The organism is Microtetraspora sp. NBRC 13810, assembly GCF_030268685.1.
Classification (GTDB): domain Bacteria; phylum Actinomycetota; class Actinomycetes; order Streptosporangiales; family Streptosporangiaceae; genus BSRQ01.
Genome location: NZ_BSRQ01000003.1, coordinates 1 through 57,445 on the forward strand (window position 1 = coordinate 1; position 57,445 = coordinate 57,445).

Consider the following 57,445-nt stretch of genomic DNA (forward strand, 5'->3'; position numbering starts at 1 on the left):
AGAAAATCCCGGCCGATACAATCAGTATCAACCAAAGGAATCCGTCACAGACAACATGACGGGGTTAATTCATCATGCACTGGCTTTTAGCACACTGTTGAGTTCTCAAGAAACGGACGCGAACACCTTCCGGTCGATCGAGATGATCGGCCTTCAGAGGCGCAGACTTCCGCTTTGGAAACTGTATCACACTCGCTCAAGCCCGGTCAATCCGCCTCAGTTTGAGGTGAACCATCCGAACACGGTCAAGTGATCGAAGTTTCCGATCTACCCCTTGCGGGGCAACCCTCTCAACTTACCGTGACATCTCGGCGTTGTCCAATCAACCGATTTTCCGGCTGGGCGGACAGGCCGCGACGACACAGATCTCTCATGGAGAGACCTGCGGCTCGCTCAGAGGGTTTCGCCTCGGGGCTCGTCCGCCTGATCGGCGTCCGGCTCGCTCCCGGGCGAGAACAAACTCTAGGTCGCTCCCGGACCCCCGTCAAATCAGGGGTTTCCGGCATTTCCGCAGGTGAGAAGACCGCCCGATGGGCGGGCACGCTCTCCGCTACCGGAATGTTACAGAACCAGCGCGCTCGGCCGCGCGAGAACTCGCCATGTCGGAGTCATCTCGGGGCCATATCGGGGCCACACCAGCGCAAGGAGCCACGACGGAAGCCGCCCGGACCGCGCCCCGGCGCGACCCGGTGACCCCGGCGGCCACACGGCTTCGGTGGCCGCCAGGGGTCGGTCAGGAGGCGACTTCGACGCCGCCGATGGAGCGCTTGCCGTGGCGCAGGACGAGGAACCGCCCCCGCAGCAGGTCGTCGGGGCCCGGCACGTAAGCCTCGTCGACGATCTTGACGTTGTTGAGGTAGGCCCCGCCCTCCTTGACCGCCCGGCGGGCGGCCGACTTGGACTGGGCCAGGCCGCTGTCGGCCATCAGGTCCACGAAGGAGGCGCCCAGCGCGGGGACGGTGGTGTGCGCCACCTCCGACAACGCCGACTCGAGGGTGCGCTCGTCCAGCTCCTCCAGCGAACCCTGGCCGAACAGCGCCCTGGACGCCGCGAGGGCCCGGGCGACCTCGTCCGCGCCGTGCACCAGGGTGGTCAGGTCCTCGGCCAGCGCCCGCTGGGCCTCCCGGGCGGCGGGGCGTTCGGCGACGGACTTCTCCAGGACCTCGATCTCCTCCCGGCTGCGGAAGGTGAAGACCTTGAGGAAGCGGACCACGTCGCGGTCGTCGGCGTTCAGCCAGTACTGGTAGAAGGCGTAGGGCGAGGTCAGCGCGGGGTCGAGCCAGATCGCGCCGCCGGCGGTCTTGCCGAACTTCGTGCCGTCGGCCTTGGTGATCAGCTTGCCGGTGAGCGCGTGCGCGTGCCCGCGCTCCACCCGGCGGATCAGGTCGACGCCCGCGGTGATGTTGCCCCACTGGTCGCTGCCGCCCACCTGGAGCGTGCAGCCGTGCCGGCGGTAGAGCTCCAGGTAGTCGTTGGCCTGCAGGATCTGGTAGCTGAACTCGGTGTAGCTGAGCCCCTCACCGCCGAGCCGCGCGGAGACGGACTCGCGGGCGAGCATGCGGTTGACCGGGAAGTGCTTGCCGATGTCGCGCAGGAAGTCGATCGCGGAGAGTTCGGCCGTCCAGTCCAGGTTGCTGACCAGCTTCGCGGACGTCGGCCCCGGCTCGAAGGAGAGGAACTTCTCCACCTGCACCCTGATCCTGGCGACCCACTCGGCGACGACCTCCGTCGAGTTGAGCGACCGCTCGGTGCTGCGTCCGCTGGGGTCGCCGATGAGGCCGGTCGCGCCGCCGACCAGGCCGATGGGGCGGTGCCCCGCCCGCTGGAAGCGGGTGAGGATCAGCAGCGTCGCGAGGTTGCCGACGTGCAGTGACGGGGCGGTGGGGTCGAAGCCGCTATAGACCGTGATCGGACCCTCGGCCAACGCCGCGCGCAGCGCGTCGGCGTCGGTGGACTGCGCGAGCACGTCGCGCCATTCGAGATCTTCGAGGATATCGGTCACGATCCTGGCCTTCTGCTGGTTGATGAGTCTTGTGCGTTATGCCCCTGACGCAACACAGCCTGCCCGATCACAACCCACTTCGCCACTTGAATCCCCCGCGTGGCCGGGCCGCCGGCCTACACGCCGGAGGTGGACGAGCGGCGGCGCGGGACGTGCCGGCGATAGGGCGACACGGTGGGGTTTCCGGCGAACCAGAACCGCCAGGGGGTCTCGACCGCGGTGGAGATCCCGGTCCGCGGACCGGCGAGGATCACCGGTGGCCGCTCCCCCACGACGCCCGGCGGATCCGCGGGCGGGTCGCCCTCAAGGATGCGCAGGGCGCCGCCGTCGCAGGCGTCGAGGCCGTTGTGCTCCCGGCCGAGCCCGAGGGCCACGGTCAGCCGGGCCGGCCCGCGCGCCAGGTCGCGATCCCGCACGACGGGCCCGCGGCGGGCTCTGGCCGCCTCCACCCCCTCGACCACCTCACCGGCCCGGATCAGGACGGCCGAGCCCAGACCCTCCGGCAGGCAGACGAGGTTGACGCAGTAATGCATGCCGTACGTGAAATAGACGTAGACGTGGCCCGGCGGGCCGAACATGACGGCGTTGCGCTTCGTCCTGCCGCGATAGGTGTGCGAGGCCGGGTCCGTACCCGGCGGGCCGTACGCCTCGACCTCGGTGAGGCGGACGGCGACCGGCCCGTGCACGAGGACCTTCCCGAGCAGGTCGGGGGCCACCTCGTGCGAGGGCCGGTCGAAGAACTCGCGTGGTAGCGGCCGTTCCGTCATGCCGTCACCGATCCGCTCAGGATCCAGTCGCCCAGGCGGCCTGGCCGTCGACGATCTCGCCGAGCGAGGCGAGCTGGTCGCGGACCCGGTCGGGGGCGGTGCCGCCGTGGGCCTTGCGCGCGGCCAGCGCGCCCGCCACGTTCAGCACCTCCCGCGAGTCGGGGGTGAAGTGCGGCGAGACCTTGGCCAGCTCCTCGTCGGTGACCTCGTCCAGGGTCTTGTCGTTGACCTGGCACCACACGACCAGGTGGCCGACCGCCTCGTGCGCGTCGCGGAACGCCACGCCCTTGCGGACCAGCAGTTCGGCGAGGTCGGTGGCCAGCGCGAAGCCGTCGGGGGCGCTCTCGGCGAGGCGCGCGGTGTTCACCCGCATGGTGGACACCAGGCCGGCCATCGCGGGGAGCACGAGGAGCAGCGTGTCGACGGCGTCGAACACCGGCTCCTTGTCCTCCTGCAGGTCGCGGTTGTAGGTGAGCGGCAGGCCCTTCAGGACCGTGAGCAGGGTGGTCAGCCCGCCGATCAGGCGGCCGGACTTGCCCCTGGCCAGCTCGGCGACGTCGGGGTTCTTCTTCTGCGGCATGATCGACGAGCCGGTGGAGTAGGCGTCGTCCATCTCGATCCAGCGGAACTCCTGCGAGGCCCACAGGACGATCTCCTCGCCCAGCCGGGACAGGTGCACGCCGATCATCGCGGCGCAGAACAGGAACTCCGCGGCGAAGTCACGGTCGGCGACGGCGTCCATCGAGTTGGGCGCCGCCCGGTCGAAGCCGAGCTCGGCGGCCACGGCCTGCGGGTCCAGCGGCAGCGAGGAGCCGGCGAGCGCGCCGGAGCCGAGCGGCGAGACGGCGGTGCGCCGGTCCCAGTCGCGCAGCCGGTCGACGTCGCGGGCGAACGCGTGCACGTGGGCCAGCAACTGGTGGCCGAAGGAGACCGGCTGGGCGTGCTGGAGGTGCGTCATGCCCGGCGCGACGGTCTCGGCGTGCTGCCCGGCCTGGCTCATCAGCGCCGTCTCCAGCTCCACCAGCCGGGAGACGATGTGCCTGACGTGGTCGCGCAGGTAGAGCCGCAGGTCGGTGGCGACCTGGTCGTTGCGGCTGCGGCCGGCCCGCAGCTTGCCGCCGAGCGAGCCGAGGCGCTCCAGCAGGCCGCGCTCCAGCGCGGTGTGCACGTCCTCGTCGGCCACCATGGGGCGGAACTCGCCGGACCTGCAGTCGCGCTCCAGGTCGTCCAGCGCGCCGATCATGCGGCCGAGCTCGTCCTCGGTCAGCAAACCGGCCCGGTTGAGCACCCGGGCATGCGCGCGCGAGGCCAGCAGGTCGTACGGCGCGAGCCGCCAGTCGAACTGCACGCTCACCGACAGCCGGGTCAGCGCGTCGGCCGGGCCTCCCTCGAACCGGCCACCCCACAGCCGCATCGGCTTGCCACCCTCAGTCACCTTGTGTTCCTTTCCCATCACGGGCCCGCCCGGTCCGGACGTCTCGACTCCATGCCGTGTCCATGCCGTGTCCACCCGCGACCTTAGTGCACTCACCCTGCGTGCCCCTCATCGAAACGGTCGAAGCCGCCGGAACGAGGGGCGCGGTTGCCCCGGCGGTCAGCCCTGGCGCGCGTCGCGGGACGCGGCGATCCTGGCGGGCAGGCTCCACAGCTCGACGAAGCCCTTGGCCAGGGACTGGTCGAAGGTGTCGCCGGTGTCGTAGGTCGCCAGGTTGAAGTCGTACAGCGAGGCGTCGGAGCGGCGGCCGGTGACCACCGCTCTGCCGCCGTGCAGCGTCATCCGGATGTCGCCGCTCACGTGCCGCTGGGCTTCGGCGACGAACACGTCCAAGGCCTTCTTCAGCGGGGAGAACCACAGGCCGTCGTAGACGAGCTCGCCCCAGCGCCGGTCGACGCCGCGCTTGAAGCGGGCGAGGTCGCGCTCGACGGTGACGTTCTCCAGCTCCATGTGCGCCGTGATGAGGGCGATCGCGCCCGGCGCCTCGTAGACCTCGCGGGACTTGATGCCGACGAGCCGGTCCTCGACCATGTCCAGCCTGCCGACGCCCTGCGCGCCCGCCCGCCTGTTGAGCTCGGAGATGAGCTGGAAGGCGGGCAGCGACCTGCCGTCCAGCGCCACCGGCACGCCGCGGGCGAAGGTGACGACGACCTCGTCGGGCTCGCGCGGCTGGGACGGGTCGGCGGTGTAGGAGTAGACGTCCTCGACCGGGCCGTTCCAGATGTCCTCCAGGAACCCGGTCTCGACGGCCCTGCCCCAGAGGTTCTGGTCGATGGAGTAGGGCGACTTCTTGCTGACGTCGATCGGCAGGCCCTTCTCCGCGGCGAAGGCGATGGCCTTGTCCCGGGTCCAGGCGTGGTCGCGGGCCGGGGCGACGACCTTCAGCGTGGGGTTCAGCGCGGCTAGGCCGGCCTCGAAGCGCACCTGGTCGTTGCCCTTGCCGGTGCAGCCGTGCGAGACGTGGGTGCCGCCGAACTCCTTCGCCGCGGCGGCCAGGTGCCTGACGATCAGCGGCCGGGACAGCGCGGAGACCAGCGGGTAGCGGTCCATGTAGAGGGCGTTGGCCTGGAGCGCCGGCACGCAGAAGTCGTCGGCGAACTCCGCGCGGGCGTCCACCACGACCGACTCCACGGCGCCGCAGTCCAGCGCGCGCCGCCTGATCACGTCCATCTCCTCGCCGCCCTGGCCGACGTCGACCGCGACGGCCACGACCTCGGCGCCCATCTTCTCGGCGAGGAAGGGGATGGCCACGGAGGTGTCCAGGCCACCCGAGTAGGCGAGCACGACTCTGTCACTCATGATCGGTCATCTCCATCGGGACGGTGCTGCGGCCGGTGGGTGCGCCGGGCGCCCGCGTCGCCGGTCACGACGCGGGCCAGGTACGTCGATCGGCCGTCCTCAGCAGGGCGTCGGCCAGGACCGTGCCGCCCTGCGGATCCCGGCTGATGACGAGGATCGTGTCGTCGCCGGCGACCGTGCCGAGGATGGCCTCCCAGCCGGCGTGGTCGATGGCGGAGGCGAGGAACTGCGCGGCCCCCGGCGGGGTGCGTACGATCACCAGGTTCGCCGACGCCTCCGCGGAGACCAGCAGTTCCTCCGCGATCCGGCGCAGCCGCGCGGCCGGCGACTCGCCGGTGCCCAGCCTGGCCGGCGGGATGCGGCCGCCGCCCTCGCCGGGCAGCGCGTAGACCAGCGAGCCGTCCTCGGCGCGGAGCTTGAGAGCGCCCATCTCGTCCAGGTCGCGGGAGAGGGTCGCCTGGGTGACCTCCAGCCCGTTCTCGGCGAGGAGCCTCGCCAGCTCTGGCTGGGACCTGACCGGCTGCTTGCGCAGCAGCTCGGTGATCCGTGCCTGCCTTGCCGCCTTGGTCATCGGGATCATGGTGCTCACCCAGCCCCCAGCAGGAACGCCAGCAGCGCCTTCTGGGCGTGCAACCGGTTCTCCGCCTGGTCCCAGATCACGCTCTGCGGGCCGTCCATGACGTCCGCGGTGATCTCCATGCCGCGGTAGGCGGGCAGGCAGTGCAGCACGATCGCGTCGGCCGCGGCCTGCCGCATGAGCTCGCCGTTCACCTGGTAGGGCAGCAGGGCTGCGGCCCGCTCCTCCTTGCCGTCCTGGCCCATGGACACCCACGTGTCGGTGGCGATCACATGTGCCCCGTCGGCGGCGGCGTACGGGTCGGACAGGGCGACGACCGATCCGCCGGAGGTGGCGGCGATCTCCGCTGCGCGGTCGAGGATGACCGCGTCCGGCTGGTACCGGGCGGGCGCCGCGATCCGCACGTGCATCCCGGCGAGCGCGCCGCCGAGGAGGTAGGAGTGGGCCATGTTGTTGGCGCCGTCGCCCAGGTAGGTCATGGTGAGCCCGGCCAGGGTCCCCCGATGCTCCCTGACGGTCTGCAGGTCGGCGAGGATCTGGCAGGGGTGGAACTCGTCGGTGAGCGCGTTGACCACCGGCACCGACGAGTAGCGTGCCATCGTCTCGATCCGCTCCTGCCCGGCGGTGCGCCACACGATCGCGGCGACCTGGCGGGTGAGCACCCTGGCGGTGTCCTCGATCGGCTCGCCCCTGCCCATCTGGGAGGAGCTCGCGTCGATGATCAGCGGCTGCCCGCCCAGCTCGGCGATGCCGACCGCGAAGGACAGCCTGGTCCTGGTGGAGTGCTTGTCGAAGAGCACGGCGACCGTCTGTGGCCCGGCGAGCGGGCGGTACCCGTGCCGGTCCTTCTTCATCAGGTCGGCCAGGTCGAGCACCTGGGCCTGCTCGGCGGCCGACAGGTCGTCGTCTCGCAGGAAGTGCCGGGTCACGCGTCCGCCTCCGTGAGGATCGCCGGGAACGCCTCGACGAAGGCCCCGATCTCGGCGGCGCCGACGACGAGCGGCGGCGCGAGCCGTACGGCGTCGGGCTGGAGGGCGTTGACGAGGAAGCCGGCGCGCTGGGCGGCGGCCTGCACCTGCGGCGCGCGGTCCCGGGTGAGCACGACGCCCAGCCACAGGCCGCGGCCGCGCACACCGGCGAGGAGCGGGTGCTCGACGGCGGCGAGGCCGCCCGCGAGCGCGGCGCCCACGGTGCGCACGTGCTCCAGCAGGCCGTCGCGCTCGATGGTGGAGAGTACGGCGAGCGCGGCGGCGCAGGACACCGGGTTGCCGCCGAAGGTGGAGCCGTGGTCGCCCTTGACGAAGATCGTGGCCGCCCGGCCGAAGCCGACGCAGGCGCCGATCGGCAGGCCGCCGCCGAGGCCCTTGGCCAGGGTGAGGATGTCGGGGACGACGCCTTCGTGCTGGTGGGCGAACCAGTGCCCGGTCCTGCCGACGGCGGACTGGATCTCGTCGGCCACCAGCAGGGCGCCGGTGCTGTCGCAGATCTCCCTGGCGGCGCGCAGGTAGCCCTCCGGCGGCGGCACGACTCCCGCCTCGCCCTGGGTCGGCTCCAGGAACACCGCGGCGCACTGCTCGGTGACCGCCTGCTTGAGCGCGTCGGCGTCACCGTAGGGAACGAAGCGGACGTCCACCGGGAAGGGACCGAACGGCTCGCGGATGGACGTCTTGCCGGTCAGCGAGAGGGCGCCCATGGTGCGGCCGTGGAAGCCGTTCTCGGCGGCTACGAAGTAGGGGCGGCCCTCGGCCTTGCCGTACTTGCGGGCCATCTTGTAGGCGCACTCGTTGGCCTCGGTGCCGGAGTTGGCGAAGAACACCCGGCCGGGCACGCCGAGCAGGCCGAGCAGGCGCTCGGCGAGGAGGATCTCCGGCTCGTTCAGGAACAGGTTGGACGTGTGCGCGATGGCGGTGACCTGGCTGGTGACCGCCTCGACCAGGGCCGGGTGGGCGTGGCCGAGCGAGCTGACCGCGATGCCGCCGATGAAGTCGAGGTATTCACGGCCGTCCGCGTCCCAGACCCGGCAGCCTTCACCGCGGGCGAGCACGACCGGGGGCACGCCGTAGTTGGGCATGAACGCCTGTTCGAAGCGGCTGCGCAGGGCATCCGCCACGGGGCTGTCGGTCATGTTCCCGTCTCCTCCACTTCGTCGCCGGCGTTCTCGTCGGCGTTCTTGTCGGCGGGCACGACCATCGTGCCGATGCCCTGGTCGGTGAAGACCTCCAGGAGCAGCGCGTGTTTCACCCGGCCGTCGAGCACGTGCGCCTGCGGGACGCCGCCGCGCACGGCGGTGAGGCAGGCGCCCATCTTCGGCAGCATCCCGCTGGACAGGCCGGGCAGCAGGGCCGCGAGCTCGTCGTCGGTGAGCCGGGCGATCACCCGGTCGCTGGCCGGCCAGTCGGCGTAGAGCCCTTCCACATCGGTCAGCACGACCAGCTTCTCCGCGCCGAGCGCGACGGCCAGTTCGGCCGCGGCGGTGTCGGCGTTGACGTTGTAGACGGTGCCGTCCGCGCCGGTGGCGATGCCGCTGACCACCGGGATCCGCCCGTCGTCGATGAGGGCGCGCACGGCGCCGGCCTCGACCCTGACGATGTCCCCCACCTGGCCGATGTCCACCTGCTCGCCGTCGACCGTCGCGTACTTGCGGACGGCGGTGAACAGGCCGGCGTCCTCGCCCGACATGCCGACCGCGAACGGGCCGTGCCGGTTGATCAGACCAACCACGTCGCGGTTGACGTCGCCGACCAGGACCATGCGGACGACCTTCATCGCCTCGGGTGTGGTGACCCGGAGCCCGGCGGTGAAGCTGCTGCCGATGCCGAGGAGGTCGAGGTGCGCGCTGATCTGCGGGCCTCCGCCGTGCACGATGACCGGTTTGAGCCCGGCGTAGCGCAGGAAGACGACGTCTTCGGCGAAGCCCTCCTTGAGCGCCTCGTCGATCATGGCGTTGCCGCCGTACTTGATCACGACGACGGCGCCGTGGAAGCGGGCCAGCCACGGCAGCGCCTCGATCAGGGTGCCGGCCTTGGCCATGAGGTCGTCGGCGCTCATGTGGAGTACGCCGAGTTCTCGTGCACGTAGGCGGCGGTGAGGTCGGTGGTGTGCACGATGGCCGACTCGACGCCGGCGGACAGGTCGATGGTGATCGTCACGTCGCGGGGGCGGAGGTCCACCTTGTCCCGGTCGTCGCCTGCGGCGCCCGCCCGGCAGATCCAGATGCCGTTGATCGCGACGTTGACCCGGTTGGGCTCGAACTCGGCGTCGGTGGTGCCGACGGCCGACAGCACCCGGCCCCAGTTGGGGTCCTCGCCGTGGATCGCGCACTTGAACAGGTTGCTGCGGGCGACGGCCCTGCCGACGGTGACCGCGTCGGCGACCGAGGCGGCGCCCACGACCTCGATGGCGATCGCCTTGGTGGCGCCCTCGGCGTCCACGAGGAGCTGCCTGGCGAGGTCGGCGCAGACCTCGGTGACCCTGGCGGTGAACTCCCGCAGGTCGGGGGTCACCCCGGCGGCGCCGCTGGCCAGAAGCAGCACGGTGTCGTTGGTGGACATGCAGCCGTCGGTGTCCAGCCGGTCGAAGGTGAGGCTCACCGCCTCGCGGAGCACCGCGTCCAGCGTGCCGGCCGGGAGGTCGGCGTCGGTGGTGATCACGCTGAGCATGGTGGCCATGCCGGGGGCGAGCATGCCCGCGCCCTTGGCCATGCCGCCCACCATGTAGCCCTCGCCGCGGCGGAAGGAGATCTTGGAGACGGTGTCGGTGGTGCGGATGGCGTCCGCGGCGGCCAGGCCGCCGTCCCTGCTCAGGTGGGCCGCCGCGCCCTCGACGCCGGTCAGCAGGGCGTCCATCGGCAGCCGCTCGCCGATCAGGCCGGTGGAGCACACCGCGACCTCGCCGGCCGAGTCGCCGATCAGCCCGGCGACCTTCTCCGCGGTGGCGTGGGTGTCCTGGAAGCCCTCCGGGCCGGTGCACGCGTTGGCGCCGCCCGAGTTGAGCACCACCGCCACGACGCGCCCGCCGCCGAGCACCTGCTGGGACCACAGGACCGGCGCCGCCTTGATCCGGTTGGACGTGAAGACGCCCGCGGCGGCGCGGGACGGCCCGTCGTTGACCACGAGGGCGACGTCACGGCCGCCGCCCGACTTGAGCCCGGCGGCGACGCCCGCCGCGCGGAAACCTAGTGGTGCTGTAACGCTCACGGAGCTACTCCATTGAGGGGAAGGCCGAGTTCTTCCGGCAGGCCGAGGGCGAGGTTGGCGCTCTGGATCGCGCCTCCGGCCGTGCCCTTGGTGAGGTTGTCGATGGCGATGACGGCGATGATCCGGTTCACCCGCTCGTCGAGGGCGACCTGCAGGACGGCGGTGTTCGCCCCGTAGGTCATCGCGGTGGCCGGCCACTGCCCGGGCGGCAGCAGGCGCAGGAAGGGCTCCGCGGCGACGGCGGTCTCGTAGGCGTCTCGGAGGGCGGCGGCCGTGAGGCCGGGGGCGGCGGGAGCCGTACAGGTGGCGAGGATGCCCCGGCTCATGGGCACGAGGGTCGGGGTGAAGGAGACGGGGACGTGGACGCCCGCGACGGCCGAGAGGTTCTGCTCCATCTCGGGGGTGTGCCGGTGCACGCCGCCCACGCCGTAGGCACCGGCGGAGCCGATGACCTCGCTGCCCAGCAGGTGCGGCTTGGGCGACCGGCCCGCGCCGCTGGTGCCGCTGGCGGCGACCACGACGACGTCGGGCTCGGCCAGGCCCGCCGCGAAGGCGGGGAGGAGGGCGAGGGTGACCGCCGTCGGGTAGCAGCCGGGGACCGCGATCCGCCGGGCCGCACGCAGGACCTCGCGCTGCCCGGGAAGCTCGGGCAGGCCGTACGGCCAGGTGCCGGCGTGCTCGCCGCCGTAGAAGGCCCGCCAGGCGGCGGGGTCGGTGAGCCGGAAGTCCGCGCCGCAGTCGACGATCAGCGTGTCGTCGCCGAGCCGCTCGGCGACCGCCGCGGACTGACCGTGCGGGAGGGCGAGGAAGACGATGTCGTGGCCGGACAGGGTCTCCGGCGTGGTGTCGGCCAGCGTGCGGCCGGCGAGAGGCGCCAGGTGCGGCTGGTGGGCGCCGAGGAGCGTGCCCGCGCTCGACCCGGCGGTCAGCGTGCCGATCTCGATCTCCGGGTGGCCGAGCAGCAGCCGTAGCAGCTCACCCCCGGCGTAGCCGCTGGCTCCGGCTATCGCTGCGCGCGCCCCCATGGGCCCCACTCCTTCGCATGTTCATGCAGCACATTGCATGCTCTTACTTGTGAAAAGTATGCAGCGGCCAGGATGGTCATGCAAGTCGGTCGCGCCGCCGGATTCCCCCGACGCACTCTCCCCGGCCCCGCCACAGCAAAACCGAACTTCCCTCTGTTCTCCCTACATACCGGTCGGTACGCTGGCTGGGGAAAGTCTGCAACTCACGTCCCCGGGGAGATCTCACGTATGTCAGTCACCCATGACGAGGTTCGCGCCCAGCTCACCGGCCCCGGTCAGCTCTTCGAGATGGACGAGATCGAGGTCCGCGGCAGCCGGATCCGGACGTGGAAGCACGCCCCCGGCCACTTCCGCGTTCTCCTGGAGAACAGCAGGTTCCACGGCGAGAAGGAGTTCATCGTCTACGAAGACGAGCGAGTGACCTTCGAAGAGCACTTCCGGCGGGCCGCCACGCTGGCGAACCGGCTCGTCGCGGACTACGGCGTGACCAAGGGCGACCGGGTCGCCGTCTCGATGCGCAACTACCCCGAGTGGATCGTCTCCTTCTCCGCCATCCTCGCCTGCGGCGCCGTCGCGGTGCCGCTCAACGCCTGGTGGACTCCCCAGGAGCTGGAATACGGGCTGTCGGACTCCGGCGCCAAGGTGCTGATCGCCGACGGCGAGCGGGTCAACCGGCTCAAGGACGCGGCCTTCGACGCCCGCCTCATCGTGACCCGCCCGCTGGGCGAGCTACCCGCCGGCGCCGCGCTGCTGTCCGACCTGCTCGGCGAGGCCGGCCCGGACGTCTCCCTGCCGCCGGTCGAGCTCGACCCCGAGGACCCGGCGACGATCTTCTACACCTCGGGCACCACCGGCCGTCCCAAGGGCGCCCTCGGCACCCACCGCAACCTCGGCCAGGCCCCCATGACCGTCGCCTATGCCGCGGCCCGCGGTCAGCTGCTCGCCGGACGCCCGGCCGACCTCGCCACCGAACGCCGGGTCACCCTGCTGAGCGTGCCGCTCTTCCACGTCACCGGCTGCTTCGCCGCGATGATCGGCACCATGTTCGCCGGTTCCACCCTGGTGCTGATGTACAAGTGGGACCCGGGAGTGGCGCTGGAGCTGATCGAGCGGGAGAAGGTCACCGGCCTGACCGGCGTGCCCACCAGCGCCTGGCAGCTCATGTCCCACCCCGACTTCGCCAAGCGCGACATCTCCAGCCTCGGCGCCCTCGGGTACGGCGGCGCCCCCGCCCCGCCCAAGCTCCTGGAGCGCATCGGCGAACGGCTCCCCGGCCGGGCCCCCTCCAACGGGTACGGCATGACCGAGACCACCGCGCTGATCGTCAACAACTCCGGCCAGGGCTACCGCGACAAGCCCGACAGCATCGGCAGGCCGGTGGCGATCATCGACGTGCGCATCTCCGACCCGCTGGGCGACGAAGTGCCCGTCGGCGAGGTGGGCGAGCTGTGCGTACGCGGCGCGGCGGTGATCGCGGGCTACTGGAACCGGCCCGACGCCACCGCCGAGACCTTCGTCGACGGCTGGCTGCACACCGGCGACCTGGCCCGGACGGACGAGGAGGGCTACGTCTTCATCGTCGACCGGGCCAAGGACATGGTGATCCGCGGCGGCGAGAACGTCTACTGCGCCGAGGTCGAGGCCGCGCTGTTCGAGCACCCCGCGGTGGACGACGCCGCCGTGATCGGGATCCCGCACGACGAGCTGGGCGAGGAGGTGGGCGCGGTGATCCGGCTGGTCCCGGGCTCTCCGGCCACCGCCGAGGACATCACGGCCTTCCTGACGGAGCGGATCGCCCCCTTCAAGATCCCCGTCCGGTACTGGTTCCGCGAGGCCGAGCTGCCCCGCAACCCCGGCGGCAAGATCCTCAAGACGCGTCTGCGCAGGGAGATCCTCGGCTCCTGACCGGCGCCGTTCGCTTACTTCCGGCGTAATCGACCGGCCCCTCGGCCGCGTGGCACGGTTGCCCTGCCAGCGAACGGCACACATGTCGAGGAGATACCGAGATGACTGACTACGCCGCCCTTGTCGACCGCTACCTCGCCGCCTGGAACGAGACCGACGCCGGACTGCGCGCCGAGGCCGTCGCCGCGCTGTGGACCGCGGACGGCGGCTACACCGACCCGCTGGCCGACGTGCGCGGCCACGCCGCCATCGGCCAGGTGATCGGCGCCGTGCACGAGCAGTTCCCGGGGTTCGTGTTCACCCCGAAGGGGACCGCCGACGGGCACGGCCGGCTGGCCCGGTTCGCCTGGGGGCTCGGCCCCGCGGGCGCGGAGCCGCTGGTCGAGGGGTTCGACGTGGCCGTACTCGACGAGGACGGGCGGATCACCCAGGTGCTGGGCTTCCTGGACAAGGTGCCCGCCGCCTGACATAACCGCCCTTCTTCGGCGCGTCCGGCCCCGGCCCGACGCGGCGCCGGAGCGACACGCTCCGGCGCCCGCCGGGGATAATCCGATTGCCCCGGCCAAAAGCACCGGGGGACAATGGCGACCCGTGTCCCAAGAACGACCAGTGTCCGAAGAATCCGGCCTGCCACGGGCATCACTCCTGCGCCACCTGCGGATGGACCTGAGCCCGCTGCGCGACTCCCGGGACTTCCGGCTCCTGATGGGCTCCGGCGTGATCACGATGCTGGGGAGCTTCCTCACCCTCGTCACCCTGCCCCTGCAGATGATGCAGCTCACCGGGTCCTACGTGGCGGTCGGGCTGCTCAGCGTCGCCGAGTTCGTGCCGATGCTGGTGTGCGGCCTGTGGGGCGGAGCGATCGCCGACGCGCTGGACCGGCGGCGGATCGTGCTGTTCGCCGAGGTGGGGCTGGCGGTCATGGCGGCCCTCCTCGCGGTCAACGCCCTGCTCCCCTCCCCCCAGGTCTGGGCGCTGTACGTGCTCGGCGCCCTGATGGCCGGGCTGGACAGCCTCCAGCGGCCCAGCCTCGACGCCCTGGTGCCGCGGGTCGTCCGGCACGACCAGCTCACCGCCGCCGCCGCGCTGACCAGCTTCCGGTGGAACTTCGGCGCCATCGCCGGTCCCGCCCTGGCCGGGCTGATCGTGGCCGCGTTCGGTCCCGCCGCCACCTACGGGATCGACCTGCTGACGTTCCTCGTCTCCCTGGCCCTGCTGTGGCGGGTGCGGACCGTGCCGCCGGCGGAGAACAGCGCCCCGGCGTCGCTGACGTCCCTGGTGGAGGGCGTCCGGTACGCCGTGGGCCGGCCCGACCTCATGGGCACCTACCTGGTGGACATGGCGGCGATGTTCTTCGCGATGGCGACGGCGTTGTACGCGTTCATCGCCACGGAGTTCGGCGGTGTCGAGACGCTCGGCCTGCTGTACTCCGCGGGCGCGGTCGGCGCCCTGCTGGCTTCGGTGACCTCCGGCTGGACGAGGAGTGTCCACCGGCACGGCCTGGGCGTGGTCGTCGCCGCGATCGCCTGGGGCGTGGCCATGGGCGCCGCGGCGTTCGCCCCGAACCTGTGGACGATCCTGCTGTGCCTGGCGCTGGCCGGCGGCGCCGACATGATCAGCGGCGTCTTCCGCTCCACGATCTGGAACCAGACCATCCCCGACGAGTTCCGCGGCCGGCTGGCCGGTATCGAGCTGCTGTCCTACTCGTCGGGCCCGATGCTCGGCGGCGCGCGGGCCTCGCTGTTCGCGCAGTTCGGCGGCCTGCGGTTCTCGCTGGGCGCGGGCGGCCTGCTGTGCGTCGGCGCGGTGGGCCTGCTGGCCGCGTTCCTGCCCGCGCTGCGGCGCTACGACGCCCGCACCGACGAGAACGCCCTGGCGCAGGCGGCCCGGAGGAAGGCCCTCGCCGCCGACGCCTGACGCCCCCCTGCAGACGCCTTCACGCCGGAGTGCTTCCCGGTGCCGGACCGTGCACGGCGGGCGCGGACGGCGGCGGGCGCGGACGGCGGCGGGCCCGGAGCGTCGCGCTCCGGGGCCGCCGTCGTCGTGGTGGACCGTCAGGCGGCCCGAAGGGTCACGCCCCGCGAAGCCGGGCGCCCAGGCGCTCGGCGGCGACGGACACGGCCTCGTCGCGGGCCGCCGTGGTCTCCTCGACGGTGAGCGTGCGGTCCGCGGCCCGGAAGCGCAGCGTGTACGCCAGCGACTTGTTGCCCTCGCCGGCCTGCTCCCCGGTGTAGACGTCGAACAGCCGGATCGACTCCAGCAGCTCCCCCGCCCCTTCGCGCAGCGCCGACTCGACGTCGGCCACCGGCGTGCCGACCGGCACGATCAGCGCGACGTCCTGGGTGGCCACGGGGTAGGACGACACCGGAACCGTCTGCGCCGGCCCCGGCCGGAGCGCGGCCAGCACGTCCAGGTCCAGCTCCATCGCGCAGGTGCGCGGCGGCAGGCCGAACGCCTCGACGACGCGGGGGTGCAGCTCGCCCGCGTAGCCCGCGAGCTCGCCACCGGCGCGCAGCGCGGCGCACCGGCCCGGGTGCCACGGCTCGGCGGCGGCGGCCTCGACGGTCAGCTCGGCCCGCGCCTCCCGGGCCACCAGGCGGGCGGCCTCGACCGCGTCCGCCCAGGTGGCCGCGCGGCCCGCGCCCCACCAGCCGGACCGCTCGAACTCACCGGCCAGCACCACGGCGACCCTGGCCGGCTGGGCGGGCAGCGACGCCCCGATCGAGGCCAGCTCCTCGGCCGTCGGCCGCCGGTCCACCGCGAGGACCGGGGTCACCGCGGGCGCGTCCGCGCCGGGCAGATAGACCAGGCCGGACTCGAACAGCGCGACGTCGCCGAAGCCGCGGCCCACGTTGCGGACCAGCGTCTTCAGCAGCCCGGGCAGCAGCGTGGTCCGCATCAGCGGCTCGTCCTCGCTGATCGGGTTGGCGAGCCGGGCGGCCCGGCGGCGGTCGTCGCCGGCCGGGAGCAGCAGGTCGTCGAAGTCACGCTCGCCGATGAACGGGTAGGCGAGCACCTCGACGAAACCGGCCGCCGCGAGTCCCCTGCCCACCCGGCGGCGCAGCCGCTGGCTCTCGGTCAGGCCGCCTCCGGCGGGGGCGGCGGGCAGGACCGAGGGCAGCTTGTCGTACCCCTCCAGCCGGATGACCTCTTCGGCCAGGTCGTTCGGGTCGGTCAGGTCGGGCCGCCAGGTGGGCGGCGTGACGGTGAGCAGGTCGTCCGAGCCCGCCGAGACGTCGAGCCTGCCGGACAGGTCGCCGCCGGTCACGGTGCCGGTGGCGGCGGACGCGGCCGGCCCACCGGAGTCGGCGCCCTCGCCCCCCTCGGCTCCCTCGGCTCCCGCGGCCACCGTGCAGCCGACCTGCTCCAGGTGCCGGATCACCGTCTGCCTGCCGTAGGTCATGCCGGCGACGCGGTCGGGATGGTCGGCCGGGATGGTGATCCGCACCGGCTCGACCGGCACCTCGACGTGCGTGACGCCCGGCAGCGCGGTGCCGCCGCCGATCTCCACCAGCAGCCGCGCCGCCCGCCAGGAGGCGTAGAGCGGCAGCTCCCGGTCCACACCCCGCTCGAACCGTTTGGACGCCTCGCTCACCAGGTTGTGCCGGCGCGACATGCGGGCGATGCCGGTGGCGGAGAAGTGCGCCGCCTCGATGACCACCTCGGTCGTGGAGCCGGAGATCTCGGTGTGCACGCCGCCCATCGTGCCCGCCATCGAGATCGGGCCCGACTCGTCGGTGATGAGGATGTCCTCGGGGTGCAGTTCGCGGGTCACGTGGTCGATGGCTTCGAGCGTCTCGCCCGGTTCGGCCCGCCGTACCACGATCTCGCCGGTGAGCTTGGCGCGGTCGAAGGCGTGCAGCGGCTGGCCGAGCTCCAGCATCACGTAGTTGGTGACGTCGACGGCGGCCGACACCGGCCGCATGCCGGCCCGGGACAGCCGCAGCCGCAGCCACAAGGGGCTGGGCGCCGCCGGGTCGAACCCGCTGACCTCGCGCAGCACGAACCGGTCGCAGGCGGCCGGGTCGCCGATCGAGGCCGGATAGGCGGTCTCGGCGGAGGCCGGCAGGTCCAGGTCGGCCGGGTCGCGGAACGGCACGCCGAACGCGGTCGCCGTCTCCCTGGCCACGCCGCGGACGGACAGCGCGTAGCCGAGGTCGGGGGTGACCTCCAGCTCGATCACGTCGTCGCGCAGCCGCAGCAGCTCGACCACGTCGGCGCCGATCGGCACGTCCGGGTCCAGCACCAGGATGCCGGGCGAGGACTCGGCGACGCCCAGCTCGGCCTCGGAACAGATCATGCCGTCGGACACCCGGCCGTACGTCTTGCGGGCGCCGATCTCGAAGCCGCCGGGCAGCACCGAGCCGGGCAGCGCCACCGGCACCCGGTCGCCCACCGAGAAGTTGACCGCGCCGCAGACGATGCCGCGGGGAGCCGCCTCGCCCACCTCGACCTGGCAGTAGCGGATCGGCTTCTTGAAGCCGGGAAGCTCCTCGATGTCCAGGACCTCACCGACCACGACGTTCTTGATCTCGTGGCCGTGGGAGACGATCGACTCCAGCTTCAGGCCCGCGGCGGTGAGCTTGTCGGCCACCTCGTGGGCGGTGACGGCGGGGAGGTCGACGTACTCCCGCAGCCATGAAAGCGGGACCTTCATCAGACCTCCATCCCGAACGGGAGCGTGAAGCGCACGTCTCCCTCGATCATGTCGCGCATGTCCTCGGCGTTGTGCCGGAACATCAGCGTGCGCTCGATGCCCATGCCGAACGCGAACCCGGAGTAACGCCTGGGATCGACCCCGCAGGCCACCAGCACCCGCGGGTTGACCATGCCGCAGCCGCCCCACTCGATCCAGCCCTCGGACTTGCAGGTGCGGCACGGCGGGTTGCCCTGCACCGCCGAGGTGCCCCGGCACACGAAGCACATCAGGTCCATCTCGGCCGACGGCTCGGTGAAGGGGAAGTAGTTGGGCCGGAACCGGGTCCTGATGCCCTCGCCGAACATCACCTCGGCGAACCGGTCGAGCGTGCCCTTCAGGTGGGCCATCGTCAGGCCCTCGTCCACGGCCAGCCCCTCCACCTGGTGGAAGACCGGCGTGTGGGTGGCGTCGAGCTCGTCGGTGCGGAACACCTTGCCCGGCGAGATCACGTAGACGGGGAGCTCACGGTCCAGCAGCGCCCTGATCTGCACCGGGGAGGTCTGCGTGCGCAGCACCTTGCCCGAGTCGACCGACTCGACGAAGAAGGTGTCGTGCTCGGAGCGGGCCGGATGGTCGGGCGCGATGTTCAACGCGTCGAAGTTGAACCACTCCGCCTCCAGCTCGGGCCCCTCGGCGACCTCGTAGCCCATCGCCACGAAGGCGTCGGCGATGCGCTCCTGCAGGGTGGTGAGCGGGTGCCGCGCGCCGCGCGGGGCGCGGTCCCACGGCAGCGTGACGTCGACGGTCTCCTCGACGAGGACCCGCGCGTCGCGCTCGGCCTCCAGCTCCGCCTGGCGGGCGGCGAGCGCCTCGCCGACGGCCTTGCGAGCCGCGCCGATGCGCTTGCCCGCCTCGGCGCGGGCCTGCGGGGGCAGTGCGCCGATCTCCCGGTTGGCGAGCGCGATCGGAGATCGGTCGCCGGCGTGCGCCAGGCGCACCTGCTTGAGTTCGTCGAGGTCGCCCGCCGCGGCGATGGCGGCGAGCGCGTCGGTCTGCGCGCGCGCCACCTCGTCGGCGTGGAGCGGCGTCACCTCGACCGGGTCGTAGTTAGACAAGAGTGGGCTCCGAATCCAGGGCTTGAGCGGCCATGAGTCTAGTGGTTTCCGCGGAGGCGCCCACCGGGCGCGCGCTCGCTCAGGCGAAGTCGGGCGTGCCGGTGGGCACGGTAAATCGGAACTCCGCCCCGCCCTCGGGGCCGCGCTGCACCGTGACGGTGCCGCCGTGCGCCTCGACCAGGCCCTTCACGATGAACAGGCCCAGGCCGGTGCCGCCGCGGCGACGGCCCTGGCCGCGCCAGAACTGCCGGAACACGCGCGTGGCCAGCTCGGGCGCGATGCCCTCACCCCGGTCTCGCACGGACACGGCCACACCCCACTCGATCGGCTCGACGACTATTGTCACCGTACCGCGACCGTGACGCACCGCGTTTTCCAGCAGATTGCCCAGAATCTGGTCGATCTTGTCCTGATCGAGCCACGTCTCCGGCAGCTCGCCGCGGACCTCCACCCGGAATCTGTCCTCCGGCTCCCCCGCCGCGACCCGGCCGGCGATGAGCCTGCGGACCCGGGCCGGGATGTCGACGACCTGCCTGCGCACCTGGAGCCGCCCCGACTCGATGCGGGAGACGTCGAGCAGCTCGGTGATCAGGCGGGTGACCCGGTCGGCGTCGGAGTTGACCGTCTCCAGCATGACGAGCTTCTGGTCGTCGGTGAAGCGGTTCCACTTGGCGAGCAGCGTGGCGGTGAAGCCTTTCACGCTGGTCAGCGGCGAGCGGAGCTCGTGGGCGACGGTGGAGACCAGGTCGGCGCGGCTGCGCTCCAGGCGGGCGCGGGCCCCGGCGTCACGCAGGGTGATCGCCACCCGGACGACGTCGCCGCCCCGCTCGGGCGCGCGCACCAGGCGGGCGGCGATGAGCAGCTCGGGCCCGCCGGGCAGTTGCACGGGGCACTCCGGCTGCCTGGTCCGGGTGCGCAGGCCGCCGCACGGGTCGAGCCACTTCCACCACTCGCGCCCGTCGTGGTCACGGAAGGGGAAGACATCCCGGATGTCCCGCCCGACGGCACGCCCCGCGTCGATCCTGGTCAGCCGGGCGGCGGCCCGGTTGACCGCGAGGACGCGGCCCGTACGGTCGGCCACGATGACACCGTCGGGAAGATCATCGATCTCGATCGAGCACACGGCATCCGGGTGCGGCTGATCGGTGTTCTCTCCCTGCACGACCCCGCCTCCTCGACCTACAAGGCCGACAATAGCGGGTTTCCCAGGTGATGCGGCAGCCTCACTTTTGGCGTTGAGTCCGGGCCGAAGCGTACAAACACACCGCGGCGGCCGTGGCGAGGTTGAGACTTTCGGCCCCGCCGTAGATGGGAACGCGGACCACCTCGTCGGCGAGTTCGAGTACTTCCTTCGGCAGGCCCCACGCCTCGTTGCCGAAAACCCAGGCGGTCGGGCCGGACAGGTCCACGTCGTCGAGCGTGCGCTCCCCCGCGCCGTCGGCGGCGAGCACCCGCAGCCCGGCGTCCTTCAGCTCGCGCACGGCCTGCGCCACCGGGACGCCGGTGACCACCGGGAGATGGAACAGGCTTCCCGCGCTGGCCCGCACGCACTTGCCGTTGTAGGGGTCGACCGAGGCGTCGGTGAAGACGACCGCGTCGGCGCCCGCGGCGTCGGCGGTGCGCAGCACGGTGCCGGCGTTGCCCGGGTCGCGCACGTGCGCGAGCACGGCCACCAGCCGCGCCCCCGGGACGGCCTCGCCCAGCGGCACGTGCACCAGCCTGCACACGGCCAGCAGCCCCTGCGGGGTGACCGTCTGGGCCAGCTCGGCCATGACCTCGCCGCTGGCCAGGTGCACCGGCACGCCGGCGGCGGCCGCGGCGGCGACGATCTCGGGGTGGCGGGCCTCGGCGTCCGCCGTGGCGTAAAGCTCGACGGTCACGCCGGGAAGCCTGAGCGCCTCCCTGACGGCCTGCGGGCCCTCCGCGAGAAAGGCCAGGTCGCGTTCGCGGAACGCCCGCTTGGCGAGCCTCCTGGCCGCCTTCACGCGCGGCGACCTGATGTTGGTCAGCTCCGCCCTCGCCATTCCGGCCCCCAAAGCTCGAATGCTCCCGGCGAGCGGCCGGAAGACGAGAAAACGCCGTGACCCCGCGGCCGTGGGACCCCGCTGCGCGGGATCTCCGCGGCCGTGGGACCACGGCCCGCAAGTGTCAGGCGACCGGCGCGTTCACGTCGGCGGGCAGCGCCTTCTTGGCGGCCTCCACCAGCGTCGCGAACGTCTGGGCGTCGTTGACCGCGAGGTCGGCGAGGATCTTGCGGTCCACCTCGATCCCGGCGGCCTTGATGCCCTGGATGAAGCGGTTGTAGGTGATGCCGTTCTGCCGGGCCGCGGCGTTGATCCGCTGGATCCACAGGCGGCGGAAGTTGCCCTTGCGGTCCTTGCGGTCGCGGTAGGCGTAGGTCATCGAGTGGAGCATCTGCTCCTTGGCCTTGCGGTACAGACGCGACCGCTGGCCACGGTAGCCACTCGCCCGTTCGAGAACGACCCTGCGCTTCTTCTTGGCGTTGATCGCCCGCTTCACGCGTGCCATTTTTATCTATCTCCCCGGGGTTCGTTCTTACTTGGCGAGCAGCTTCTTGATCTTCTTTGTGTCGGAGGGGGACATCACCACATCCGGGGCGAGACGACGCGTAAGGGTGGTCGGCTTGTGCTCGTTGTAGTGCGCGCGGTTGGCCCGGCGGCGGACGATCTTGCCGGACCCGGTGAGCCGGAACCGCTTCTTCGCACCACTGTGCGTCTTCATCTTCGGCATCTCAGCCGTCTCTCCCTACGTTCATCCGTGCCGATGCCCCGGGCCGGTAACCCGAGTCAAGGGCATGCCTGACTACGAGACCGGACCCGGTCTCAGCCTGTCTGCCTGCGGCTGGTCGCCTACTCCTGAGGCTCGGTGGCCTCGTCGACGTCGACGTCGACGTCGATGTCGTCGTCATCGCGTCGCGCTCGTGCCGCGGCCTTCTCGGCCTTGGCCTCGGCCTTCTTCTTGTGCGGTCCGATCACCATGATCATGTTACGGCCATCCTGCTTCGGCTGGGACTCGACGAAGCCGAGCTCCGTCACGTCCTCCGCGAGCCGCTGCAGGAGCCGGAACCCCAGCTCGGGACGGGACTGCTCCCGCCCGCGGAACATAATGGTGACCTTGACCTTGTCCCCCGCCTTGAGGAACCGCACCACGTGACCCTTCTTGGTCTCGTAGTCGTGCGGGTCGATCTTCGGCCGGAGCTTGATCTCCTTGATGATCGTGTGGGCCTGGTTGCGGCGCGCCTCGCGCGCCTTCATCGCGGACTCGTACTTGAACTTGCCGTAGTCCATGAGCTTGCACACGGGCGGACGAGCCGTTGCCGCGACCTCCACGAGGTCGAGGTCGGCCTCCTGAGCCAGTTTCAGCGCATCGTGAATGGAGACGATGCCGACCTGCTCGCCGTTAGGGCCGACGAGACGGACCTCTGGCACGCGGATACGCTCGTTGATGCGGGGCTCGGCGCTGATGGGACCTCCTAGGTTGACGAACCTCGGCCGCCCCCTGAGGGCGACCGCCACGTGCTTGATCGTGCCGGGAGCCTCGCGGATTGCGCGTGCCATCAAGGTCGCGAAACGCGAAATGCCCCGCACGTCGCGCATGCGGGGCCACCACCGAGCCCGATGACCGGGCTCTCTCCGGCACATGCCGGAGGTGATCCTTGACCCGTCGGCCCAGCGGCCGATCAGGTGGGAGGGAAACCTCCGCTTGCGCGTCCAGCAGGCATGCCGGACCGATCGAGCACCTACGTTACCACAACGCGCGCCCTGCCGGATTCATTCCGTCGCGGCGGCCTCTCACGCGCCGCGCGTCCTTCTCGCGATCTCCGCCTCGCCGGCCGCCCGCATGGGCTCGACCGGCGCGGGCGCGCGGCCGGTCATCAGCTCGACCTGGCGGACGGCCTGGTGCAGCAGCATCGGGAACCCGCCGACGACGGTGCCCCCAGCGGCCAGCACGGCCGCCGCCGCCGTGGTCGGCCACGGCGAGTAGACCACGTCGAACAGCGCGGGCACCCCGGCCAGCCGGGCCGCGAAGCCGTCGGCCGCCCCGGAGGGCAGCGTCGAGACGACCAGCCCGGCGCCGTCGAGCACGACGTCGAGCTTGTCGAAGGTCTGTACGGCGGGCGCCACCTCCAGCCGCTCGGCCGCCTCCAGCGTCTCCGCCGCCCTGCCCGGCTCCCTGACCACGAGGGTCGTCTCGGCCACGCCCATCTCGCGCAGCGCGGCGAGCGCCGATGCGGCGGTCGCTCCACCGCCGAGGATCACCGCGGAGCCCGGCGCCCCGACCCCCGCCTCGGCCAGGGCCTGGACGATGCCGTGCACGTCGGTGTTCTCCCCGTGCGCCCGGCCGCCGGCGAACACCACGGTGTTCGCCCCGCCCACCTGGACCGCCAGGTCGGACACGGAGTCCAGCAGCGGGAAGACCGCCCGCTTGAGCGGCATCGTGAGCGACAGGCCCGCCCACTCCGGGCCCAGGCCCTCGACCAGCGCGGGCAGGCCCGCCTCGTCGCACTCGATCGCGTCGTAGCGCCAGTCGCCGAGCCCGAGGGCCGCGTAGGCGGCCCTGTGCAGGTAAGGCGACAACGAGTGGGCGATCGGCGAGCCGAGCACCGCGGCCCTGGTGATGGCGCGCACGGTCACCCGCCCTTGTAGTTCCGGTTGAACTCCGCCTCGAACTGCTGGAACTCGGCGTAGGAGTCGGTGAACTTGGTGATGCCCTTGGCCGGGTCGGTGGTCGCGAAGTAGATCCACGGGCCCTTGGCCGGGTTGAGCGCCGCCTCGATGGCGTGCTCGCCGGGGTTGCTGATCGGGCCGGGCGGCAGGCCGTGCCGCCGGTAGGTGTTGTACGGCGACTTGCTGTCCAGCTCCGCGTGGGTGGCGGCGATGCCGTACTTGTTGAGCGCGTACATGACCGTGCTGTCCATCTGGAGTTGCATGGGCGGGTTCATGGCCAGCCGGTTGTAGATCACCCGGGCGATCTTCGGCATGTCGGCGGCCGTGCCGGACTCGGCCTGCACGATGCTCGCGATGGTGAGCATCTCGTGCTGGCTGAAGCCGAGCCGCTTGGCCCGCTCCGCCATCCCGGCCTCCTCGACCGCGTGCTCGTAGCGGTCGAGCATGGCGTTGAGGATGTCGGCGGCGGACATCTTCGGGGTGATCTCGTACGTGGCGGGGAAGGCGTAGCCCTCCAGCCTGCCCCTGGCCCCCTGCGGCAGGTCGAGGTCCTTGGCGGCGTCCTCGAACTCCTTGACCGGCTTGCCGGTCTTCTTGGCGAGCTCGTCGTAGATCTGGACGAGCCGCCTGCCCTCGACAATGGTGATCTTCGTCTGCAGCCGCATGTTCGGGTCGAGCAGGGTCACGGCCTCCTTGGCCGCCATGCCCTTGCGCAGCCGGTAGTCGCCGGGCTGCAGCGAGGCGCTCTTGCCGGCGGCGTCGATGGCGTTGGTGAAGGCGCGGGCGCTGGCGACCACGCCCTGCTCCTCCAGGGTCTGCGCCACGTCGGAGGCGGTCGCCCCGTCACGGATCTCGATGACCACCTCGCCGGTGCCCGGCCCGCTGAAGTCCTCGGCGGTCGTGACGCCCTGCAGCCACATGTAGCCGTAGTAACCGCCGCCGCCGATGACGCCGACGAGGACGATCAGGGCCAGCAGCGGGGCCAGGAAACCGCCCCGGTTGCGCCTGCGGCGGCGGCGCCGGCCGCCCCGCTTGCGACCCGCGGACGCGCGTCCGCGGCGCCGAGAGGACCCCTCGTCGTCGGCTCCGAGCAGGAAATCGTCCATGTCGAGATCATTCATAGCTGCGGTGGCCAATCTCCCGGTCCGGACGGCCCGGCGTCAAGCCGATGTGCCGAACAGAGGGGAGCACCGATCCGCACGCACCCCGGACGGCCGCGGAGGCGGGCCGCCCTTCTACCGCTGAGGCGGTCAGGACATCCGACATTCAACGCGTCCCGAGGTAGGTAGTCAGCTCTTCCCGGTATCTCACGAACTCGCCCTCTTTGTCAGTGAATTTCGTGATTCTATGCACAGGATCGGTTCGAATGAACCATACGCAATCACCTGGTCTGGGCGTAGAGCCGACCATCAATGCCAGTTCACCCGTTCATTCCCTACGGGTATGGGGGTAGTCCCTAGGCCGGGTAAGCGTTCGATGGCCGAGCATCCAGCGAATGGCGTGGACCCGGCATGCTCCGCGTCCGACGCGCCGCCGGGCCTGGAACCGTCACCCGCGAGGGTCACCGCGTGGATTCCCCGTCCCCGCCCGGACGGGGATCGCCGGAGCCGGGCGCGGCGGCCGGCGGTTCGACGGGGGTGCCGGGGGGCCGGCCGGTGGACCGCTCGGCGTCCAGCGCGGCCTGCAGGAGCACGACGGCCGCCGCCTGGTCGACGACGCCGCGCTGGTTCTTGGCCCGCACGCCGCTGTCCCGCAGCCGCTGCTGGGCGGTGACCGTGGTCAGCCGCTCGTCGAAGAGCCGCACCGGGATCGCGGCCGGCCGTACGGCCAGCGTGCCGGCGAAGCGCCTGGCCGCCTCGGCCGCGTGGCTCTCCCTGCCCGACAGCGACGTTGGCAGGCCCACCACGATCTCGACGGCCTCGTGCTCGGCGGCGATCGCCTCGATCCTGGCGAGATCGCCCTTGCCCCGGCGCACGGTTTCCACCGGCGTCGCCAGCAGCCCGGAAGGGTCGCTGCGGGCCACGCCGATGCGCACGGAGCCCACGTCCACGCCGAGCCGCACTCCCCGCCTCACCGGTGGCCTCCGGGCCGCGGGGCGGGGACGGGGGCGGGGGCGGGGGCGGGGCACGTCACGGGCATCACGGTCAGCCGAGCCGCTGGGCCGCGGCCTGTTCGACGGCGCGCAGCGCGTCGCCGATCGCCTCGGGGCGGGCGCCGCCGCCCTGGGCGACGTCGTCCTTGCCGCCGCCGCCTCCGCCGAGCGCCTTGGCGGCGACGCCGACCAGCCTGCCCGCGGCCAGGCCGCGCTCGCGACCGGCGTCGTTCACCGCGGCGACCACGACCGGCCGCTCGGCGGGCACGCCGGCGACCACGACCACGGCCGGGCGGTCGGCGGGGAACCTGCCGCGCACGTCGAGGGCGAGCTTGCGCAGGTCGTCGGACGATGTGCCGTCGGGGGCGCGGTGGGTGACGAGCGACACGCCGTGCACGTCGCGGGCGCCCGCCGCCAGCTCTCCCGCGACGGCGAGCACCTGCGCCGAGCGGACCTTCTCCAGCTCCTTCTCGGCGGCGCGCAGCCGGCCCACGATGCCCTCGACCCGCTCGGGCAGCTCCTCGCGGCGCACCTTGAGCTGCTCGCTGAGCTGGGCGACCAGCACGCTCTCCTTGGCCAGGAAGCGGAAGGCGTCGAGCCCGACGAGGGCCTCGACGCGGCGCACCCCGGCGCCGATCGACGACTCGCCGAGCACCTTGATCAGGCCGAGCTGCCCGGAGCTCTCGACGTGGGTGCCGCCGCACAGCTCGCGGGAGTAGTCGCCCACCTCGATGATGCGCACCTCGTCGCCGTACTTCTCGCCGAACAGCGCCAGCGCGCCCATCGCGCGGGCCTCGGCCTGAGAGGTGTAGAACGCGTTGACCCGCAGGTCGTCGATCAGCACGGCGTTCACCTCGTCCTCCACGTCGCGCAGCATGGCCGGGGAGACGGCGCCCGCGGCGGTGAAGTCGAAGCGGAAGCGGCCCGGCGAGTTCTCGGAACCGGCCTGGGCGGCGGACTCGCCGAGCGCGTTGCGGAAACCGCGGTGCACGAGGTGGGTGGCGGTGTGGCTGCGCGAGATGGCGCGCCGGCGCTCCAGGTCGATCTCGGCGTGGGCGCCGTCGCCGACCCTGATCTCCCCCGTGCGCACCTTGCCCCGGTGCACGATCAGCCCGGCGACCGGGCTCTGCACGTCGATCACCTCGACCTCGGCCCCCGCGGTGCGGATGACGCCCTGGTCGGCGAGCTGGCCGCCGCCCTCGGCGTAGAACGGGGTGCGGCCGAGCACGATCTCGACGGTGCTGCCCGCGCCCGCGGCGGGGACGGAGGCGCCGTCGATGAGGATGCCGGCGACCTCGGACTCCGCGGCGGTCTGGTCGTAGCCGAGGAACTCGACCTTGCCGGCGCTCTCCAGGATCTGCCCGAACACCGAAATGTCGGCGTTGCCGGTCTTCTTCGCCGCGGCGTCGGCCTTGGCCCGGTCGCGCTGCTCCTTCATGAGCCGGCGGAAGCCGTCCTCGTCCACCTGGAGGCCCTGCTCGGCGGCCATCTCCAGGGTGAGGTCGATCGGGAAGCCGTAGGTGTCGTGCAGTTGGAACGCCTGGGCGCCGCGCAGCACGCCCTCACCCCTGCGCTTGGCCTCCTCGACCGCCACGTCGAAGATCGCGGTGCCGGTGCGCAGCGTGCCGAGGAAGGACGCCTCCTCGGCGTCGATGACGGTGTGGATGTTGGCGGCGTCGGCCTTCAGGTCGGAGTACTGCCGGCCCATCACGTCGATCGTGGTGGCGGTCAGCTCGTGCATGTAGCGCTCTTCGCCGGCGCCGAGCAGGCGCAGGTTGCGGATCGCCCGGCGCAGCATGCGGCGCAGCACGTAACCCCGGCCCTCGTTGGAGGGCAGGACGCCGTCGCCGACGAGCATGACGCCGGCGCGCAGGTGGTCGGCGACGACCCGGAGCGAGACGTCGGCCCGCTTGTCCCTGCCGTAGCGGGAGTGCGTCAGGTCGGCGGCCCGGTCGAGGATCTTGTACGTGGTGTCGATCTCGTAGATGTTGTCGACGCCCTGCAGGATCGCCGCCATGCGCTCCAGGCCCATGCCGGTGTCGACGCTCTTGGCGGGCAGGTCGCCGAGGATCGGGAAGTCGTCCTTGCCGGTGCCCGCGCCCCGCTCGAACTGCATGAACACGTTGTTCCACACTTCGAGGTAGCGGTTCTCGTCGGCGACGGGACCGCCCTCACGGCCGTACTCGGGGCCCCGGTCGTAGTAGATCTCGGTGCACGGGCCGCACGGTCCGGGCACGCCCATCGACCAGAAGTTGTCGGCCATCCCGCGGCGCTGGATGCGCTCCATCGGAACGCCGACCTTCCGGTGCCAGATCTCGACCGCCTCGTCGTCGTCGAGGTAGACGGTCGCCCACAGCCGCTCCTCGGGGAAGCCGAAGCCGCCCTCGGACTCGGGCCTGGTCAGCAGCTCCCAGGCGAACGGGATCGCGTCGGCCTTGAAGTAGTCGCCGAAGGAGAAGTTGCCCAGCATCTGGAAGAAGCTGGCGTGCCTGGTCGTCCTGCCCACCTCGTCGATGTCGAGGGTGCGCATGACCTTCTGGGCGCTGGCGGCCCGCTTGTAGGGCGGCTTGCGCTGGCCCAGGAAGTAGGGCTTGAACGGCACCATGCCCGCGTTGACCAGCAGGAGCGTCGGGTCCTCGGCGATCAGGCTGGCCGAGGGCACGACGGTGTGCCCACGCTCCTCGAAGAAGCGCAGGAAGCGGCGTGCGATCTCTGCCGACTCCATTTCAGCGGCCATCCTTTGCTTTCGGTGACGGTGCTTTCGAGTGTTTCGGGTGACGGTGCCCGGGGTGACGGTGCTTCGTCGACGATCAGAGGTGGGTGCGGTCGGAACCGGGCGCGGCGGGGCCGATCGCGTCCAGGCCGTACTCGGCGCGCAGCTCGGCCTCGCGTTTCGCCGCCGCCTCCAGCGCCTCGCCGGTGAAGAACCGGAGCCGGGCGACCAGCCCGGACGCGCCGTCCGCGGCGCGGCGCGCCACGTGGTCGGGGTGCAATGTCTGCAGCTTACGCATGACCCAGACGGCGGCGAACGCGCCCAGCGAAAGGTAGAACAGCCGACGGATCATCGCCGGCGCCCTTCGGCCGGCCGGCGGCCGTTGAGCGCCCGCGCGGCGGCGGCGGTGCGGACGCCGTGCCCGAGCGCGGAGATCTTGATCAGCGGCCCGGCGATCAGCATGGAGGCGACCCCGGTGACCTTGGCCATGTCGCCGCTGACCCGCTTGACGTCGGTGGCGATGGCCCCGACGGCCACCAGCCTGCGGTTGGTCTCGCCGACGGTCGCGCTCACCTCGTCGAGCAGCGGCGCCACCCGCTCGCCCAGCTCCGCGACCATCTTGGTGGTCTCGGTGAGCAGCCGGGCCGCCCGGACGAGCACCACGGCCAGGAAGCAGACCAGGATCGCCCAGAACATGGCGACGATGAGGCCCGCGACCTCTCCCGCTGTGAGCATCTTCGGCTCCGTCCCTCATCGGTGCCCAGGGGGCGCAGGGGCGAGTGGAATGTGAAGACCTTATCGTGCCGCGGGGACACGACCCGCGCTCATCGCGCCGCGCGGGCGGGTCATCCTCCGGCGTCCTGGCGCAGGAACTCGCGGATCCTGCCCCACCGCTCGGCGTAACCCGCCTCCGCGCCGTGTCTGGTGGGCTCGTAGTACCTGCGGTCGCCCAGCTCACGGGGGATGTACTCCTGGCGGACCAGGCCGTGCTCGAAGTCGTGCGGATAGCGGTAGCCCTGGCCGTGGCCGAGCTTCTTGGCCCCGGGGTAGTGCCCGTCGCGCAGGTGGCCGGGCACCTGGCCGAGCAGGCCGCGGCGCACGTCCTCCGCGGCGGCGCCGATCGCCTTGACCACCGCGTTCGACTTGGGGGCGAGGGCGCAGTGGATCACCGCCTGGGTGAGGTTGATCCTGCCCTCGGGCAGCCCGATGAACTCCACCGCCTGCGCCGCCGCCACGGCGACCTGCAGGCAGGTGGGGTCGGCCATGCCGACGTCCTCGGAGGCGAAGATGACGATGCGCCTGGCGATGAAACGCGGGTCCTCCCCTGCCTCCACCATGCGGGCCAGGTAGTGCACGGCGGCGTCGGCGTCGGAGCCGCGCATGCTCTTGATGAAGGCGCTGATCACGTCGTAGTGCTGGTCGCCCTGGCGGTCGTAGCGCACGGCCGCCTTGTCCACCGCGCGCTCGACGACCTCGGCGGTGATCTCGTCCTCCAGCAGGGCGGCGGCCTCGAGGTAGGTGAGCGAGCGGCGGGCGTCGCCGCCGGCCAGCCGTACGAGGTGGTCCAGCGCGTCGGGGGCGAGGGTGACGCGGCCGTCGAGGCCGCGCGGGTCGCGGACGGCGCGCTCCAGCACCGCCCGGACGTCGTCGTCGGTCAGGGACTCCAGGGTGAGGAGCAGCGACCTGGACAGCAGCGGGGAGTTGACCGAGAAGAACGGGTTTTCCGTGGTGGCGCCGATGAAGGTGACCCAGCGGTTCTCCACGGCGGGCAGCAGCGCGTCCTGCTGGGCCTTGTTGAAGCGGTGCACCTCGTCCACGAACAGCACGGTCTGCCTGCCGGTCATGCCCAGCTCGCGGCGCGCCTGGTCGATCGCGGCGCGCACCTCCTTGACGCCCGCCGAGACGGCGGAGACCTCCACGAAGCGGCGCTTGGTCACGCCGGCCACGACGTAGGCGAGGGTGGTCTTCCCGGTGCCGGGCGGTCCCCACAGGAAGAGCGACATGGGCGCCTCGCTCTCGACGAGCCTGCGCAGCGGGGTGCCGGAGCCGAGCAGGTGGCGCTGGCCGAGCACCTCCTGGAGGGAACGCGGGCGCATGCGCACGGCGAGCGGCTCCTGGCCCCGGTGGGCCTCCTCGGCCGCCGAATCGAACAAGCTCTCCACATCCCGACACTACCGCCTGCGCACCGCGGGGAACCCGCTCTCCGGCGGGACGGGGGCGTTCAGGCGCCCCAGACGGCGGTGGCGCCGGTGTGCCCGGCGCGCAGCACGTAGAAGCCCACGACCAGGGACAACACGACGATGAGCCCGGACAGCACGCCGGCGACGGCCCTGCCCAGCCGCGCGGCGGCGAAGACGAGCACCAGCACGGCCACGCCGAGGCCGAGCGAGCTGAGCAGCAGGGGGGTGGCGTACGACTCGTGCTCGGCGACCCGGTCGCCCAGGAGGCCCGACGGCGGCTGGCCGCCGAAGACGCGGTCCTTCATCGCCTCACCGCTCTGCCTGGCGGCGAGCACCGTCGCCGGGGCGATCACGGCCAGCGGGACGACCGCCCAGGTCATCCGGTCCCGCCAGCCGGGCACCAATGCGTACGCCAGGGACAGCAGGACGGCCAGCGGAGTCAGCACGACGGCGGCGTGGATGATCAGGGCGTGGGCCGGCAGGCCCAGGATTTCGTCGAACATGTACGGACTCCAGGGGTACTACGTAATGATTTCTTCCACCACAACGGATCCCACCACGCCGCGGTTCGAAGGCGACACCCTTCGCTTCCCGGATCCGCGGCCACTTCCGGCGCATAGCCCCCTTGCGCATCGGTGGTCGTGTTCCTGCACTTACGTCCTTCACACGCCAAGGCCGGTACGATTCGCCAAGTTGAGCCAAAGTAACGGTAAATCTGGAGGGCATACCCGTGACCGGCGAAGACCGTCAGAGCGAGCTGGCGCAACAGCACAAGGAGCGACAGGCGCAGCGGGCCGCCGAGGAGCGCCAGGAGGAGCGTCAGAAGGCCAGGGCCAAGCGCAGGATCACGCTCGGCGCGGGCGCCGCCGCCGTGGTCGTGCTGGGCGGCGTGGTCGCCGCGACGACGCTGACGGGCGGCAGCGCGGCGAGTACGGACGCCACCGCCACCCCGACCCCGAGCGCCACCCCCTCCGTCGCGCCGAGCAGGCCCATCGACGCCGCGGCGATCACCTGCGACTACCGCAAGGACACCACCGGCGCCCCGGCGAAGTTCGTCGGCATGCCGCCGAAGAAGCCCAGCCTGCGCTGGAAGACGATGACCCTGACCACCAACCAGGGCGACATCGTGATCAACCTGGCCACCCGGCAGGCGCCGTGCACCGTCAACTCCTTCGCCTTCCTGGCGAAGAAGAACTTCTACGACAACACCCGGTGCCACCGCCTGGCCACCCCTCAGAACTCCGGCCTGGCGCTGCTCCAGTGCGGCGACCCGCAGGCCAAGGCCGACGGCAAGAACCCCACGGACGGCCAGGGCAGCTCGGGCTACGTCTACAACGACGAGAACCTCGGCGGCATGCCGTACGCCAGGGGCACGGTCTTCCTGGCCCAGCCGCCGGACGCGACGAACGCCAACGGCAGCCAGTTCGCCATCTCCTTCGGCGACGAGAACATGCAGCTCGACGCGGCCTACACCCCGTTCGGCACCGTGACCAAGGGCCTGGAGATCCTGGACAAGGTCGCCGCGGGCGGCTTCCTGGTCAACCCGGAGGACATCACCGGCGACGGCGGCTCCACCGCGCCCAAGCTCCCCGTGATCATCAAAAACGTGCGCCTGTCCATGAAGTGACCCCGGCGGAGTGATTCACCTCACACCGAGGCCGCGCCTCCGTCCGCCGGGCGAGAGTGGGATCTGGATGTGATCCCGGACCGATGGAGCGCACTATGCCGGACAAACTGCCCTTCACGTTTCTGTTCGACCCTGAGTTCGCCGCCGATCCGCACGCGATGTACGGGCCGCTGCGCGAGCTCGGGCCGGTACACCCGATCGACTTCCCCCCGGGGACCAGCGCCTTCCTGATCCTGGACTACGAGCACGGCCGGGCCGCGCTGAACGATCCGCGCCTGTCCAAGGACATGCTCAGGAACGGCCCGGACTGGCTGCAGGAGGAGACCAGGATCAATCCGGTGATCTCCCACCACATGCTGGTCCAGGACCCGCCCGACCACACCCGCCAGCGCCGCCTGGTGGCCAGGGCGTTCACCCCGCGCAGGGTCGAGGAGTTACGTCCCCGGGTGGCGGAGATCACCGACGAGCTGATCGACGCGATGGTCGCCAGGGGCGAGGCGGATCTCATCGCCGACTTCGCCGTCCCGCTGCCGATCACGGTGATCTGCGAGCTGATCGGCATCCCCGTGGAGATCCGGCCGGCCTTCCGTGAGTGGTCGCAGCAGGTTCTGATGGTCGCGGTGGACGAGGAGCAGCGGGCCGTGCAGCTGCGGGCCGTCCAGGGGATCACGGACACCTTCACCGACCTGATCGCGAGCAGGCGGGCGGCGCCGCGGGAGGACCTGGTGAGCGCGCTGATCGGCGCGCGGGACGACGACGGCGTGCTGAGCGAGGAGGAGGTGCTCGGCACGCTGGTGCTGCTGATGATCGCCGGGCACGAGACCACGGTCAACCTGATCGGCAGCGGCATGGCGGCGCTGCTGCGCGAGCCCGCCCAGCTGCGGCTGCTGCGCGAGCGCCCGGAGCTGCTGCCGTCGGCGGTGGAGGAGCTGCTCCGCCTGGAGAGCCCGGTGGAGCGCAGCACCAACCGGATCGCGGTGCAGGACCTGGAGATCGCGGGCACGCCGATCCCGGCGGGCAGTTTCGTGCACGTCTCGCTGGCCGCCGCGAGCAGGGACCCGAAGGTCTTCCCCGAGCCGGACCGGCTCGACCTCGCCAGAGAGGGCAACCGGCACATCGCCTTCGGTCACGGCGTGCACTTCTGCCTCGGCGCGCCGCTCGCCCGGCTGGAGGGCCAGATCGCCTTCGGGGCGCTGCTGTCCCGGCTGCCGGGCATCGCCCTGGCCTGCCCGCCGGAGGACCTGCGGTGGTCGATGAGCGGCTCCGTCACGCGCGGGCTGGTCTCGCTGCCCGTGCGCTTCTGACCGGCACCCCGTCCAGAGCCCTGAGAGCCCCGTACGGCCACGCGGGCGGCCGTACGGGGCCGAGGGACGAGAAGGCTACGCCAGGCCGGGAGAGGCGGGTTTGGCGTCCACGCCGGCCTCTTTGCGCTGCTCGGGGGTGATGGGCGTGGGGGCGGCGGTCAGCGGGTCGAAGCCGGAGGCGGTCTTCGGGAACGTGATCACGTCGCGGATCGACTCGCCGCCCGCCAGCAGCATGCACAGGCGGTCCCAGCCGTAGGCGATGCCGCCGTGCGGCGGCGGGCCGTACTTGAACGCCTCCAGCAGGAAGCCGAACTTGCTCTCCGCCTCCTCCTTGGAGATGCCGAGCACGTCGAACACGCGCTGCTGCATCTCGGCGCGGTGGATTCGGATCGAGCCGCCGCCGATCTCCATGCCGTTGCAGACCATGTCGTAGGCGTAGGCGAGCGCCTCGCCCGGGTGGTCCTGGAAGTTGTCCGCCCATTCGGGCTTGGGGCCGGTGAAGGGGTGGTGCACGGCTGTCCAGCCGCCCTCGCCGTCCTCCTCGAACATCGGCGCGTCGACGACCCACAGGAACGACCACTGCGACTCGTCGATCAGGCCGCAGCGCCGGCCGATCTCCAGGCGGGCCGCGCCGAGCAGGTCGCGGGCGCCGGAGGGCGCGCCGGCGGCGAAGAAGATCGCGTCACCGGGGGCGGCGCCCGTCTTGGCGGCCAGCCCGGCGAGCTCGGTCTCCGAGAGGTTCTTGGCCACCGGGCCGCCGAGCGTGCCGTCCTCCTGGACCAGCACGTAGGCCAGGCCCTTGTGGCCGCGCGAGCGCGCCCACTCCTGCCAGCCGTCGAGCTCCTTGCGGGTCTGGGAGGCGCCGCCCGGCATGACGACCGCGCCCACGTAGGGGGCCTGGAAGACGCGGAACGGAGTGCCGGCGAAGAACTCCGTCATCTCCACCAGCTCGCACCCGAACCGCAGGTCCGGCTTGTCCGACCCATAGCGCGCCATCGCCTCCGCGTACGGCATGCGGGGCAGCGGGGTGGGCAGCTCGTAGCCGAGGATGTCCTTCCACAGCCGGCCGACCAGCGCCTCGCCGAGGGCGATCACGTCGTCCTGGTCCACGAACGACATCTCGATGTCGATCTGGGTGAACTCGGGCTGGCGGTCGGCGCGCAGGTCCTCGTCGCGGTAACACTTGGCGAGCTGGTAGTACCGCTCCATGCCGCCGACCATGAGGAGCTGCTTGAACAGCTGCGGCGACTGGGGCAGCGCGTACCAGTTGCCCGGCTGGAGGCGGACCGGGACCAGGAAGTCACGCGCGCCCTCGGGGGTGGACCGGGTGAGCGTGGGGGTCTCCAGGTAGACGAAGCGGTGCGCGTTCATCACCTCGTGGGCGAGGTAGGTGGCCTTGGACCGGATGCGCATCGCCTCGGCGACCTGCGAGCGGCGGATGTCGAGGTAGCGGTACTTCAGCCGCGCCTCCTCCGACACGCCGGTGGACCCCTCGATGGGGAACGGCAGCGGCGCGGACTCGCTGAGCACCTCCACCTCGGAGGCGACGACCTCGATGTCACCGGTGGGCAGCTCGGGGTTCTCGTTGCCCGCGGGGCGGACGCGCACCTCGCCCGTGACCTTCACGCAGTACTCCGAACGCAGGTCGTGCGCGTGGTCCTCCTCGCGGAAGACGACCTGGGCGGAGCCGGAGCCGTCGCGCAGGTCGATGAAGACCACGCCGCCGTGGTCCCGGCGCCGCGCGACCCAGCCGGCCAGGGTCACCTGGCGGCCGGCGTCGTCCCTGCGAAGTGATCCCGCTTCGTGCGTGCGGATCATGTGGTCAGTCTCTCCTTCAGTGTCGTGACGATCTCGGCGAGCGGTACGGCGATCTGCTCGCCGCTGGCCAGGTCCTTCACCTGCGCTGACCCCTCGGCCAGGTCGCGCTCGCCGAGGATCACGGCATAGCTCGCGCCCGACCGGTCGGCGCCCTTCAGGGCACCCTTGAGTCCCCTGCCGCCGAAGGCCATGTCGGCGGCGACGCCCGCCCTGCGCAGCTCGGTGAGGAGCAGGAAGAGCCTGCGGCGGGCGTCCTCGCCCAGCGGCACACCGTACACCTGCACGGGCCCCGGGGGCTCCTCCTCGCCGAACAGTCCCTCGGCCTCCATCGCGAGGACGGTCCGGTCGACGCCGATCGCCCAGCCGACGCCGGGCAGCGCCGGGCCGCCGATCATCTCGCTCAGGCCGTCGTACCGGCCGCCGCCGCCCACGGCGGACTGCGAGCCGAGCCCGCCGTGCACGAACTCGAAGGTGGTGCGCGTGTAGTAGTCCAGGCCGCGGACCAGCCTGGGGTCGTCGGTGTGGGACACGCCCGCGGCCGTCAGCAGCGCGCGGACCTCCTCGTGGTAGGCCTTGCACGCCCCGCACAGGTGGTCGGTCACCAGCGGCGCGCCGGCGAGCTGGGCCTGCACCTCGGGCCGCTTGTCGTCGAGCACCCGCAGCGGGTTGAGCTCGGCGCGCTGCCGGGTCGCGTCGTCGAGGTCGAGGCCGCGCAGGAAGCCCTGCAGCGCGGCCCGGTAGGCGGGGCGGCACTCCTTGCAGCCCAGCGTGTTGAGCAGCAGGCGCACGCCGGTGAGCCCGAGCGCGGCGTAGCCGTCCACCGCGAGCAGGATCACCTCGGCGTCGAGCGCGGGATCCTCGGCGCCCAGCGCCTCCACGCCGACCTGGGAGAAGTGCCGGTAACGGCCCTTCTGGGCCCTCTCGTAGCGGAAGTTGTTCCCGGAGTACCACAGCTTCACGGGGAGCCGGCCGTTGTGCAGCCCGTGCTGGAGCACGGCGCGCACGACCGGCGCGGTGCCCTCGGGACGGAGCGTGATCGAGCGCCCGCCCTTGTCCTCGAAGGTGTACATCTCCTTGGAGACGATGTCGGTGGACTCGCCCACGCCGCGGGCGAACAGCGCGGTGTCCTCGAAGGTCGGCGTCTCGATGTAGCCGTAGCCCGCCAGCCGGGCGGGGGCGGACATCGCCTCGCGCACCGCCAGCGCGCGCTCGGATCGTGGCGGAAGCCAGTCGAAGGTGCCCTTGGGCGCCTGAAAAGTCATGATTTTCTAGATTCCCCTCGCGGGACCGGCGTGCGGGGCCGCCTCCGCAAGATACGGATTGGTGGCGCGCTCGCGGCCGATCGTGGTCTGTGGCCCGTGCCCGGGGAGCACCACCGTCTCATCCGGCAGCCGCTTCATCGTGGAGGCGAGACTGCGCAGGATCGTCGGGTAGTCGCCGCCGGGCAGGTCGCTGCGGCCGATGGAGCCGGCGAACAGCAGGTCGCCCGAGAAGAGGACCTGCGCCTCGGGAAGCCCGAAGGTCACCGACCCCCTGGTATGGCCCGGGGTGTGGTCGACCCGCAACGACATGCCCGCCAGTTCCAGATCGGCCCCGTCGGCGAGCTCGCGCACGTCGTCCGGCTCGGACAGGGTGATCCCGCCGAAGAGCTGCGCCGACGTGGGCGACCAGCCCTTGGCGGGGTCGCTCAGCAGGTGGCGGTCGTCGGGGTGGATCCAGGCCGGGACGTCCCGCGCTCCGCAGACCGGCGCCACGGACCAGACGTGGTCGAGGTGGCCGTGCGTGAGCACCACCGCGACCGGCTTGAGGCGATGCTCGCGCAGCAGCTCGTCGACGCCTTCGACCGCGTCCTGGCCGGGATCGACGATGACGCACTCCTCGCCCGCGGCGGGAGCGACGACGTAGCAGTTGGTCTGGAAGGACCCTGCGGGAAAGCCGGCGATCAGCATCTGCCTCAGTCGATCTCGTCAAGAATGCGGATGGGAATGTAACCGAAGGGTACCGGTGCGGGTCGGCGGGCTGCGAACCCCGACCCGGAGGCCGATACGATTCGCCCACCTCAGTTAGTTCATACGCGGACCGTCGGAGGGGTGGACGCAGTGTCAACCGGCAAGGATCGCCAGAAGCAACTCGCGCGGGAGCACTACGAGCGGCAACTGAAGCGCCGCGCGGAGCGCCAGGCCAAGGCCAAGCGCACCGCCGTCATCGGTTCGACGGTGGGCGTCCTGGTCGTGGTCGGCGGCGTGGTGGCGGCGGTCACCCTGCTCAGCGGCAACGGCTCCGAGAGCAGTGCCTCCGACAGCGCGCAGGTCAGCCCGCCTCCCTCCGCCGAGGCCGCCGTCTCGGCCCCGGCCGACCCCACCAAGGTGTCCTGCACCTACACCAAGGCCGCCGGCGGCGGCGGATCCAAGGATGTGGGCCTGCCACCGTCGAAGCCGAACCTGAAGGCCGAGCGGATGACGCTCGACACCAGCCAGGGGACCATCGTCGTCGATCTGGAGCCGGCGAAGGCGCCTTGCACGGTCAACTCCTTCGATTTCCTGGCAAAAAAGAATTTCTTCGACGGGACCAAATGTCACCGTTTGGTCACACCTGAGCAAGGTGGTCTCGCGATCCTCCAGTGCGGCGACCCGCTGGCGAAGGCCGACGGGAAGACGGCCACCGACGGGCAGGGCGGCCCGGGTTACAGCTTCGCCGACGAGAATCTCGCGGGCGCGCAATACGGCCGCGGCGTCGTGGCGATGGCCAACAGCGGTCCGAACACCAACGGCAGCCAGTTCTTCCTGATCTTCGGCGACGAGACGAAGCAGCTGCCCCCGCAATACACCCCGTTCGGTACCGTCTCCAAGGGAATGGACGTCCTGGACAAGGTCGCCAAGGGCGGCTATCTCCAGGACAACACCGCCCCCAAGGTGCGAGTCGAAATCAAAGACGTGACAATCTCTGCCAAGAGCTGACGTAATAGCCACATACAGAAGCGCGACGCAGAACGAGGACTATCAAGTGCGGGAGGACACGGTGAGCACCGACCCGTGGGGCCGGGTAGACGACGACGGCACCGTCTACGTGCGTACGGCTGAGGGCGAGCGGGCCGTCGGGTCCTGGCAGGCCGGTGAACCCGAAGAGGCCTTGGCCTACTTCCATCGCAAATACGATGAACTGGCCACCCAGGTGGAGCTGCTGGAGCAGCGCCTCCGCGGGACCGACCTGCCCCCCGCCCAGGCCGAGGCCAGCATCGTCAAGCTGCGCGAAGCGGTGACCGACGCCAACGCCGTCGGCGACCTCGACGCCCTGAACGCCCGGCTCGGCTCCCTGACCGACGTCGTGGCCAAGCGCCGCGAGGAGGTCAAGGCCGCCCGCGAGCAGGCGCGCGCCGAGGCCAGGTCGGTCAAGGAGCGCATCGTCGCCGAGGCCGAGCGGATCGCCGAGGACACCACCCACTGGAAGTCCGGCGGCGAGCGGCTGCGCCAGCTGGTGGAGGAGTGGAAGACCGCCGAGCGCATCGACCGGGTCACCGAGGCGTCCCTGTGGAAGCGCCTGTCGGCCGCCCGTACGGCCTTCGCCAAGCGCCGCAAGGCGTACTTCGCGGGGCTGGACGAGCAGCGCGAGGGCGTGCGCTCGGAAAAGGAGCGCATCGTCGTCGAGGCCGAGGCGCTGGCCGAGTCCACCGACTGGGGCGCCACCGCGTCCGCCTACCGCGAGCTGATGCGCCAGTGGAAGGCGGCCGGGCGGGCCTCCCGCGAGGCCGAGGACGAGCTGTGGGCCCGGTTCAAGGGCGCCCAGGACCAGTTCTTCCAGGCCCGATCCGCCGTCTTCGCCGAGCGTGACGCCTCCCTGCGGGACAACGCCGAGGCCAAGGAGGTCATCCTCGCCGACGCGGAGAAGATCCTCCCGGTCACCGACGCCAGGACGGCCAGGGCCGCGCTGCGGCACATCCTGGAGCGCTGGGAGGCGGTCGGCCCGGTGCCCCGCGAGCAGCGCGACCGGCTGGAGGGCGGCCTGCGCCGGGTGGACGAGGCCGTGCGCAGGGCCGAGGAGAACGAGTGGAAGCGCTCCAACCCCGAGGCACGCGCCCGCGCCCAGGACACCGTCAACCAGCTCCGCCGGTCCATCGAGCAGCTGGAGACCCGGCTGGCCAAGGCCCGCACCGCGGGCAAGGAGAAGGACATCCGGGAGAGCGAGGACGCGCTGACCGCCCGCCGCTCCTGGCTGGAAGAGGCCGAGCGCACGCTCGCGGAGTTCTCCTGACTCGTCCTGCGACACGCTGAGACAGCCCTGGCGCGCCGCACCGGCCGCCAGGGCTAGCTGTTGACGCGGTAGACGTCGTAGACGCCCTGGACGTTACGCACGGCCTTCAGGACGTGTCCCAGGTGTTTCGGGTCGCCCATCTCGAAGGTGAACTTGCTGACCGCGACCCGGTCGCGGGAGGTCGCCACCGACGCGGACAGGATGTTCACGTGGTGGTCGGACAGGCTGCGGGTCACGTCGGACAGCAGCCGCGGCCGGTCCAGCGCCTCCACCTGGATCGCCACCAGGAACACCGAGTCGTCGCCCGGCGACCAGCTCACCTCGACCAGGCGGTCCGGCTCCGACTTCAGCTGCTCGACGTTGGGGCAGGTGGTCTGGTGCACCGACACCCCGTGGCCGCGGGTGACGAACCCGACGATGTCGTCGCCCGGCACCGGGGTGCAGCAGCGCGACAGCCGTACCCACACGTCCGGGTCCCCGGCGACGATGACGCCCGCGTTGGCGCCGGAGCGGGGACGGCCGCGCAGCCGGGTGGGGACCGACGCCTCGGCGATGTCCTCCTCGGCGCCCTCCACCCCGCCGAGGGACTGCACCAGCTTCTGCACGACCGACTGCGCGGCGACGTGGCTCTCCCCGACCGCCGCGTAGAGCGCGGAGACGTCGGGGTAGCGCAGGTCGCGGGCGAGGGCGAGCAGGGCCTCGCCGGACATCAGGCGCTGCAGCGGCAGCCCCTGCTTGCGCATGGCCCGGCCGATGGCCTCCTTGCCCGCCTCGATCGCGGTCTCCCGCCGCTCCTTGGAGAACCACTGGCGGATCTTGTTGCGGGCCCGGCCGCTCTTGACGAACTTCAGCCAGTCGCGGGAGGGCCCCGCGTCCGGCGACTTGGAGGTGAAGATCTCCACGGTGTCGCCGTTGCCCAGGCGCGACTCCAGCGGGACCAGCCGGCCGTTGACCCGGGCCCCGATACATCGGTGGCCGACCTCGGTGTGCACCGCGTAGGCGAAGTCGACCGGGGTCGCGCCCTCGGGCAGCGCGATGACCTGCCCGCGCGGGGTGAACACGTAGACCTCGGAGACGGACAGGTCGAACCGCAGCGACTCCAGGAACTCCCCCGGGTCGGAGGTCTCCTTCTGCCAGTCGAGGAGCTGGCGCAGCCAGGCCATGTCGCCGGCGGACTTCACCTTGCCCGCCGCCGCGCCCGCCGTGTTGACCTCCTCCTTGTACTTCCAGTGGGCGGCCACGCCGTACTCGGCCCTGTGGTGCATCGCGTGCGTGCGGATCTGCAGCTCGACCGGCTTGCCCTCGGGGCCGATGACCGTCGTGTGCAGCGACTGGTACATGTTGAACTTGGGCATCGCGATGTAGTCCTTGAACCGGCCGGGGACCGGGTTCCACCTGGCGTGGATCGTTCCGAGCGCGGCATAGCAGTCGCGGACCGTGTCGACGAGGACCCGGATGCCCACCAGGTCGTAGATGTCGTCGAAGGCGACGTCGCGGGCGATCATCTTCTGGTAGATCGAGTAGTAGTGCTTGGGCCTGCCCTTGACGGTGGCGCGGATCTTGGCCTCGCGCAGGTCGGCCGAGACCTTCTCGATCACCTCCTGCAGGAAGAGGTCTCGCCGGGGGGCGCGCTCGGACACCATCCGGGCGATCTCGTCGTAGCGCTTGGGATAGATCAGCGCGAAGGCGAGGTCCTCCAGCTCCCACTTGATCGTGTTCATGCCCAGGCGGTGGGCCAGCGGAGCGAAGATCTCCAGCGTCTCCCGGGACTTCTGCTCCCGCTTGTGCGGCGGCAGATAACGCATGGTCCGCATGTTGTGCAGCCGGTCGGCCAGCTTGATGACCAGGACCCGGATGTCACGGGACATGGCGACGACCATCTTGCGCACGGTCTCGGCCTGCGCCGCGTCGCCGAACTTCACCTTGTCCAGCTTGGTCACGCCGTCGACGAGCAGCCCGATGTTCTCGCCGAAGTCGGCGCGCAGCTCGTCGAGGCTGTAGGCGGTGTCCTCGACGGTGTCGTGCAGCAGCGCGGCGCACAGCGTCTCGTCGTCGGTGCCCAGCTCGGCCAGGATGGTCGCCACGGCCAGCGGATGGGTGATGTACGGGTCGCCGCTCTTGCGCTTCTGGTCGCGGTGGTGGAACGCGGCCACGTCGTAGGCGCGCTCGATGAGCCGCAGGTCGGCCTTGGGGTGTGTCGCCCGGACCGTCCGGAAGAGCGGCTCTAGAACGGGATTCATGGCTCCACCACCAAACCGCGAGAGCCTTCGCCTTGGCGCGGCTGCCGGCTTGCCATCGGCTCCGGACGCGGCCGATCCCGGATCGGCCGCAGGGGCGACCTGTTGGGGAGCATCGCCTTCGGCGCTTACCTCGGGCACGACCACTTCACGGGGCACGCAGACTCCTCACGTTCGAGTCCAGATCCCTCAGTGTATCCGTGCCACCTGCCGGAAGACGCCTTCCCCCGTGGATCAGACGATCACGAGTGAGCGCAGCTCCACGTCGGCGAGCCTTTCCCGGCCGTGCAGGAAGCCGAGTTCCATGAGCATCGCCACGCCGGTGACCTCGGCTCCGGCCCTGCGGACGAGCTCCACCGTCGCCTGCGCCGTGCCGCCGGTGGCGAGCACGTCGTCGACGATGAGAACCCGGTCACCGGGGGCGAAGGCGTCTCTGTGCACCTCGATGACGGCGGAGCCGTACTCGAGCTCGTAGGACGCCTCCAGGGTCTCGGCGGGCAGCTTGCCCTTCTTGCGCACCGGCACGAAGCCGGCCCCGGCCCGGAGGGCCACCGGCGCGGCCAGGATGAAGCCGCGCGCCTCGATGCCCACGACCTTGTCCACCCCCTCGCACATGCCGGCGAGCTCCTCCACGACGGCCGCGAAGGCCGTGTGGTCGGCGAGCAGCGGGGTGATGTCCTTGAACAACACGCCGGGCTTGGGGTAGTCGGGGATGTCGCGGATCCGTTCCCGGATCAGCGCGCTCAGGTCGCTCATGGTCCGCCCATCGGTGCCTCGGGGGTGGCTGGACATGGGGGCGCCGCGCCCGCGCCCCCGATGCGGGGACGCGGGACGCGGCGCGCCGTGCTACTTCTTCCTGCGTTTCGCGCCCGCGGCCGCGACCGGCTCGGGCGAGTCGGACGGCTCGTCCTTGGCGTCCTTGGCCGACCGGGTGCCGCCGCCACCGCCGCCGGTGCTGGCGAGCCGCTTGGCGATCGCCTGGTACTTCGGCTCCCGCTCCTTCAGCGTCACCAGCAGCGGCGTGGCCACGCACAGCGAGGAGTAGGTGCCGACGATCATGCCGACGAACAGCGCCAGCGACAGGTCCTTCAGGGTGCCCGCGCCGAGCACCGTGGTGCCGATGAACAGGATCGCGGCCACCGGCAGGATCGCGACCAGCGAGGTGTTCAGCGACCTGATCAGCGTGTGGTTCAGGGCGTTGTTGGCCGCCTGCGTGTAGGTCATCTTGGAGGTCGTGCCGAGCTTGGCGGTGACCTCCTTGATCATGTCGAACACGACGACGGCGTCGTAGAGCGAGTATCCGAGGATGGTCAGGAAGCCCAGCAGCGTCGCCGGGGTGACCTCGAAGCCCGACCAGGCGTAGATGCCGGCCGTGATCACCAGGTCGTGGACGAGCGCGACGACCGCGGCCAGCGCCATCTTCCACTCGAACGCCATCGTCAGGTACAGGATGATCGCGAGCATGAACACGGCGAGGCCGATCCACGCCTGTTGCGACACCTGGCCGCCCCACGAGGCGCCGATGACCTGGACGTCGACCTGGTTCTGCGGCAGCTTGAAGTCCTCGGCCACCGACTTCTGCACACTGGTGACCGAGGCGGCGGGCAGGCTGTCGGTGGTGACCCGCCAGCGGTCGCCGGCCGTCTGCACGATGGCCTGGTGCGCCCCGCCGTCCAGCACGGTCTCGCGGACCTGCTCGATGGTGGCCTGCGGCGCCCTGAAGGAGAAGACCGAGCCGCCCCGGAACTCCACGCCCAGGTTGAGGCCGTTGAACAGCAGGCCGGCCAGGGAGAACAGGAGGAGGAACGCGGACAGGCCGTACCACAGCTTCCTGCGGCCGACGAAGTCGACGTTGATCTCGCCCCGGTAGAGGCGGCTGGCCAGTGACATGCCGGACGACATCACGCCTCCCGCGGGGTGGTCGTGGCCGGGGACTGGCTCATGCGCTCGGCGTCAAGGCCGGAGAGCTTGTGCCCCTTGGCGAAGAACTTCGTCTTGGCGAGCAGCGCCACGAACGGCTTGGTGAACATGAACACCACCACGATGTCGATGAGGGTGGTCAGACCCATCGCGAAGGCGAATCCCGCCACACCGCCGACCGCGAGGAAGTAGAGCACCACGGCGGCGATGAACATCACCGCGTCCGCGATGAGGATGGTACGCCGGGCGCGCACCCAGGCGACCTCCACGGCGGCGCGCAGCGAGCGCCTGCCCTCCTTCATCTCGTCTCGTATTCGTTCGAAGTAGACGATGAAGGAGTCGGCGGTGATGCCGATCGAGACCACCAGGCCGATGATGTGCGGCAGCGACAGGCGGAAGTTCGCGTTGTGGCCGAGCAGCACCACCGACTGGTAGGTCAGGATGGTCGCGACGGCGAGGCTCAGCACCGAGACGACGCCGAGCCCGCGGTAGTAGAGCATCGAGTAGACGACCACCAGGGCCAGGCCGATCGCGCCGGAGATGAGACCGCCCTCAAGCTGGTCCGCGCCGAGCGTGGAGGAGACCTCGTCGATGGAGCCCGGCACGAACTTCAGCGGCAGCGCGCCGTACTTGAGCTGGTTGGCCAGGTCGGTGGCGGTCTCCTGGTTGAACGAGCCGGAGATCTGCGCCCGGCCCCCGGTGATCGGCTCCTGGATGACCGGGGCGGAGATGACCAGCCCGTCCAGCACCACGGCGACCTGGTTGCGCGGCGCCGGGGAGTTGAAGGCGGTGGTGGTGATCTGCGACCACTTGTTGGTCCCCGCGCCCTTGAAGTTGAGCTGCACCAGCCACTCGCCGGTCGTCGAGTCGACGCCGGAGTCCGCGCCGCCGATCTCGGTGCCGACGACGGTCGCCTTGTCCAGGATGTAGCGCGCCGCGCCGTCCTGGCTGCACGCCACGATCTGCTTGGCCGGGTCGTCCTGCGCGCCCTGGCCGCGGTTCGCCGCGCCGCACTTGATGTCGCGGAACTGCTGGAGCAGCGCGGGCTCGATGCCGCTGGTGTCCTGCCCGGCGAGCGGGTCGTCGCTCTGCTCCTGCGCGGGCGCGCTCGGCGCCGGCGTGGGCTCGGGCGTGGCGTCGCGGCCCTTGCGGCCCGACGGCTCGGGCGAGGCGTCACGGCCGGACCCGGCCGACGGCTCCGTGGCGGGCGCCTGGCTGGGCGCGGCCTCGGGACCGGTCAGCGCCGAGGCCACGGCGCGCCCCGCCGGGCTGCCCGACGGCGCGGGAGCGTTGCTCGCCTGCGGCGTGGCCGCCCCGCTCGGCGCGGGCTCGGAGCCGGCGCCGCTGGGCTGGGCGCCGGGCGTCGGCGCCGTGGTGGGCATCTGGGCCGGGGGCGCCGTGGCGGCCGCGACGGCTAGCACCTGACGGAAACGCATCTCCGCCGTGGTGCCGACCAGCTTGACGACCTCCTCCTGGCCCACACCGGGGACGGAGATGACGATGTTGTCCCCGGCTCTGGCGACTTCCGCGTCGGAGATGCCGTTGCCGTTCACCCGGTCCCGGATGATGTTGACGGCGAGGTCGAGGCTCTCGTCCGAGGGGGCCTGCCCGGTCGTCGTCTGCGGCGTCAGCGTGACGGTAGTCCCGCCGGCGAGGTCGAGGCCGAAGAGCGGGGTGAACGCCTTCTGCAGGAACATCGTCCCGCCCATGGCGATGATGAGCGCCAAGAGCAGCAGGAGCGTTCTCCCTGGTCTGCTCGGAGTACTGGTCGGTCGGGCCACTGGTCGTCGATTCTTTCGGGTTAAGGGGTCGTATGTAGCCTAGTCAGGACTTCTTGGTACTGGAGTCCTTGTCTTCGCCGTCGGCGGTCTCGACCGGCCGGACCACCGTGTCATCCTCCCCACCCTTGACATCGATGTCGCCGTCGCCGACCAGGGTGGCGTCCTGCGGGTCCAGCACCTTGCCGATGGCCGCCTTGACCCAGCGGGTCTGCACGCCCGGCGCCACCTCCAGGACGACATCGTCGCCGTCGACGGCGACGACCTCAGCGAACAGGCCGGTGGTCGTCATGACGCGCGTTCCCGGGGCCAGGGAGTTCTGCATGCGCTGCTGCTCCTGCTGCCGCTTGCGCTGCGGCCGGATCAGCAGGAAGTAGAACACCACGACAATCAGGATCAGCGGCAGGAACGAGGTAAGCGCGTCGTTGCCCACGATGGGCCACCTTCCATGAGGGAATGTCACCGGCGTGACGCCGGATGATCTATGTCGTCACAGCCGCGCCGTCAGCACGTCAGCCTACACAGCCAGCCAAGGCACGGAGTGTAGGCGAGTGTCATGAAGCCCGGCAACGAACCCACGATGTGCCACGCGGGAAAGTTCCCGCTTTGAGATGCTTGACACCAATCTGTGATCAAGAGTCTTCGAACAGTGCGGGAAACACCGCGGCGCCGAACGCGTCGGGCGGCGGGTTGAGCCCGAGGTGCGCCCACGCCGCGGCGGTCGCCACCCGCCCCCGCGGAGTGCGGGCAAGTAAACCCTGCCTTACGAGGAAGGGCTCGGCGACCACCTCGACGGTCTCCGGCTCCTCCCCCACGGCCACCGCCAGTGTCGAGAGACCCACCGGTCCCCCGCCGAACTTGCGCAGCAACGCGTCGAGCACCGCCCGGTCGAGCCGGTCGAGCCCCTCGGCGTCCACCTCGTAGAGGTTGAGCGCGGCGGAGGCGGTCTCCCTGGAGACCACGCCGCCCGCGCGCACCTCGGCGAAGTCGCGCACCCGGCGCAGCAGCCGGTTGGCGATGCGCGGCGTCCCCCTGGACCGCCGGGCGATCTCGCCGGCGGCGTCGTCCGGCAGGGTGACGCCCAGCAGGCTCGCCGAGCGGTCGAGCACCAGCTCCAGCTCCGCGGGCTCGTAGAAGTCCATGTGCGCGACGAAGCCGAACCGGTCGCGCAGCGGCGCGGGCAGCAGCCCGGCCCTGGTGGTGGCCCCGACCAGGGTGAACGGCGAGATCTCCAGCGGGATCGCGGTCGCGCCCGGTCCCTTGCCCACCACGATGTCCACCCGGAAGTCCTCCATGGCGAGGTAGAGCATCTCCTCTGCCGGTCTGGCCATCCGGTGGATCTCGTCGATGAACAGCACCTCTCCCTCGGCCAGCGTGGAGAGGATCGCGGCGAGGTCGCCGGCCCGCTCCAGCGCCGGGCCCGAGGTCAGGCGCAGCGGGGCGCCCAGCTCGGCCGCGATGATCATGGCGAGGGTGGTCTTGCCGAGCCCGGGGGCGCCGCTCATCAGCACGTGGTCCGGCGGCGTGCCGCGGCGCAGCGCGCTCTCCAGCACCAGCGAGAGCTGCTCGCGGACCCGCGCCTGGCCGATGAACTCGCTCAGCCGTTTGGGCCGCAGGGCCGCCTCGATCATCCGCTCGTCGCCGTCGGCGTCCGGCGACGCCAGGTCGCGTTCCAGGCTCACGATCTCCCACCTCGACTCACGGCGCCCGCCTAACGAACGCTCAGCGCGCGCAGCGCGGCCTTCAACAGCGCGGCGACCTGGGGCGGCCGGCCGGCGGCGAGCTCGGCGTCGGCCTCGGCGGCCACCACGTCGATCGCGTCGTCGGCGTCCTTCACGGAGTAGCCGAGCCCGACGAGGCCGGTGTGCACCTGCTCGCGCCAGGCGGGCGCGGCGCCGTGACCGTTGGGACCCGGGTCGGCGGCGCCCGGCGCGACCAGCTTGTCCTTGAGCTCCAGGATGATGCGCTGGGCGACCTTGGGGCCGATGCCGGGGACCTTGGTGAGCGCCTTGACGTCACCGCCGGCCACGGCGAGCCTCAGCCGGTCCGGGGCGTGCACGGCGAGCATCGCCAGCGCCAGCCTGGGGCCCACGCCGGCCACCTTCTGCACCGCCTCGAACAGGTCGCGCTCGTCGCCTGCGGCGAAGCCGTACAGGGTGAGCGACTCCTCGCGGACCACCAGGGAGGTGGCCAGCCGGGCGGTCTCGCCGGTGCGCAGCGTGGCCAGGGTCCCGGGCGTGCAGTGCACCAGCATGCCGACGCCGCCGACCTCGACCACGGCCGTGCCCGGCCCCACGCCGGCGACCCGCCCGGCGACCGATGCGATCATGTGCCGCCCCTCCTCGTCATGCCCGGCCCACCGGCGGCGCCGTGGACGGCGCCCTTGGCCCTGGCGACCGCCTGGGCGAGCCGGTCCTGGGTGCCGCCGCGCCACACGTGGCAGATGGCGAGGGCCAGGGCGTCGGCGGCGTCGGCGGGCCTGGGCATCTCCTGCAGCCGCAGCAGCCGGGTGACCATGGTGCCGACCTGCTGCTTGTCCGCGGTGCCGCTGCCGGTGATGGCGGCCTTGACCTCGCTCGGGGTGTGCAGCGCCACCGGCAGGCCGCGCCGGGAGGCGCACAGGATCGCCACCGCGGCGGCCTGCGCCGTGCCCATCACGGTGCGCACGTTGTGCTGGGCGAAGACCCGCTCCACGGCCACGGCGTCCGGCCTGACCTCGTCGAGCCATCGCTCGAGGCCCGCCTCGATGGCGACCAGCCGGGCGCCGATGTCGTCTTCGGCGGGCGTGCGCACCACCCCGACCGACACCAGCGTCAGCGGCGCGCCCGGCCGGCCGACGACGGCTCCCACGCCGCACCGGGTCAGCCCCGGATCGACCCCCAGCACCCGCCGCTCGGGCAACCGCACCGGCACGCCTCCCCAGCCCCGAACACTCGCCGAACACCTGTTCGGGCCGACTTTACCGTGATCCCGCGGCCCCCGCACCCGCGAACACGCCCTTCGTACCGGGTGAACCTACCGGCTGGACGGCCGGTGCGAACGCGGGAGTGTCACTCGCCCCTCCAAGACCGGATCCGCCGGAAAAGCCGCCCGTGCCCGGTCTGCCGGTCAGAAGCTGTTCAGCATGTACGGCGTCGCCCGGAAGGCCGCCTCCAGCGACGCGTCCCCGGTCTCGTCCCCGCCGGAGACCAGGCCGGCCCGGCGCAGCGTGCCGAGCGGCACCCCCGCGTACAGCGCGGAGAGCCCGTTGACGGTGAGCCGGTGGCCCGCGCCGGACTCCACCCGCTCGGCGGTGGCCGCGCCGTCGGCGAGCCGCAGCCGCCAGCGGCCCGAGTTGGCGGGCAGGACCGGGTCCGCCACTTCGAGGACGGTGTCCAGGGCGATGCCGGGCGGGAAACCGCGGCCGCTCAGCGCGGCGGCGACGTCGATGACCCGGAGCATCCAGCGGCCCTGCTGTACTTCCAGGTCGGACAGCTCGCGCAGCAGCCAGAACACGGGGTCGTCGGGGGCGACGGCGGCCCGCACCTCGGCGCTGACCGACGAGGAGGTGCCCACCATCGACCAGAGCGCGCGGGCGGTCGCCTCCGAGCCGGCCACCAGGTTGTCCACCGTGATCCGGCCGCCGTCCCAGCGGTAGACGGCGTAGCCGTCGTCGGCGCCGTAGAGGAAGGCGTCCTGGTCGGCCAGCACGTGCCGCAGGAACTGCTCGTCGGCCGCGTACGGGCCGGAGGAGCGGGCCGCGGCGTACACCCGGCCGAGGACGGCGATCACCTCGGGCGCGTCGTCCGGGCCGAGCCTGCGCAGCTTGACCTGGTCGGGGACCGAAATCGTGCGCAGCCTCTCCGCCGACAGGGTCACGACCTGCTGCACGCCGGCGTGCTCCCAGCCCATGGCCCGGTAGATCGGGGTGGTGGCGGGGAACAGCGCCGACACCGGGTGGCCGAGGTCGGCGCAGCGCTCGACCAGGCTCCGCATCAGGAGGCGGCCGACGCCGCGCCCGCGGTCCTCGGGCGCCACGGTGACGGAGGCGATGCCGCCCATCCGCACCGGGCGGCCGTGCCACCACTGGGTGAAGTCGCGGATACGACCGGCGGCGGCCATCCTGCCGCCGTCGAAGACGCCGAGGTAGCGGCCCTGCGGCAGCGACGGGATGACGCGCTCGCGCCACTCGCCCTTGCCCAGGCCGTACGGTATGCCGAAGGCGCGCCTGCGGTTGTCCAGCGCCGCGTCCAAATCGTCGACCGTGAGATCCCGAATTTCCACGAGGCCCTAAGCTAACGCCCTCCGGCCCGCTCCCGCGAGCCGGTTCGGCAACGCGACCCGCTCAGTCGAGCTTGGCGAGAACGTCGTCGGAGACGTCGAAGTTGGCCCAGACGTTCTGCACGTCATCGCTGTCCTCCAGGGCTTCGAGCAGCCGGAAGACCTTCTTCGCGCCGTCCTCGTCGAGCGGGACGCTCATCGAGGGCAGGAAGGACGCCTCGGCCGACTCGTAGTCGATGCCGGCGTCCTGCAGGGCCTTGCGCACCGGGATGAGGTCACCGGCCTCGGCCACCACCTCGAAGGACTCGCCGAGGTCGTTGACCTCCTCGGCGCCCGCGTCGAGCACGGCGGTCAGCACGTCGTCCTCGGACAGCCCGCCCGTCTTGGGCACGATCACGACGCCCTTGCGGTTGAACATGTAGGCCACCGAGCCGGGGTCGGCCATCGAGCCGCCGTTGCGGGTCATGGCCACGCGCACCTCGGAGGCCGCCCGGTTGCGGTTGTCGGTGAGACACTCGACCAGCACCGCGACGCCGCCGGGCGCGTAGCCCTCGTACATGATCGTCTGCCAGTCGGCGCCGCCGGCTTCGAGGCCGCCGCCGCGCTTGCGGGCGCGCTCGATGTTGTCCAGCGGCACGGAGTTCTTCCGGGCCTTCTGGATGGCGTCGAAGAGCGTCGGGTTGCCGTCGGCGTCGGGGCCCCCGGTGCGCGCCGCCACCTCGATGTTCTTGATGAGCTTGGCGAACAGCTTGCCGCGCTTGGCGTCGAGCGCGGCCTTCTTGTGCTTCGTCGTCGCCCATTTGGAGTGGCCGGACATTGCCTAGAGCTCCTCACCGTCTTTGCGAACCATCTCGACAAAATACGCGTGCACGCGATCATCGCCGGTCAGCTCCGGATGGAAGGACGTCGCGAGCAGCGGCCCCTGACGGACCGCGACGATCCTACCGCCGGGTTCCGCCGTGGCCAGCACTTCGACGTCGTCGCCGACGGACTCGACCCAGGGGGCGCGGATGAACACGGCGTGGAAGGACCCCCGCCCGGCGAAGTCGACGTCGGACTCGAAGGAGTCGATCTGGCGGCCGAAGGCGTTGCGGCGCACGACCATGTCGATGCCGCCGAACGTCTGCTGCCCGGTGACGCCGTCCTCGATCCGGTCGGCGAGCATGATCATGCCGGCGCACGACCCGTAGGCCGGCATGCCCTCCTTGATCCGCAGGCGCAGCGGCTCCAGCAGCTCGAAGGCGTCGGCCAGCTTCCACATCGTGGTCGACTCGCCGCCCGGCACGACCAGGGCGTCGACCTCGGCCAGCTCGTCCGGCCGCCGCACCGTGAGCGCCCGCGCGCCCACCGCGGTCAGCGATCGCAGATGCTCGCGCACGTCTCCCTGAAGGGCGAGCACGCCGATGGTGGGCACACTGGTCACGGAACATCCTCGATCTCGGTTGCGCTGATCCGCGGCGTCACGTCACCGCGAACGTCAATCTTCCCAGATTACGCCGTCGGCGGCACATCGGGACGAGTCCACGGGCCGCTCAGGGGGTCTCGCCCATCCTGGCGAGCGCCGGCAGGGCCGCCGCGATGGCCTCGCGTTCCGCCGGCGTGAGCGCGTCGAGCTGCCGGGCGAGGTAGGCGTGCCGGGCTCGCCGCACCTCCTCCAGGCGGGTGCGGCCCTCCGCGGTCAGCTCGACGGTGCGGACCCTCGCGTCGGCCGGGTCGGTGCCCCTGGCCACCAGACCGGGATCCTCCAGCCGGTTGATCTGCACGGTCATCGTGGGGAGCTGGACCGCGTGCTCCTCGGCCAGGTCGGTCATCCTGCGCGGCCCGCCCTCCAGGGAGCGCAGCACGGCGTACTGCTGGCTGGTGATGGGATAGCCGGCGACCGCGCGGCGGAGCAGCATGACCAGGCGGCGCAGCACGAAGGACAGGTCGGCGGCGAGGGCCGTCGGATCGTTCGGCGTCATGGTCAGCAGGATGGCCCGGCCCGGCCCGTATTCCCAGCTGACCTGCCGGGGAACGCCGGACGGCGGCCCGCGTACCGCGGACCGCCGCCGGCGGGTGGGCCCTACGGGCGCTTCGTCTCCAGGTCCACGGTCTCCTGGATCTGGTCGCGGCCGGCGGTGCGGGCCGTCACCGAGGGGTCGACCGGGCGCAGGTAGGTCTGCTGCACGCCGGGCACCCGGTCCTCGATCACGAAGGTGGCCTTGACGTGGACCGGGGAGCCGGGCGCGGTCACGGCGGGCACCACCTTGAAGTCGGCCGTGATGGCCTCCTTGTCGATCCTGGTCAGCACGTAGCCGCGCTGGTTGTTGTAGAACTTCAGGTGCGGGTTGATCGTGAGGTAGGGGTGGGTGGCCGGGTCGGAGTCGGCGCCGTTCCCGCCGGTGCTGATCGAGGTGGCGACCAGCTCCGAGCCCACGGTGGCCGAGGTCGGGTCGTCGTAGTCCAGCTTCAGGTCGCTGGCCCAGTGGGCGTGCACGTCGCCGGTCAGAACGACGGCGTTGCGCACCCCGGCGTCCACCCAGCCGCGGGTGATGCGCTCGCGGGAGGCGACGTAGCCGTCCCAGGCGTCCTGGCTGGTGATCTTGGCGGGGCCGGCGTTGTTGTCGCGCTGGGCGAAGAAGACCTGCTGGCCGAGCACGTCCCAGCGGGCGCGGGAGCGGTGGAAGCCCTCGATCAGCCACGCCTCCTGCTCGGCGCCGGTGATCGAGCGGGCCGGGTCCACCGCCTCGGGGCAGGAGCTGTACCCGTCGCCGCAGCCCTGGTCGTCGCGGTACTGCCGGGTGTCGAGCATGTGGAAGTTGGCGAGCTGCCCCCACCGGATGCGCCGGTAGAGCTGCATGTCGATGCCGCGCGGGACGGAGGTGCGGCGCAGCGGCATGTTCTCGTAGTAGGCGCGGAACGCCGCCGCGCGCCTGGCCAGGAAGTTCGGCTGCGGGACGTCGGGCCGCTCGGGCACCTCGTCGGCCCAGTTGTTGTCCAGCTCGTGGTCGTCCCACACGACCGACCAGCAGGCCGCCGCGTGCGCCGCCTGGAGGTCGGGGTCGGCCTTGTACTGCGCGTGCCGCTGGCGGTAGTTCGCCAGCGTCTCGGTCTCGGGGCCCTCGTGGTGGCGGATGTTGCCGCCGGGGATGGTGTAGGTGTCGCGGGTGTACTCGTACTGGTAGTCGCCGAGGTGCAGCACGAGATCGGGCCGGTCCTCCGCCAGGCGGCGGTAGGAGGTGAAGTAGCCGTGCTCGTACTGCGCGCAGGAGACGAACGCCATCGTCAGGCCCGAGCCGTACGACAGCGGGTGCGGGGCGGTGCGGGCGCGGCCGACCGGCGACTGGTGGGAGCCGGTCCTGAACCGGTACCAGTACTCCCGGTCCGACAGCAGGTCGTCCAGTTCGACGTGCACGCTGTGGCCCCACTCCGGGCGGGCCTGCGCGGTGCCCCTGCGCACGTTCCTGCGGAAACGCTCGTCGGTGGACACCTCCCACTGCACGGTCACCGGGCGGTCGGGCATCCCGCCGAGGCCGTCCTCCGCGAGTGGCTGCACGGCGAGACGGGTCCAGATCACGAAGCCGTCGTGGCTCGGGTCGCCCGAGGCCACGCCGAGGGTGAAGGGGTCGCCGCGGAGCGGGCCCAGGGAGGGGACGGGGTCGGCGTGGGCGACCGCGGGCATTCCCGCGGTGGCGCCCACGGCGATGCCCGTGACGAGGAACGACCGTCTGGTCAACGCGGACATGGGGACCTCCAAGACGATCAAGCGTCGGGACGTCCCGCAGCCTGACGGAGGCCGATGTCCGCCAAGTGGTGTCGGAGTGGCCAGAATCCTAACTTGACAAAACTTTTCCAACCGGGAAAAGACCGGCCGGTGAACGGCGGCTCGCCGTGCCGGGGAGCCGCCGTACGGGCGGGGCTACCAGCCGCGCTCGGCCAGCCGGTGCGGCACCGGGATGTCGTCGACGTTGATGCCGACCATCGCCTCGCCGAGGCCGCGCGAGACCTTGGCGATCACGTCGGGGTCGTCGAAGAAGGTGGTGGCCTTGACGATCGCGGCGGCCCGCTTGGCGGGGTCGCCGGACTTGAAGATGCCCGAGCCGACGAAGACGCCCTCGGCGCCGAGCTGCATCATCATGGCGGCGTCGGCGGGGGTGGCGATGCCGCCCGCGGTGAACAGCACGACCGGCAGCTTGCCCAGCTTGGCCACCTCGGCGACCAGCTCGAACGGCGCCTGGAGCTCCTTGGCCGCGACGTAGAGCTCGTCCTCGGGCAGGGAGGTGAGCCGCTTGATCTCGCCGCGGATCTTGCGCATGTGGGTGGTGGCGTTGGACACGTCGCCGGTGCCGGCCTCGCCCTTGGAGCGGATCATGGCCGCGCCCTCGGTGATCCGGCGCAGGGCCTCGCCGAGGTTGGTGGCGCCGCACACGAAGGGCACGGTGAACTGCCACTTGTCGATGTGGTTGGCGAAGTCGGCCGGGGTGAGCACCTCGGACTCGTCGACGTAGTCCACGCCGAGCGCCTGGAGGACCTGGGCCTCGACGAAGTGCCCGATCCGGGCCTTGGCCATGACCGGGATCGAGACGGCCGCGATGATGCCCTCGATCATGTCCGGGTCGCTCATGCGGGAGACGCCGCCCTGGGCGCGGATATCGGCCGGCACCCGCTCCAGAGCCATCACGGCGACCGCTCCGGCGTCCTCGGCGATCTTGGCCTGCTCAGGGGTGACGACGTCCATGATGACGCCGCCCTTGAGCATCTCGGCCATGCCGCGCTTCACCCGGGCGGTTCCGGTGACGGCGCTGTCGGTGACTTCAGTGCTGCTGCTGGACACGGGTCTTAACCTCACGAGGGGCGGGGGCCGGATGATTTACTCCCATCGTAGGCGCAAATCGACCTATCCCCAGACATCCCAAGTGTCGTGGTTCTTCACACTTTATGGACAGCCTGTACGGCGGGCAGGGCTCACGGCTGGACCGGCTTGGGCGCCGCCAGCACCACCCACACCTGGCCCTTCGCGAAGGGCATCGGCTCGCCCGACGCGGTGGTGAAGGTGGTGCCCTCCTCCTCGGACTCCCTGGACCACTTCGCGTTGTACGCCTTGCCGTCGCGCAGCACGACCGCCCGGCCGGTGCCGGTCGTCTGGATCAGCGGGGTGTAGCTGTCGTTGACGTCGTGGAACTCCGAGCGCGTGGTCTTGGCGTACTGCACCACGACGGTGGGCGCGCCCTGCTGGCCGCCCTCGGCCGCCATGTCCTTCTTGCCGTCCTGCGCGACCAGCCAGCGCTCCTGGGACTGCGACCAGGTGAAGGTGAAACGGGCCGCCGGGTAGCGCACCGTGAAGCTCTTCTTGGGGGTGCCGCCCTCGGGCGCGTCGCCGAAGACGAAGCCGATGTCCTTGGCCTTGCTCGCCTTGGGCGCCTCCGACAGCAGCTTGCGCGGGCTCGCGACCAGGTTGTACGGCGCCACCCGGCCGGGCTCGCGCTGGTAGGCGCCCGGCGCGGCGCTGTCGGAGACGTCGAACAGCGACGCCTTCTGCACGTAGGGGATCATCTTGGTCTGCACGCCGGAGTAGGCCAGCGCCGGCTTGCCGAACATCGGCAGGATGTGCAGGTCGGAGATGCGGGCCGAGCGCACCGGCCCCACCTTGGCGGGCAGCTTCGAGGAGAAGATCGCCATCAGCCGGGTGAGGCCGCCCTCGACCTGCTCGATGTAGACGATGTCCGCGCTCTTGAGCCCCATCTGCGGCTTGCCCGCCGCGGTGTTCTCGATCTTCACGGCCAGCACGGGCTTGCGCCCGCCGATCGGCTGCCCGGTGAAGGGATGCTCGGGCGGCGGCGGCGTGCTCTCGGCGGCGGAGACGGTCGGCGCCGCCTCCGGGTTGCGGCCGGGGGCCGCCTCATCCTGCGACGAGCACGCGACGACGGGGGCCAGGACGGCCGCTCCGGCCATCGTGACGGCGATCACCCGGGTAGCGCGCACCACTCAACTCCTCTGATATGCCATGAAGTGTGCAGAAGCTTACCCATGCCGGGAAAGGGCAGGTTTAAAGTTTCGGCAACGAAGAGTCACTACCCAGTGCGACAGGGTGATCACCGTCCGGGTTGCCGGCTATTCGGCCGCCATCGCCCGCGGCGGGTCGTCGTCGATCTCGAAGAAACCGGGATACTCGGTGTATCCGGCCAGCCGCAGCGTGCGGGCGAGGAAACGCCGCTGCGCCGTCCGGGTCACCCCGGCCGCGTTGTTGTAGAACCGGCGGGAGTAGACCACCTTGGCCACCGCCTCCTCCAGCTCGGCGAACAGCTCGGCGCCGCCGGGCCGCTCGGCCAGCTTCTCCCTGAAGCGCTCCTGGTCCACGGCCGCGCGCAGGGTGCGCGACAGGTCGCTCTCGGCGTGCTCGCGCTCCTCGACGCCCGCCGTGCGCGCCTCGTGCGCCGCCGAGGCGAGGACCAGGGAGGTCGCCGGGTCCAGGATCCGGGAGGCGGCCAGCTCCAGGCAGATCGCGGCCCGCCGTACCAGGGCGCCGTCCAGGGCCTCGCGGGCCAGCTCCAGCCGGATGTGCAGCCGGTCCAGGCGGCCCGCGCGCCAGGAGATGTAGACCGCGGTGAGCACCAGCACGACGCCCACCACCAGCACGATCACGATAGTGGTCATGGGGCGCTCGCCCGGTCCTCGACCACGCCCGCGCCCGGCGAGGTGACGGTCTCGTAGACGCGCACCACGTCACGGGCGACGGTCGACCAGTCGTACTTGCGCACGGCCCTGCGCGCCTCCTCCGACAGCACGGTCCTCCGATCCGGGTCCTCCAGCAGCCGCCCCGCCTCCTCCGCCAGCGCCCGCGCGTCGCCGTTCGGGAACAGCGCGCCCGCCTGCCCCTCCCCCAGCACCTTGCGGAAGGCGGGGATGTCGCTGGCCAGCACCGGCGCCCCGGCGGCCATGGCCTCGGCGAGGACGATGCCGAAGCTCTCGCCGCCGGTGTTGGGCGCGCAGAACACGTCGACCGAGTGGTAGGCGCGGGCCTTGTCCTCCTCCGACACCATGCCGAGCAGGGTGATCCGCCGGTGCAGCGCGGCGGGCACCCGGTCGTAGACGTCGCCGGCGTCGCCGGGGCCCGCGATCAGCAGTTTCAGGCCGGGACGCCGCTCGGCGAGCAGGACGAAGGCGTCGAGCAGGATCGGCAGGCCCTTGCGCGGCTCGTCCATCCTGCCGAGGAAGCCCAGCGTGTCGCCGTCGGGACCCCAGCCGGGCAGCGGCTCGGCCTCGGCGTAGCGGCTCACCGTCACCCCGTTGGGGATCAGCACCGTGTCGCCGCCGAACTGCTCGACCAGGCTCTTGCGCGCCGCGTCGGACACGGCGATCCTGCCGCTGATCTTCTCCAGCGCGCTGCGCAGCATGGGCTCGGCGACCGCGATCGCCCGCGAGCGGGTCCAGGACGCGTGGAAGGTCGCCACGATCGGCCCCTTCGCCGCCCAGCAGGCCAGCACGCCCAGGCTGGGGACCAGCGGCTCGTGGATGTGCAGCACGTCGAAACCCCCGTCGCGCACCCACCGCCGCACCCGCGCGGCCGAGATGAACCCGAAG

At 71.5% G+C, this 57,445-nt stretch carries 53 protein-coding genes (1 of these 53 cut by a window edge); 8 read left to right on the forward strand and 45 right to left on the reverse strand.

Going from position 1 to position 57,445, the window contains the following annotated elements; genetic code table 11:
- A partial coding sequence (locus QSK26_RS07185; protein WP_285774199.1) for a hypothetical protein occupies positions 1-253 on the forward strand: 253 nt, incomplete at its 5' end.
- A 480-nt stretch (positions 254-733) separates the two neighbouring features.
- Here QSK26_RS07185 and tyrS read toward each other — a convergent pair.
- The 10 genes from tyrS to argC all read right to left on the reverse strand — a co-directional run bounded on the left by tyrS (position 734) and on the right by argC (position 11,361).
- Positions 734-2,002 carry a tyrosine--tRNA ligase gene (gene tyrS, locus QSK26_RS07190; protein ID WP_285774200.1) on the reverse strand — a complete coding sequence of 423 codons (1,269 nt, stop codon included), beginning with the start codon at positions 2,000-2,002 and terminating at the stop codon, positions 734-736.
- A 116-nt stretch (positions 2,003-2,118) separates the two neighbouring features.
- Complete coding sequence (locus tag QSK26_RS07195; RefSeq protein WP_285774201.1) at positions 2,119-2,769, reverse strand: DNA-3-methyladenine glycosylase; 651 nt, start codon at positions 2,767-2,769, stop codon at positions 2,119-2,121.
- A 16-nt stretch (positions 2,770-2,785) separates the two neighbouring features.
- Complete coding sequence (argH, locus tag QSK26_RS07200) at positions 2,786-4,222, reverse strand: argininosuccinate lyase (protein ID WP_502888681.1); 1,437 nt, start codon at positions 4,220-4,222, stop codon at positions 2,786-2,788.
- A 141-nt stretch (positions 4,223-4,363) separates the two neighbouring features.
- On the reverse strand, positions 4,364-5,563 hold the full coding sequence (locus tag QSK26_RS07205; protein WP_285774203.1) for an argininosuccinate synthase: 1,200 nt from the start codon (positions 5,561-5,563) through the stop codon (positions 4,364-4,366).
- A 64-nt stretch (positions 5,564-5,627) separates the two neighbouring features.
- A complete protein-coding gene (locus tag QSK26_RS07210; RefSeq protein WP_285774650.1) occupies positions 5,628-6,143 on the reverse strand; it encodes an arginine repressor in 516 nt (171 codons plus the stop codon).
- Between the two features lie 5 nt (positions 6,144-6,148).
- Positions 6,149-7,069 carry an ornithine carbamoyltransferase gene (gene argF, locus QSK26_RS07215; RefSeq protein ID WP_285774204.1) on the reverse strand — a complete coding sequence of 307 codons (921 nt, stop codon included), beginning with the start codon at positions 7,067-7,069 and terminating at the stop codon, positions 6,149-6,151.
- Positions 7,066-8,265 (reverse strand): acetylornithine transaminase, encoded by a 1,200-nt coding sequence (locus QSK26_RS07220; protein ID WP_285774205.1) that lies wholly within the window; start codon positions 8,263-8,265, stop codon positions 7,066-7,068. Before QSK26_RS07220 ends, argF begins: the two co-directional genes overlap by 4 nt.
- The gene (gene argB, locus QSK26_RS07225; protein ID WP_285774206.1) at positions 8,262-9,188 is read right to left on the reverse strand and encodes an acetylglutamate kinase; all 927 of its coding nucleotides are present in this window, start codon (positions 9,186-9,188) and stop codon (positions 8,262-8,264) included. The genes QSK26_RS07220 and argB overlap by 4 nt, the downstream gene beginning before the upstream one ends.
- Positions 9,185-10,336 carry a bifunctional glutamate N-acetyltransferase/amino-acid acetyltransferase ArgJ gene (argJ, locus tag QSK26_RS07230; RefSeq protein WP_285774207.1) on the reverse strand — a complete coding sequence of 384 codons (1,152 nt, stop codon included), beginning with the start codon at positions 10,334-10,336 and terminating at the stop codon, positions 9,185-9,187. Before argJ ends, argB begins: the two co-directional genes overlap by 4 nt.
- Positions 10,333-11,361, reverse strand: a complete 1,029-nt coding sequence (argC, locus tag QSK26_RS07235; protein WP_285774208.1) for an N-acetyl-gamma-glutamyl-phosphate reductase — start codon at positions 11,359-11,361, stop codon at positions 10,333-10,335. The genes argJ and argC overlap by 4 nt, the downstream gene beginning before the upstream one ends.
- A gap of 228 nt (positions 11,362-11,589) precedes the next feature.
- Between argC and QSK26_RS07240 the strand changes: the two genes are divergently transcribed.
- From QSK26_RS07240 to QSK26_RS07250, 3 genes are all read left to right on the forward strand, one after another.
- Positions 11,590-13,266 carry a class I adenylate-forming enzyme family protein gene (locus tag QSK26_RS07240; RefSeq protein ID WP_285774209.1) on the forward strand — a complete coding sequence of 559 codons (1,677 nt, stop codon included), beginning with the start codon at positions 11,590-11,592 and terminating at the stop codon, positions 13,264-13,266.
- Positions 13,267-13,367: 101 nt separating this feature from the next.
- Positions 13,368-13,733, forward strand: a complete 366-nt coding sequence (locus QSK26_RS07245; protein ID WP_285774210.1) for a nuclear transport factor 2 family protein — start codon at positions 13,368-13,370, stop codon at positions 13,731-13,733.
- Between the two features lie 142 nt (positions 13,734-13,875).
- Positions 13,876-15,183, forward strand: a complete 1,308-nt coding sequence (locus tag QSK26_RS07250; RefSeq protein WP_285774211.1) for an MFS transporter — start codon at positions 13,876-13,878, stop codon at positions 15,181-15,183.
- Positions 15,184-15,337: 154 nt separating this feature from the next.
- Here QSK26_RS07250 and QSK26_RS07255 read toward each other — a convergent pair whose 3' ends face one another.
- From QSK26_RS07255 to QSK26_RS07325, 15 genes are all read right to left on the reverse strand, one after another.
- Positions 15,338-17,923, reverse strand: a complete 2,586-nt coding sequence (locus tag QSK26_RS07255) for a phenylalanine--tRNA ligase subunit beta (protein WP_285774212.1) — start codon at positions 17,921-17,923, stop codon at positions 15,338-15,340.
- A complete protein-coding gene (gene pheS / locus QSK26_RS07260; protein ID WP_285774213.1) occupies positions 17,923-19,020 on the reverse strand; it encodes a phenylalanine--tRNA ligase subunit alpha in 1,098 nt (365 codons plus the stop codon). Before pheS ends, QSK26_RS07255 begins: the two co-directional genes overlap by 1 nt.
- A 79-nt stretch (positions 19,021-19,099) precedes the next feature.
- Complete coding sequence (locus tag QSK26_RS07265) at positions 19,100-20,182, reverse strand: sensor histidine kinase (RefSeq protein WP_285774214.1); 1,083 nt, start codon at positions 20,180-20,182, stop codon at positions 19,100-19,102.
- 61 nt (positions 20,183-20,243) lie between these two features.
- Positions 20,244-21,044, reverse strand: coding sequence for a TrmH family RNA methyltransferase (locus tag QSK26_RS07270; protein ID WP_285774215.1), 801 nt, complete (start codon positions 21,042-21,044; stop codon positions 20,244-20,246).
- Positions 21,045-21,168: 124 nt separating this feature from the next.
- Positions 21,169-21,549 (reverse strand): 50S ribosomal protein L20, encoded by a 381-nt coding sequence (gene rplT, locus QSK26_RS07275; protein WP_285774216.1) that lies wholly within the window; start codon positions 21,547-21,549, stop codon positions 21,169-21,171.
- A gap of 27 nt (positions 21,550-21,576) precedes the next feature.
- Complete coding sequence (gene rpmI / locus QSK26_RS07280; RefSeq protein WP_285774217.1) at positions 21,577-21,771, reverse strand: 50S ribosomal protein L35; 195 nt, start codon at positions 21,769-21,771, stop codon at positions 21,577-21,579.
- A gap of 119 nt (positions 21,772-21,890) precedes the next feature.
- A complete protein-coding gene (gene infC / locus QSK26_RS07285; protein WP_502888682.1) occupies positions 21,891-22,637 on the reverse strand; it encodes a translation initiation factor IF-3 in 747 nt (248 codons plus the stop codon).
- 195 nt (positions 22,638-22,832) lie between these two features.
- Entirely contained in the window at positions 22,833-23,660 is an 828-nt protein-coding gene (locus tag QSK26_RS07290) for a shikimate dehydrogenase (RefSeq protein ID WP_285774652.1), read from the reverse strand.
- 11 nt (positions 23,661-23,671) lie between these two features.
- Complete coding sequence (gene mltG / locus QSK26_RS07295; RefSeq protein ID WP_285774218.1) at positions 23,672-24,814, reverse strand: endolytic transglycosylase MltG; 1,143 nt, start codon at positions 24,812-24,814, stop codon at positions 23,672-23,674.
- A 455-nt stretch (positions 24,815-25,269) separates the two neighbouring features.
- A complete protein-coding gene (gene ruvX, locus QSK26_RS07300; RefSeq protein ID WP_285774219.1) occupies positions 25,270-25,782 on the reverse strand; it encodes a Holliday junction resolvase RuvX in 513 nt (170 codons plus the stop codon).
- A 70-nt stretch (positions 25,783-25,852) separates the two neighbouring features.
- The gene (alaS, locus tag QSK26_RS07305; protein ID WP_285774220.1) at positions 25,853-28,525 is read right to left on the reverse strand and encodes an alanine--tRNA ligase; all 2,673 of its coding nucleotides are present in this window, start codon (positions 28,523-28,525) and stop codon (positions 25,853-25,855) included.
- A gap of 85 nt (positions 28,526-28,610) precedes the next feature.
- On the reverse strand, positions 28,611-28,865 hold the full coding sequence (locus QSK26_RS07310; RefSeq protein ID WP_285774221.1) for a hypothetical protein: 255 nt from the start codon (positions 28,863-28,865) through the stop codon (positions 28,611-28,613).
- Entirely contained in the window at positions 28,862-29,248 is a 387-nt protein-coding gene (locus QSK26_RS07315) for a DUF948 domain-containing protein (RefSeq protein WP_285774222.1), read from the reverse strand. Before QSK26_RS07315 ends, QSK26_RS07310 begins: the two co-directional genes overlap by 4 nt.
- A 110-nt stretch (positions 29,249-29,358) precedes the next feature.
- Positions 29,359-30,675 carry a replication-associated recombination protein A gene (locus QSK26_RS07320; protein WP_285774223.1) on the reverse strand — a complete coding sequence of 439 codons (1,317 nt, stop codon included), beginning with the start codon at positions 30,673-30,675 and terminating at the stop codon, positions 29,359-29,361.
- A gap of 59 nt (positions 30,676-30,734) precedes the next feature.
- Positions 30,735-31,196: a DUF2231 domain-containing protein gene (locus QSK26_RS07325; RefSeq protein ID WP_285774224.1), complete on the reverse strand. Its 462-nt coding sequence runs from the start codon at positions 31,194-31,196 to the stop codon at positions 30,735-30,737.
- Positions 31,197-31,423: 227 nt separating this feature from the next.
- Here QSK26_RS07325 and QSK26_RS07330 point away from each other — a divergent pair, with 227 nt between their 5' ends.
- Both QSK26_RS07330 and QSK26_RS07335 read left to right on the forward strand, forming a co-directional pair.
- A complete protein-coding gene (locus QSK26_RS07330) occupies positions 31,424-32,320 on the forward strand; it encodes a peptidylprolyl isomerase (protein ID WP_285774225.1) in 897 nt (298 codons plus the stop codon).
- 95 nt (positions 32,321-32,415) lie between these two features.
- Positions 32,416-33,624 carry a cytochrome P450 family protein gene (locus QSK26_RS07335; protein ID WP_285774226.1) on the forward strand — a complete coding sequence of 403 codons (1,209 nt, stop codon included), beginning with the start codon at positions 32,416-32,418 and terminating at the stop codon, positions 33,622-33,624.
- A 75-nt stretch (positions 33,625-33,699) separates the two neighbouring features.
- Here QSK26_RS07335 and aspS read toward each other — a convergent pair whose 3' ends face one another.
- From aspS to QSK26_RS07350, 3 genes are read right to left on the reverse strand one after another with little or no spacing between them, the layout of a single operon-like run.
- A complete protein-coding gene (gene aspS / locus QSK26_RS07340) occupies positions 33,700-35,442 on the reverse strand; it encodes an aspartate--tRNA ligase (protein ID WP_285774227.1) in 1,743 nt (580 codons plus the stop codon).
- Entirely contained in the window at positions 35,439-36,704 is a 1,266-nt protein-coding gene (hisS, locus tag QSK26_RS07345) for a histidine--tRNA ligase (RefSeq protein ID WP_285774228.1), read from the reverse strand. The genes aspS and hisS overlap by 4 nt, the downstream gene beginning before the upstream one ends.
- A gap of 6 nt (positions 36,705-36,710) precedes the next feature.
- Positions 36,711-37,391 carry an MBL fold metallo-hydrolase gene (locus QSK26_RS07350; protein WP_285774229.1) on the reverse strand — a complete coding sequence of 227 codons (681 nt, stop codon included), beginning with the start codon at positions 37,389-37,391 and terminating at the stop codon, positions 36,711-36,713.
- A gap of 150 nt (positions 37,392-37,541) precedes the next feature.
- Between QSK26_RS07350 and QSK26_RS07355 the strand changes: the two genes are divergently transcribed.
- Both QSK26_RS07355 and QSK26_RS07360 read left to right on the forward strand, forming a co-directional pair.
- Positions 37,542-38,399 (forward strand): peptidylprolyl isomerase, encoded by an 858-nt coding sequence (locus QSK26_RS07355; RefSeq protein WP_285774230.1) that lies wholly within the window; start codon positions 37,542-37,544, stop codon positions 38,397-38,399.
- Positions 38,400-38,445: 46 nt separating this feature from the next.
- The gene (locus QSK26_RS07360) at positions 38,446-39,690 is read left to right on the forward strand and encodes a DUF349 domain-containing protein (RefSeq protein WP_502888683.1); all 1,245 of its coding nucleotides are present in this window, start codon (positions 38,446-38,448) and stop codon (positions 39,688-39,690) included.
- Positions 39,691-39,743: 53 nt separating this feature from the next.
- On the opposite strand, the gene QSK26_RS07365 is transcribed toward QSK26_RS07360, so the two are convergent.
- The 17 genes from QSK26_RS07365 to QSK26_RS07445 all read right to left on the reverse strand — a co-directional run.
- On the reverse strand, positions 39,744-41,930 hold the full coding sequence (locus QSK26_RS07365; RefSeq protein ID WP_285774231.1) for a RelA/SpoT family protein: 2,187 nt from the start codon (positions 41,928-41,930) through the stop codon (positions 39,744-39,746).
- A gap of 231 nt (positions 41,931-42,161) precedes the next feature.
- Positions 42,162-42,683: an adenine phosphoribosyltransferase gene (locus QSK26_RS07370; protein WP_285774232.1), complete on the reverse strand. Its 522-nt coding sequence runs from the start codon at positions 42,681-42,683 to the stop codon at positions 42,162-42,164.
- A gap of 90 nt (positions 42,684-42,773) precedes the next feature.
- On the reverse strand, positions 42,774-43,829 hold the full coding sequence (gene secF, locus QSK26_RS07375) for a protein translocase subunit SecF (protein ID WP_285774233.1): 1,056 nt from the start codon (positions 43,827-43,829) through the stop codon (positions 42,774-42,776).
- Complete coding sequence (gene secD, locus QSK26_RS07380) at positions 43,829-45,574, reverse strand: protein translocase subunit SecD (RefSeq protein ID WP_285774234.1); 1,746 nt, start codon at positions 45,572-45,574, stop codon at positions 43,829-43,831. The genes secF and secD overlap by 1 nt, the downstream gene beginning before the upstream one ends.
- 97 nt (positions 45,575-45,671) lie before the next feature.
- Positions 45,672-46,058 carry a preprotein translocase subunit YajC gene (gene yajC, locus QSK26_RS07385; RefSeq protein ID WP_285774235.1) on the reverse strand — a complete coding sequence of 129 codons (387 nt, stop codon included), beginning with the start codon at positions 46,056-46,058 and terminating at the stop codon, positions 45,672-45,674.
- Positions 46,059-46,257: 199 nt separating this feature from the next.
- Entirely contained in the window at positions 46,258-47,256 is a 999-nt protein-coding gene (gene ruvB, locus QSK26_RS07390) for a Holliday junction branch migration DNA helicase RuvB (RefSeq protein ID WP_502888687.1), read from the reverse strand.
- Between the two features lie 80 nt (positions 47,257-47,336).
- Entirely contained in the window at positions 47,337-47,954 is a 618-nt protein-coding gene (gene ruvA / locus QSK26_RS07395; RefSeq protein WP_285774236.1) for a Holliday junction branch migration protein RuvA, read from the reverse strand.
- Positions 47,951-48,532 (reverse strand): crossover junction endodeoxyribonuclease RuvC, encoded by a 582-nt coding sequence (gene ruvC, locus QSK26_RS07400; protein WP_285774655.1) that lies wholly within the window; start codon positions 48,530-48,532, stop codon positions 47,951-47,953. Before ruvC ends, ruvA begins: the two co-directional genes overlap by 4 nt.
- A gap of 201 nt (positions 48,533-48,733) precedes the next feature.
- Positions 48,734-49,888: a GNAT family N-acetyltransferase gene (locus QSK26_RS07405; protein WP_285774237.1), complete on the reverse strand. Its 1,155-nt coding sequence runs from the start codon at positions 49,886-49,888 to the stop codon at positions 48,734-48,736.
- A gap of 61 nt (positions 49,889-49,949) precedes the next feature.
- Positions 49,950-50,702: a YebC/PmpR family DNA-binding transcriptional regulator gene (locus QSK26_RS07410; RefSeq protein ID WP_285774238.1), complete on the reverse strand. Its 753-nt coding sequence runs from the start codon at positions 50,700-50,702 to the stop codon at positions 49,950-49,952.
- Positions 50,703-50,705: 3 nt separating this feature from the next.
- Positions 50,706-51,308, reverse strand: a complete 603-nt coding sequence (gene pdxT / locus QSK26_RS07415; protein WP_285774239.1) for a pyridoxal 5'-phosphate synthase glutaminase subunit PdxT — start codon at positions 51,306-51,308, stop codon at positions 50,706-50,708.
- A gap of 109 nt (positions 51,309-51,417) precedes the next feature.
- Complete coding sequence (locus QSK26_RS07420) at positions 51,418-51,846, reverse strand: MarR family winged helix-turn-helix transcriptional regulator (RefSeq protein ID WP_285774240.1); 429 nt, start codon at positions 51,844-51,846, stop codon at positions 51,418-51,420.
- Between the two features lie 101 nt (positions 51,847-51,947).
- The gene (locus QSK26_RS07425) at positions 51,948-53,609 is read right to left on the reverse strand and encodes an alkaline phosphatase D family protein (RefSeq protein WP_285774241.1); all 1,662 of its coding nucleotides are present in this window, start codon (positions 53,607-53,609) and stop codon (positions 51,948-51,950) included.
- A 174-nt stretch (positions 53,610-53,783) separates the two neighbouring features.
- On the reverse strand, positions 53,784-54,698 hold the full coding sequence (pdxS, locus tag QSK26_RS07430) for a pyridoxal 5'-phosphate synthase lyase subunit PdxS (protein WP_285774242.1): 915 nt from the start codon (positions 54,696-54,698) through the stop codon (positions 53,784-53,786).
- A 131-nt stretch (positions 54,699-54,829) separates the two neighbouring features.
- A complete protein-coding gene (locus tag QSK26_RS07435; RefSeq protein ID WP_285774243.1) occupies positions 54,830-55,846 on the reverse strand; it encodes a DUF3048 domain-containing protein in 1,017 nt (338 codons plus the stop codon).
- Positions 55,847-55,975: 129 nt separating this feature from the next.
- Positions 55,976-56,518 (reverse strand): hypothetical protein, encoded by a 543-nt coding sequence (locus QSK26_RS07440; RefSeq protein ID WP_285774244.1) that lies wholly within the window; start codon positions 56,516-56,518, stop codon positions 55,976-55,978.
- On the reverse strand, positions 56,515-57,445 hold the 3' portion of the coding sequence (locus QSK26_RS07445; RefSeq protein WP_285774245.1) for a glycosyltransferase family 4 protein. 209 nt of this gene lie beyond the right edge of the window; 931 of the gene's 1,140 nt are visible here — the last part of the coding sequence; its start codon lies off the right edge, out of view — the gene reads right to left on this strand; its stop codon occupies positions 56,515-56,517. Before QSK26_RS07445 ends, QSK26_RS07440 begins: the two co-directional genes overlap by 4 nt.

Bases quoted from the DNA above. Each gene is read 5' to 3' on its own strand.
- aspS (WP_285774227.1), bottom strand. From the start codon at position 35,442: ATGATCCGCACGCACGAAGCGGGATCACTTCGCAGGGACGACGCCGGC.
- QSK26_RS07205 (WP_285774203.1), bottom strand. From the start codon at position 5,563: ATGAGTGACAGAGTCGTGCTCGCCTACTCGGGTGGCCTGGACACCTCC.
- QSK26_RS07350 (WP_285774229.1), bottom strand. From the start codon at position 37,391: ATGCTGATCGCCGGCTTTCCCGCAGGGTCCTTCCAGACCAACTGCTAC.
- QSK26_RS07410 (WP_285774238.1), bottom strand. From the start codon at position 50,702: ATGTCCGGCCACTCCAAATGGGCGACGACGAAGCACAAGAAGGCCGCG.
- QSK26_RS07425 (WP_285774241.1), bottom strand. From the start codon at position 53,609: ATGTCCGCGTTGACCAGACGGTCGTTCCTCGTCACGGGCATCGCCGTG.
- QSK26_RS07270 (WP_285774215.1), bottom strand. From the start codon at position 21,044: ATGGCGAGGGCGGAGCTGACCAACATCAGGTCGCCGCGCGTGAAGGCG.
- QSK26_RS07315 (WP_285774222.1), bottom strand. From the start codon at position 29,248: ATGCTCACAGCGGGAGAGGTCGCGGGCCTCATCGTCGCCATGTTCTGG.
- rpmI (WP_285774217.1), bottom strand. From the start codon at position 21,771: ATGCCGAAGATGAAGACGCACAGTGGTGCGAAGAAGCGGTTCCGGCTC.
- argB (WP_285774206.1), bottom strand. From the start codon at position 9,188: ATGAGCGCCGACGACCTCATGGCCAAGGCCGGCACCCTGATCGAGGCG.
- QSK26_RS07420 (WP_285774240.1), bottom strand. From the start codon at position 51,846: ATGACGCCGAACGATCCGACGGCCCTCGCCGCCGACCTGTCCTTCGTG.
- QSK26_RS07310 (WP_285774221.1), bottom strand. From the start codon at position 28,865: ATGATCCGTCGGCTGTTCTACCTTTCGCTGGGCGCGTTCGCCGCCGTC.
- QSK26_RS07255 (WP_285774212.1), bottom strand. From the start codon at position 17,923: ATGAAGGTCCCGCTTTCATGGCTGCGGGAGTACGTCGACCTCCCCGCC.
- QSK26_RS07370 (WP_285774232.1), bottom strand. From the start codon at position 42,683: ATGAGCGACCTGAGCGCGCTGATCCGGGAACGGATCCGCGACATCCCC.
- QSK26_RS07210 (WP_285774650.1), bottom strand. From the start codon at position 6,143: ATGATCCCGATGACCAAGGCGGCAAGGCAGGCACGGATCACCGAGCTG.
- QSK26_RS07240 (WP_285774209.1), top strand. From the start codon at position 11,590: ATGTCAGTCACCCATGACGAGGTTCGCGCCCAGCTCACCGGCCCCGGT.
- QSK26_RS07325 (WP_285774224.1), bottom strand. From the start codon at position 31,196: ATGTTCGACGAAATCCTGGGCCTGCCGGCCCACGCCCTGATCATCCAC.
- QSK26_RS07220 (WP_285774205.1), bottom strand. From the start codon at position 8,265: ATGACCGACAGCCCCGTGGCGGATGCCCTGCGCAGCCGCTTCGAACAG.
- QSK26_RS07195 (WP_285774201.1), bottom strand. From the start codon at position 2,769: ATGACGGAACGGCCGCTACCACGCGAGTTCTTCGACCGGCCCTCGCAC.
- QSK26_RS07365 (WP_285774231.1), bottom strand. From the start codon at position 41,930: ATGAATCCCGTTCTAGAGCCGCTCTTCCGGACGGTCCGGGCGACACAC.
- QSK26_RS07440 (WP_285774244.1), bottom strand. From the start codon at position 56,518: ATGACCACTATCGTGATCGTGCTGGTGGTGGGCGTCGTGCTGGTGCTC.
- argH (WP_502888681.1), bottom strand. From the start codon at position 4,222: ATGGGAAAGGAACACAAGGTGACTGAGGGTGGCAAGCCGATGCGGCTG.
- ruvB (WP_502888687.1), bottom strand. From the start codon at position 47,256: ATGATCGAGGCGGCCCTGCGGCCCAAACGGCTGAGCGAGTTCATCGGC.
- rplT (WP_285774216.1), bottom strand. From the start codon at position 21,549: ATGGCACGCGTGAAGCGGGCGATCAACGCCAAGAAGAAGCGCAGGGTC.
- mltG (WP_285774218.1), bottom strand. From the start codon at position 24,814: ATGGACGATTTCCTGCTCGGAGCCGACGACGAGGGGTCCTCTCGGCGC.
- argC (WP_285774208.1), bottom strand. From the start codon at position 11,361: ATGGGGGCGCGCGCAGCGATAGCCGGAGCCAGCGGCTACGCCGGGGGT.
- secF (WP_285774233.1), bottom strand. From the start codon at position 43,829: ATGTCGTCCGGCATGTCACTGGCCAGCCGCCTCTACCGGGGCGAGATC.
- infC (WP_502888682.1), bottom strand. From the start codon at position 22,637: ATGCGCGACGTGCGGGGCATTTCGCGTTTCGCGACCTTGATGGCACGC.
- QSK26_RS07245 (WP_285774210.1), top strand. From the start codon at position 13,368: ATGACTGACTACGCCGCCCTTGTCGACCGCTACCTCGCCGCCTGGAAC.
- hisS (WP_285774228.1), bottom strand. From the start codon at position 36,704: ATGACTTTTCAGGCGCCCAAGGGCACCTTCGACTGGCTTCCGCCACGA.
- QSK26_RS07335 (WP_285774226.1), top strand. From the start codon at position 32,416: ATGCCGGACAAACTGCCCTTCACGTTTCTGTTCGACCCTGAGTTCGCC.
- alaS (WP_285774220.1), bottom strand. From the start codon at position 28,525: ATGGAGTCGGCAGAGATCGCACGCCGCTTCCTGCGCTTCTTCGAGGAG.
- ruvA (WP_285774236.1), bottom strand. From the start codon at position 47,954: ATGATCGCATCGGTCGCCGGGCGGGTCGCCGGCGTGGGGCCGGGCACG.